This window comes from Pseudomonas sp. TE3895 (assembly GCF_056278855.1).
In genome coordinates, this window is record NZ_JBWBQE010000001.1 from 743,225 (window position 1) to 799,717 (window position 56,493).

Consider the following 56,493-nt stretch of genomic DNA (forward strand, 5'->3'; position numbering starts at 1 on the left):
GCCTGCTCTCTAGGCTAACCGGGTCGCTGTCGGTTCAGCGATCGGGTGTGGAAACCCGGATGTGATGAAGGGCTGCCGTTATGGCAGTTGTGCGCGTGAGGCCGTTTGGCCTACCGGCTTGCCTTCTCACCGGTTTTCCACCCCGCGCACAACTGCCGCCTTCTGCGTGGAAACGGGTGGTTGCAGTTCAATCCTGGAGAAGGAATTGCCATGAAAAGAATCGTCCCCGATCCACCCCTCCCCAACACCACACAACGCTCTTTCAGCCGCTGCGATGCCGGCCATCCCCCATTGTTCACCGTAAACCCCGGCGTTTCCGCCCACGATGCCCTGGTGCATGTCGCCCAATACCTGCGCGGTGCCTATGACTGTGGCTACAAAGCCTTGGAGCATCTGGATGACACAGGCAAGAGCCTGTTCTGGAGCAACCTGAACGCACTCGAAATGGCAGAAGGGTTGGTTGAGGCATTGCTGGATGGGATTGAGTCACAGCCCATGAACTGAGTCGCCTGTATCGGCCTCTTCGCGGGTGAACCCGCTCCCACAGAGTCCTCGTCGACACGGGTGTCAGTACCAACCACAGAAAAGGGCCACTGTTTCCAGTGGCCCATCAGATGCTCGATATTCATATGCACACCTCAAGCCGGGGTGTGGAGGTCTCACCCTACACTGATGATTCAGCCATCGATGGGGTTCCTGATCCAGTTACTGCCGCTGAATGACAACTGGCTTCGCGCTCGGGTGAAACGCTAACAATGCCGCCAATACAGGTCAACGACTGGAACAAAGCGCAACAAAAAAACCGGCTCCCTACAGAGAGAGCCGGCCTTTGTGCGCGTTGCTGATGCTTGATTACTTACCCGCAGTCAGCGCGTTATAGCTGGTCATCAGGTTGCGATAATCCGGAATGTGGTTGGAGCAGAGTGCAGCCAGCCCTTCGACATCGTTGCGCCAGTCGCGGTGCAGCTCGCAGGCCACGCCGAACCAGGTCATCAGTTGGGCGCCCGCCTGGCTCATGCGGTCATGCGCGGCATCACGGGTCATTTCATTGAAGGTGCCGGAAGCATCGGTCACCACGAACACCTCAAATTCTTCCTCCAAGGCCGACAGCGCCGGGAACGCCACGCAAACCTCGGTCACAACACCTGCAATGATCAGCTGCTTCTTGCCGGTCGCCTTCACCGCCTTGACGAAATCCTCGTTGTCCCAGGCGTTGATCTGGCCAGGGCGGGCAATGTACGGCGCATCCGGGAACAGGGCTTTCAGTTCCGGCACCAGCGGGCCGTTGGGGCCTTGCTCGAAGCTGGTGGTGAGGATGGTCGGCAGGTTGAAGAACTTGGCCAGGTCAGCCAGCGCCAGCACGTTGTTCTTGAACTTGTCCGGCTCGATATCGCGCACCAGGGACAGCAGGCCAGCCTGGTGGTCGACCAGCAGTACGGCAGCGTCGTCTTTGTTCAGGCGGTTGTAGGTGAATTTGCTCATGGTCTGTGCTCCTAAGGGTTATGAATTTTTCAGCAATCCGGGGTGTTTCGCGTTGATGGGCACAGATTAAAATCATCACCTTTGCGGCGGTAGTTAGCAGAATCTGGCTTTAGCGTTCTGATTTATGAACGATGGATTTGTAGGGGCTGTGCCGGCCTCTTCGCGGCTAAAGCCGCTCCTACAAGCGAAGAGGCCGGCACAGGCAACCAAATACCCGGAGACCGACCATTGGAAGACCTCAACTCCCTCTACTACTTCACCCAGGTCGTCGAACATGGCGGCTTCGCCCCGGCCGGGCGGGCGCTGGACATGCCCAAGTCGAAGCTCAGCCGGCGAATCGCCGACCTTGAAGACCGCCTGGGTGTGCGGCTGTTGAACCGCACCAGCCGCCACTGCTCGCTGACCGAAATCGGCCAGGCCTATTACAACCGCTGCCTGGCCATGCGCGTGGAGGCCGAGGGCGCGGCGGAAATCATCGAGCGCAACCGCAGCGAACCGCGCGGCCTGGTGCGCATCAGTTGCCCGACCACCCTGCTCAACTCCTGGGTCGGGCCGATGCTGACCCGCTACATGCTCAAGTACCCGCAGGTGGAGCTGTTCATCGAAAGTACCAACCGCCGTGTCGACCTGTTGCACGAGGGCTTCGATATTGCTCTGCGGGTGCGCTTTCCGCCGCTGGAGAACACTGACATGGTGATGAAGGTGCTGAGCAACAGCACCCAGTGCCTGGTCGGCCAGCCTCAATACCTGGCGCAACTGCCCAAAGGCTTTGATCCGCAGCTACTGGGCACGCTACCCAGCGTGCATTGGGGCAGTGCCCAGCGCGAGTACCAATGGGAACTGTTCCAGGGTGAGGACAACAGCCGCAGCATCGTCATCCCGCATACACCACGCATGGTGACTGATGACCTGTTTGCCTTGCGCCACTTCGTGGTAGCTGGAGTGGGGATCGCACACTTGCCGCGGGTGGCGGTGCGTGAGGACCTGGCGGCGGGACGTCTGGTTGAGCTGATTCCGGACTGGCACCCGCGTTGCGGCATCGTGCATGCGATCTTCCCATCGCGACGTGGGTTGCTGCCTTCGGTGCGAGCGCTGATCGATCATCTGGCTGAGGAGTTCGCCATCAGCGACATGGCTTGAGTGCCTGGCTGGCTGAGCCGGCCTCTTCGCGGGCATGCCCGCTCCCACAGGTATTGCACAAGGCTCGGGGCCAGTGGCAAACCCGTGGGAACGGGCGCACCCGCGAAAAGGCCGGCATAGGTAAACCGCTCCCCCAGCACACCCTTACAAGACCCCTGGCCTATCCTTGCTCCACAGTCCCGGATCATCCCCCGGAGCTCCCCATGATCCGCGCCACACACGGACCAGGCCGCGCCCTGCTCGCCACCCTCGCCCTCTGGCCGGCGCTGAGCCACGCCGAAGCGCCCGGCTGGTCGCTGCTCAGCCGCAACTATTTCCTGCACAGTGACTTCCGCTCGCCCTCCGGCAGCGGCCAGAACTACCGCCAGGAATGGGCCCAAGGCTTCATCGGCGAGGTGCGTTCCGGTTTCACCGAAGGCACTGTCGGCGTCGGCATCGATGCCCATGGCTTTCTTGGCCTCAAGCTCGACGGCGGCCGCGGCCACAGCGGCACCGGCCTGCTGCCACGCGACAGCGACAGCCGCGCCGAGCCCGAGTACTCCAGTGCCGGTGCCGCGCTCAAAATGCAGTTAGGCAACACCCAACTGCGCTATGGCGAGATGATGGTGGAAACCCCGGTATTCGACACCGGTGACAAACGCCTGCACCCGGAATACGCCACCGGCTGGTGGGTGGAAAACACCGACCAGCCCGACTGGCGCCTGCAGGCCGGGCGTTTCACTGCCTTCAACAACCAGGACGACAGCTCCACCCACGACGACTTCAGCGGCTACGGCGCGACCACCCACAACCGGGCCATCAGCCTGGCCGGTGCCACCTTCGCACCCAACGGGCCGTTCGGCGCCGCAGTGTATGCCGGGCAGCTGGAAAACACCTGGCGCCAGGCCTACCTCAACCTGAACGTGGCCGAGGGCAACTGGCGCCTGGACGGCAATCTGTACAAAACCCGCGACACCGGCAACGCCAGCGCCGGGGCGATCGACACCCTCGCCTACAGCCTGCTGGCCAGGTACAGCTTCGGCGCCCAGGCGCTGAGCCTGGCCTACCAGAAGGTCGAGGGCGACACCCCGTTCGACTTCGTCGGCGGCGACTCCATCTACCTGGCCAACGCGATCAAGTACGCCGACTTCAACGGCCCGGGCGAGCACTCGTGGCAACTGCGCTATGACCTGAATTTCGCCACCCTCGGCGCACCTGGCCTGAGCCTGATGGGCCGCTATGTCAGCGGCCGCGGCATCGACGGCAGCCATGCGCCTGCGGGCAGCGCCTATGTGAACCAGTACGGCGACGGCGGCAAGCACTGGGAACGCGACATCGACCTGAAATACGTGGTGCAGTCGGGGGCTGCCAAGGACCTGAGCCTGTCGTTCTCCCACGTCAGCCACCGCGCCAACCAGGCCCAGGCGGGCAATGATATCGACCGCATCTACCTGATCATCGAATACCCACTCAAAGGCAGCTTCTGACATGAGCACATCACCTTCAGGTGCCTGGAGCCCGTTGCGTAACACCACCTTCCGCATGCTGTGGATCGCCACCATCGCCTCCAATATCGGCACCTGGATGCACGAGGTGGGCGCCGGCTGGCTGATGACCACACTGTCGGCCAGCCCGCTGCACGTGGCGTTGATCCAGGTAGCAGGCTCGCTGCCGATGTTCTTCCTGGCCCTGCCGGCTGGCGCAGCGGCGGACATCGTCGACAAACGCCGCTACCTGTTGCTGGTGCAGCTGTGGATGTCTTGCGTAGCGGTTGTGCTGGCGGCCCTGACGTTGCTCGGGATGATGAACGTCACCTTGCTGCTGGTGCTGACCCTGGCACTGGGCATTGGTACAGCGCTGATGATGCCGGCGTGGAGCGCACTGACACCGGAACTGGTGGGCAAGGAGGACCTGGCCAACGCGGTGGCGCTTTCCAGTGTCGGCATCAACGTGTCACGGGCCATCGGCCCGGCACTGGCGGGGGTGGTGGTGAGCATGGTCGGCCCGTGGCTGACCTTTGCCCTGAATGCCATCTCGTTCGCGGGTGTGATCCTGGTGTTGTTCCTGTGGAAGCGCGAGGTGAAGGAACCACTGCTGCCGGCCGAACGCTTCGTTGGCGCCATGCGCACTGGGCTGCGCTTTGCCCGCAGCGCCAAGCCTTTGCAGGCCGTGATGCTACGCGCGTTGGCGTTCTTTTTCTGCGCCAGCGCCGGCACTTCGCTGCTGCCGCTGATCGTGCGTGGCGAGATGCGCGGCACCGCAGCGGACTTCGGCCTGCTGCTGGCGGCCATCGGTATTGGCGCAGTGGCGGGTGCCACCTTGCTGCCGCGCCTGCGTGAGCGCATCAGCCGTGACCGGCTGGTGTTACTGGCCAGCCTGCTGTATGCCCTGTTCCTGCTGGCCCTGGCGTTGGTGCGCAATTTCTATGCGCTGCTGCCAGCGATGCTGCTCAGCGGCGCGGCGTGGATCGCGGTGCTGTCCAACCTGCAGGTGGCTGCGCAGACTTCGGTGCCCGCCTGGGTAAGGGCGCGGGCTTTGTCGGTATACATTCTGATTTTCTTCGGCGCCATGGCCTGTGGTGGCCTGCTGTGGGGCACGCTGGCCAGCCATGCAACGCTCACCTTCAGCCTGCTGGTGGCCGCAGGCGGCCTGGCGTTGGGTACCTTGCTGACCTGCAAGGTGGCGCTGCCGGAAACCGAAGCAGAGGAGCTGACGCCGTCGCTGCATTGGCCGGTGCCGGTGTTGAGCGATGACATGGACAAGGACGCCGGACCGGTGATGGTCACCATCGAGTACCACATCGCCCCCACCAAGGCCGAGGCCTTCCAGCAGGCGGCGCGGGAGCTGGAAGCGATGCGCAAGCGCAATGGCGCATTGTCGTGGGGGTTGATGCGGGACAGTGCTGATCCGGCGTTGTGGCTGGAGTTCTTCTTCGAGGAATCGTGGCTGGAGCATCTGCGGCATCACCACCGGGTGACCCGTGGTGAACTGAAGATCGAGGCGCGGGTCAGGATGCTGCAGACCGATGGGGTTGAAGTGCGGATTCGGCATTTGTTGGCTGGCGGGGAGCATAAGGCACACCATTGATGCCGGCCCTTACGGCCCATTCGCGGGTGAACCCGCTCCTACACATGATCTGCGGTAGACACACACCGGACGTTGGAAACAGGCCGTTGTAGGAGCGGGTTTACCCGCGAAAGGGCCGGCACTGAAGACACAAGAAAGGGGCCAGTTATTGGCCCCCGTTCGTCACATCAGCTCAGCTTAGAAAGCGAAGCACGAACAGCCCAGCGCCCCCCAGAAGCCCTGGAAGTCATTTACCGGCACGCTCGAATGCCGCGCCTTTTCGTGGCTGTGCGCATGCACACCACAAGGCCCGCTGCACTGGTGCACGGTGGCTGCCAACGATGGCGTACCGACGCGCCAGTGCCCCGGCACCTTGGTCACCGGCGACCACTCTGGCAGCACCGGCACCTGCGGCGGGCCAAGCTTGTCGAACTCGCCAGCACCGTACACCACCTTGCCATCAACGATGGTCAGCACCGACTCGATGCCCTTGATCGCCTCTTCATCGACACTGAAGAAGTCCAGCGACAATGCTGCCAGGTCAGCCAGCTGGCCCACCTTGATCTGGCCCTTCTTGCCTTGCTCGCTGGAGAACCAGGCGCTGCCCTGGGTGAACAGTTGCAGCGCGGTGTCACGGCTCAGGCCTTCCGGGTACAGCTCCATGCCACCGACCGTCTTGCCGCTGACCAGCCAGTACAATGAGGTCCATGGGTTGTAGCTAGACACCCGAGTGGCATCGGTACCCGCGCCCACCGGCACGCCCATCTCGAGCATGCGTTTGATCGGCGGGGTCTGTTCGGCAGCCTTGGCGCCGTAACGATCGACGAAGTACTCACCCTGGAAGGCCATGCGATCCTGAATGGCAATACCGCCACCCAGCGCCCGCACGCGCTCGATGTTCTGGGGGGTGATGGTTTCGGCGTGGTCGAAGAACCACGGCAAGCCATTGAACGGGATGTCCCGGTTGACCTTTTCGAACACGTCGAGCATGCGCGTGATCGACTCGTTGTAGGTGGCGTGCAGGCGGAACGGCCAGCGCTGCTCGACCAGGTGGCGCACCACCGGCTCCAGTTCTTCTTCCATGGTCTGCGGCAGGTCCGGGCGCGGCTCGAGGAAGTCCTCGAAGTCGGCGGCAGAGAACACCAGCATTTCGCCCGCGCCATTGTGGCGCAAGAAATCGGTGCCGCTGTGCAGCTTGACGCTGGAGGTCCACTTCTTGAAGTCGTCCAGTTCTTCCTTGGGCTTCTGGGTGAACAGGTTGTAGGCGATGCGCACGGTCAGCTGGTTGTTGTCGGCCAGCTCCTGGATCACGGAGTAGTCGTCGGGGAAGTTCTGGTAGCCGCCGCCGGCGTCGATGGCGCTGGTCAGGCCCAGCCGGTTGAGCTCACGCATGAACTGGCGAGTGGAGTTGACCTGATACTCCAGCGGCAGCTTAGGCCCCTTGGCCAGCGTGGCGTAGAGGATCATCGCGTTCGGGCGGGCGATCAGCATGCCGGTCGGGTTGCCGAACTTGTCACGCTGGATTTCGCCACCTGGCGGGTTCGGGGTGCTCTTGTCGTAGCCGACGGCCTTGAGCGCAGCGCGGTTGAGCAGCGCGCGGTCATACAGGTGCAACAGGAATACCGGGGTATCGGGCGCAGCCTGGTTGATTTCTTCCAGGGTGGGCATGCGTTTTTCGGCGAACTGGAATTCGTTCCAGCCACCGACTACCCGCACCCACTGCGGGGTTGGCGTGCGCGCAGCCTGGTCCTTGAGCATGCGCAGGGCATCGGCCACCGACGGTACCCCTTCCCAACGTAGCTCGAGGTTGTAGTTCAGGCCACCGCGGATCAGGTGCAGGTGCGAGTCATTGAGGCCCGGGATCACCGTGCGCTGCTTGAGGTCGATGATTTGCGTGGCGGCGCCCTTGTGGGCCATGGCCTCGGCGTCGTTGCCCACGGCGACGAAGCGGCCGTCCTTGATGGCGACGGCGGTCGCGGTGGGCTTTTCGCGGTCAACGGTGTGCAGTTTGCCGTTGAACAGAATCAGGTCGGCGGTCATGGAACCTCCTTGCGTGGATGCGTGAGCGGAACCGGCTTGGCCGGTAAAAGGCAATGCGGACCAGAGCGCGCCAGCGGCACCGAGCACAGTGCTGGTGGCGAGGAACTGGCGACGGGTCTTGTCGTTGCGATCCTGGGACATGGGCTTCTCCGACTAGGGGCCGGCAGGGGGACTGCGAAGCATGCCGGTTGATGCAAGGCCTGGGCTTGAATGGATGTGCGGTGGGTTGAAGAAGGTTAGCCCTGGTCAAGCTTTTTGCTGCCTGGGCCGGCCTCTTCGCGGGTAAACCCGCTCCTACAACGTCTGTAGGGGCGGGTTTACCCGCGAATGTTTCCCACAATTACCGCTGAAGGAACGCCAGCAAGTCCTCATTCAGCTGCTGCGCATGGGTCACCGCAAACCCGTGCGGCGCCCCGGCATACACCTTCAGCTCGGCACCGCGAATCAGCTCCGCCGCCTGCTTGCCAGTGGTCTCGAACGGCACGATCTGGTCGTCATCGCCATGGATCACCAACGTCGGCACATCGACCTTGGCCATGTCGGGACGGAAATCGGTCTCCGAGAAGGCCGTCACACAATCCAGGGTGCCTTTGATGGACGCCATCAGCGCAATGTTCAGGGTCTGCGTCTGCACACCCTGGGACACCTGCTGCCCATGGTTCAGGCCGTAGAACGGCGTGGCGAAATCGGCGATGAACTGCGCGCGGTCGGCACGCAGGCCGGCCTGGATGCCCTCGAACACCGACAGGTCGACACCGTCAGGGTTGTCCTCACGCTTGCCGAATACTGGCGTCACCGCGCCCAGCAACACCAGCCCGGCCACCCGCTCGCTGCCGTGGCGGGCGATGTAGCGGCTGACATCACCGCCCCCCATCGAGAAGCCCACCAGGGTGACGTCGCGCAGGTCGAGGTGCTCGATCAGCTGGGCAATGTCATCGGCGAAGGTGTCGTAGTCGTAACCGTTCCACGGCTGGCTCGAGCGGCCGAAACCCCGGCGGTCGAAGGCGATGGCGCGGTAACCGCGGCTGGCCAGGAACTCCATCTGCGAATCCCACATGTCGGCATCCAGCGGCCAGCCGTGGCTGAACAGCACGGGCTTGCCGCTGCCCCAGTCCTTGAAATAGATCGAAGTGCCATCGCGGGTAACGAACGTGCTCATAGCGGTATCTCCTTGAACGTTTCGAGGTGAAGGCGTCGGCTCAGCCGCGCAGCCAGTTGGCGCAGCGGCGGGTTACCCAAGGCATGATGTAGAACACCACGGGCAGGATGACGAACAGGTTGACGATCAGGTTGCCGGTGATCACGCCGCCCAGCTGCGGGAAGCGTGCAAACAGCGGCGCCAGCAGTTGCGGGATGACCATGGTCATCGGGCAGATCACCAGGTAGGTCAGCAGCGCCTGTTTCCAGCGCGGCGGTTGCGCTGCCGGGGTGCCCGGCGAGCTATCAAGCACCTTGTGTTGCAGGCATACGGTCACCACTTCGCGGTTGTCATGGAGTGCGGTGTTCATCGGCGTTCCTTGGGATGAGCTTGCCCGCATCCACTGTGCAACGGCGGACGGGCGCTGGATTGGATAGGTGTGCTGCCCTGGGCGGGCACCGATTGGCGGTGCCCGCGGCGTTTGCGCTTACTTGTTGGCGTTGAAGGCGTTGTAGCTGGTCATCAGGTTGCGGTAGTCCGGGATGTGGTTGGAGCACAGCGCGGCCAGGCCTTCGATGTCGTTGCGCCAGTCACGGTGCAGCTCGCAGGCCACGCCGAACCAGGTCATCAATTGCGCACCCGCCTGGCTCATGCGGTCGTGGGCGGCGTCGCGGGTCATGGCGTTGAAGGTGCCGGAAGCATCAGTGACCACGAACACGTCGAACTCTTCTTCCAAGGCAGACAGGGCCGGGAAAGCTACGCACACTTCAGTCACAACGCCGGCGATGATCAGTTGCTTCTTGCCAGTGGCCTTCACGGCCTTGACGAAGTCTTCGTTGTCCCAGGCGTTGATCTGGCCAGGGCGGGCAATGTACGGCGCGTCCGGGAACAGGGCTTTCAGTTCTGGCACCAGTGGGCCGTTGGGGCCTTGCTCGAAGCTGGTGGTGAGGATGGTCGGCAGGTTGAAGAACTTGGCCAGGTCGGCCAGGGCCAGCACGTTGTTCTTGAACGCGTCCGGCTCGATGTCGCGGACCAGGGACAGCAGGCCAGCCTGGTGATCGACCAGCAGTACGGCGGCGTCGTCTTTGTTCAGGCGGTTGTATTTGAAGTGGGTCATGGGGATAGCTCCTAAGGGTTTTGATGTTCAGTAAGTTGGGTGTTTCGCGTTGATGGGAGAAGATTAAAACCACCACCTTTGGAGCGGTAGATAGCGGTTTTTGCCTTTAGCGTTCTGTTTTAGGAACGATAGATTGGCGTTGGTTTTGCTGGCCTCTTCGCGGGCTCGCCCGCTCCCACAGGGATCGCACAAGGTTCAAAACCAGCGCTTTACCTGTGGGAGCGGGCAAACCCGCGAAGGGGCCAGCACAGGCTTGCATTGCCTGCCCGGCAAACCTGCTCTATTACTACCCACAGCCCTCCCCTCACCCCCGAGACCACCATGCTGGCGTTCATCCAGTCGTCCCCGTTGTTGCTCGGTTGCGCCCTGATCCTGCTCGACCTCGTGCTTTGGCAACTGATCCCCATCCAGCGCCATGCCTGGCGCATCAGCGCGCGTCTGGTGATCTTCCTGCTGTTCAGCGCGGTGCTGATGGCCGCCGGCATGAGCCCGCTGCAACCACCGCCGTGGCCCGACGATCTTTCGCGCAACCTGATGGCCACGGTATTGGCCATCGGCTGGTGGCTGTTCGGTGCGCGCACGGTGACCGTGGTGTTCGGCCTGTTGCTGGTGGCCCGTGGCAGCCATGGCGGGCGCTTGCTGCAGGATGTGCTGGGGGCGTTGATCTTCCTCGCCGCCGTGGTCGCGGCCGCAGGCTACGTGCTGCAACTGCCGGTGAAGGGCCTGCTGGCCACCTCCGGGGTAATGGCCATCGTCATCGGCCTGGCGCTGCAGAGCACACTGGCTGACGTCTTCAGCGGCATCGTGCTGAACACCACGCGGCCCTATCAGATTGGCGACTCAATCTCCATCGACGGCACCGAAGGCAAGGTCCTGGACATCGACTGGCGCGCCACGCGCCTGCTGACCGGTACCGGCAGCCTGGCGGTAATCCCCAACTCGGTGGCGGCCAAGGCGCGGCTGCTCAACCACAGTCGCCCGGCCGATGTGCACGGGGTATCGATCAGCGTGGTGGTCCCGGCCAAGGTGCGGCCCAAGCGTGTGTTCGATGCGCTGGAAAAAGCCTTGCAGGGCGTCAGTGCCATCCTTGCGACCCCGAAGCCGAAGGTGACGGTAAAGGCCTCGACACTGGAGTCGGTGGAGTACGAGGCCAGCGGCTTCGTGGCCGATGCGGGCGCCAAGGGCGATGCACGTAACCAGCTGTTCGACCTGGCGCACCGGCACCTGGAGGCCAGCGGGGTGATGTGGAACGTCGACCTGGCTGTGCCGCCGCGCAGCCGCCAGCGCGAGGTGCTGGATGAGGTGCGAGTGTTCCGCTCGCTAAGTGACGAAGAGCGCGATGCGTTGAGCCAGCGCATGACTGCAGTCGAGTACCTGGCGGACCAGGTGATCCTGGAGGTGGGCGAGCATTCCGATCATCTGCTGGTGATTGGCAGCGGTGTGGTGTCGGCCTCGGTGCGCGACGGAGACAAGCGGCTGGAGGCCGGGCGCATGGGGCCGGGAGAGGTGCTTGGGATCGAGGGGATCATCGACGACGAAGACTCGCTGGCCGAATTCCGCACGCTGACCAGTTGCGTGCTGTACCGGATCGACAAGGAACAGGTGAAGAGCTGTTTGCAGCAGCGTGGCGAAGTGCAGACGGCGTTGAGCAAGTTGCAGCGGTTCCGGCGGCAGAGCCGGGAGTCGTTGTTGCTGCAAAAGCCGGCCCTGATCAAGAAAGGTGGCTTCCTCAGCTGGCTGCACAAGTAAGCCTGTGCTGGCCTCTTCGCGGGTAAACCCGCGCCTACAGGTTCACCACAGCCCTCTCAGGCGGTGAACAATTTGTAGGAGCGGGTTTACCCGCGAATAGGCCAGTACTTACAACACAACCCTCAGGCACTGCCCCGCGTGGTACAGCGAGAAGCCGGACTCGTAGAACGCCGTCCGCAGCGAAGGCGCGCTCACACCGCTCATCGGCGAAAACGGAATCGGCAGGCTGTCCGCCTCGCCCTTGAGCAGGAACTCGGCAAACGCCCGGCCAATCACGGTGCCGGTGGTATTACCGCGCCCGTTGTACCCGGTCACCGCCACCAACCCAGGCGCCGGCTCGAACAGGCGCATCAGGTGGTCAGGCGTGAAGTCGATGCAGCCGGTCCAGTGCATTTCCCACTCGACCTTGCCCAGCTCCGGGTAGTAATGGCCCTGGATGCGGTCGGCCCAGCTGCGCACGAACCACGCCGGCTTGTTGTCGACCCGGCCCAGGCTGCCGAGCAGCAGGCGGCCCTGATCGTCGCGGCGGATGCTGCTGAGCACGGTGCGGGTGTCCCACGAACCTTGGCCATGTGGCAGCACCTTGTCGGCTGCGGTGCCCTGCAGCGGTTTGGAGGCTACCTGATAGTAATAACCGCGGAAGAACTGCTTCTGCAGGTTGCTCCAGTCGCCTTCGGTGTAGGCGCCGGTGGAAATCACCACCTTTTCGGCGCGCACAGCGCCACGCGCAGTCTTCACCCGCCAGCCATCACCTTCACGCTCCAGGCCTTCGACCGAAGACTGCTGGAAAATCTTGCCGCCCAGGCGCGTTACAGCAGCCGCCAGGCCCTGGGTGTAGCCCATGGGGTTGATGGTGCCAGCACGGCGATCAAGCAGCGCAGCGGAAATCTTGTCGGTACCGCAGTATTCCTGGCACTGGGCACCGGTCAGCAGCTCGACGTCGGCACCTCGGCGGCGCCATTGTTCGTGACGCGCTTCGAGGTCGGCGATACCGGTGGCGTTGTGCGCCATGTGCAGCGTGCCTTTGTGCTGGGCCTGGCAGTCGATGCCGAGGCGCTCGATCATGGCGAACACTTCAGCCGGGGCTTCGCCAAGCACCTTGTTCAGGCGGCTGCCCTGCTTCTGGCCAAGGGTGGCCTCGACGTCGTCGGGGCGGATCCAGGTACCGGCGTTGACCAAGCCGACGTTGCGCCCGGAGCCACCGTGGCCGATCTTCCAGGCCTCCAGCACGATCACCGACTTGCCCTGTTCGAGCAGGTGGATGGCCGCCGACAGGCCGGTAATACCGCCGCCGATCACACAGACATCGGCCTTGTGCTCACCGGCCAGGGCCTGGGCGGCGACGGTCGGTTTGCTGACGTGTTCCCACAAGCATTGTTGACGCAGTTCGGACATGGCCGGCTCCAGCAATTTGTTCTTGTTGGGGCCGCAGGGCGGCCCATTCGCGGGTAAACCCGCTCCTACAGGGGTCGGTGTCGCTTGGACGAACCCTGTAGGAGCGGGTCTACCCGCGAACCGGGGGCCAGGCCCCCGGCCATGCAGCATCAATACATCAGTCGAACACGATACCCTGCGCCAGCGGCAGCTCGCGCGAGTAGTTCACGGTATTGGTCTGGCGACGCATGTAGCCTTTCCAGGCATCCGAGCCCGACTCACGGCCACCGCCGGTTTCCTTCTCGCCACCAAACGCACCGCCAATCTCGGCGCCGCTGGTACCGATGTTGACGTTGGCGATGCCGCAGTCGCTGCCCGAGGCGCTCTGGAAGCGCTCGGCTTCACGGATGTCGGTGGTGAAAATGCACGACGACAGGCCTTGTGGCACTTCGTTGTTCAGGCGCAGGGCCTCCTCGAAGTCGTCGTAGGCCAGCACGTACAGGATCGGTGCGAAGGTTTCGTGGCGCACCACGTCACTTTGCGCCGGCATTTCAGCAATGGCTGGCGAAACGTAGTAGGCGTTCGGGTACTGGTCGGCCAGCTGACGCTCGCCACCAAATACCTGGCCACCTTCGTCACGGGCCTTGGCCAGTGCACCCTGCATGGCGTCGAACGACTGCTTGTCGATCAGCGGGCCGACCAGGTTGTCTTTACGTGGGTCGCCGATACGCACTTTGCCGTAGGCGGCTTTGACGCGGGCAACCACTTCGTCCTTGATCGAGCGGTGCACGATCAGGCGGCGCAGGGTGGTGCAACGCTGGCCGGCAGTGCCGACAGCCGAGAACAGGATGCCGCGCACGGCCAGGTCCAGGTCGGCGCTCGGGGCCAGGATCATGGCGTTGTTGCCGCCCAGTTCCAGGATGCTGCGGCCGAAGCGGGCAGCAACGCGTGGGCCGACTTCGCGACCCATGCGGGTGCTGCCGGTGGCGCTGACCAGCGGTACGCGCGGGTCGTCGACCATGGCTTCGCCAGCTTCACGGCCGCCGATCACCAGTTGTGCCAAGCCAGCCGGAGCATCGCCGAAGGCTTTCAGGGCTTTTTCGAACAACGCCTGGCAGGCCAGGGCGGTCAGCGGAGTCTTCTCGGACGGTTTCCATACCACCGAGTTGCCGGCCACCAGGGCCAGGGCGGTGTTCCAGGCCCACACGGCAACCGGGAAGTTGAAGGCGCTGATCACGCCGACCACACCCAGCGGGTGCCAGGTTTCACGCATGTGGTGGCCCGGGCGCTCGGAAGCGATGGTCAGGCCGTACAGCTGGCGCGACAGGCCAACGGCGAAGTCGCAGATGTCGATCATTTCCTGCACTTCACCCAGGCCTTCCTGGGTGATCTTGCCGGCTTCGATCGAGACCAGCTCGCCGAGGTCGGCCTTGTGCTCACGCAGCACTTCGCCGAACAGGCGCACCAGTTCGCCACGGCGCGGAGCAGGCACACTGCGCCAGGCTTCGAAAGCGCTCTGGGCCTGATCGATGCGGGCGATGGTCTCGGCCTTGCCGAGCAGTTTCACCGAGGCGATCTGGCTGCCGTCGATCGGCGTGTGAACAGGGTAGTCGCCCTGGGTGTAAGCCTCGGCGGCAACGCCAAGGCGCTCGAGCAATCCAGCAACCATTTGTGCATCTCCTACATCGGTGATGGGGTGGAAAAATGATGTGGATCAGTATTAATCCGATCACATAGGTACAACAAACGACCTTTATTCCGCATATCATTCCGTCAGGTAATGATTTGAGCCGCAGAGACCGCTATGTCAAAACGCCTAGTACCCTCCATGACCGCCCTGCAGTGCTTTGAAGCTGCAGCCCGCCATCTGAGTTTTACCCGTGCCGCTGAGGAACTGCACCTGACCCAGAGCGCGGTCAGCAAGCAGGTGGCACAGCTGGAAGACATGCTGCGCCACCACCTGTTCCTGCGCATTCGCCGGCGCTTGCAGCTTACGCCAGCCGGCAGCCTGTACCTGGCCGAGGTCAACAAAATCCTGACCCAGGTGGACATGTCCAGCCGCTACGTACTCACCTACGGCGAGCAGACCGAGATATTGAAGGTAGCCACTCAACCGAGTTTTGGCGTGCGCTGGTTGATCCCGCACCTGAAGGGGTTTGGCAAACGGCACAGCAATATCCACCTGGACATTCGCAACGAAATGGAGCCGTTCGCCCTGCTGCAAGGCTCGGCTGACGTGGTGTTCTTCTATGGCCAGGGGACCTGGCCGGGGGCCACTTGCGTGGAGTTGTTTCGCGAAGAGGTGGTGCCGGTGTGTGCGCCAGAGCTGCTGGCCGGGCGCAAGCTGGCCGGTGCCGAGGAGCTGGCCGAGCTGGTGCTGCTGCAAAGCACCTCGCGCCCGGAGGCCTGGCATGAGTGGTTCCTGGAGCAGGACCTGCAGAGCGTCAGCGCCTACCACGGGCCGCGCTTCGATACGTTCTATATGGCGTTGAGCGCAGCACAGGCCGGGTGCGGGGTAGCGCTGGTGCCGCGCTACCTGGCGGCGAAGGAACTGGCCGACGGTAGCCTGGTGGTGCCGTGGAACCATGCGATGCGCAGTGCCGGGGCGCACTATCTGGCGTACGCTGAACATGCGGCGGAGGTGCCCAAGGTGCGGGCGCTGGTGGAGTGGATCCACGAACAGCTTCAGGCTTGAGGGCCTCTTCGCGGCTAAAGCCGCTCCTACGGGGCCCTGCGCAAGACCCCAACCTTGCACGGTCCCTGTAGGAGCGGCTTTAGCCGCGAAAGGGCCGTCGAGGTCGATCAAAAAAGGAATGACACACTCACTTTTTTTCGCTTGTGAGCAAAGTGCATTCCCAGCTTTCATGTAAGCGTCCGAACCCAACCAGGAAGCTAGCGATGCCCGCCAACGATTTCGTCAGCCCAGACAGCATCCGCGCGCAGTTCTCTGCCGCCATGTCGCTCATGTACAAACAGGAAGTGCCGCTGTACGGCACGCTGCTGGAGCTGGTGAGCGAAATCAACCAGCAGGTCATGGCCCAGCAACCCGAAGTGGCCGAGGCCCTGCGCTGGACCGGCGAAATCGAGCGCCTGGACCAGGAACGTCACGGCGCCATCCGCGTCGGCACCGCCGAAGAACTGGCCACCATCGCCCGCCTGTTCGCTGTCATGGGCATGCAGCCGGTCGGCTACTATGACCTCAGCTCCGCTGGCGTACCGGTGCATTCCACTGCCTTCCGCGCGGTGCACGAGCAATCGCTGCATGTCAGCCCGTTCCGTGTGTTCACCTCGCTGCTGCGCCTGGAGCTGATCGACAACCCGCAGTTGCGCGAGCTGGCACAGAGCATCCTGGCCAAGCGCCAGATCTTCACCTCCCGCGCCCTCGAACTGATCGCCCAGTGTGAGCGCGAGGGTGGCCTTGACGCCGCGGATGCAGAGACGTTCGTGCAGGAGGCGCTGCACACCTTCCGCTGGCACCAGGACGCTACCGTTACGGCCGAGCAGTACCAGCAGCTGCACGACCAACACCGCCTGATCGCCGATGTGGTGGCCTTCAAGGGCCCGCACATCAACCACCTGACCCCGCGTACCCTGGATATCGATGCAATCCAGCTCGGCATGCCTGCCAAGGGCATCCCGCCGAAGGCCGTGGTTGAAGGCCCGCCCACCCGCCGCCACCCGATCCTGCTGCGCCAGACCAGTTTCAAGGCCCTGCAGGAAACGGTCGCCTTCCGCGACCAGCAAGGCCGCGAAGGCAGCCACACCGCGCGCTTTGGCGAAATCGAGCAACGCGGCGCGGCGCTGACGCCGAAAGGTCGCCAGCTTTACGACAAGTTGCTCGACGCTACCCGCGCTGCGCTGGGTGGCGCTCCGGCCGAAGCCAATGCCGAGCGTTACATGGCGCTGCTGCAGGCAAACTTTGCCGAATTCCCGGATGACCTGGCGCAGATGCGTGAACAGGGCTTGGCGTACTTCCGCTACTTCGCCACCGAGAAAGGCCTGGCCGCACGCGACCAGGAAGGCCGCCCGACCACCCTGCAAGGCTTGATCGACGCGGGCCACGTGCACTTCGAGGCGCTGGTGTACGAGGACTTCCTGCCGGTGAGTGCGGCGGGGATCTTCCAGTCCAACCTGGGTGACGATGCGCAGGCCGAATACGGCAGCAACGCCAACCGCGAAGCGTTCGAAGCGGCGCTGGGGTTGCAGGTACAGGATGAGCTGGCGCTGTATGCGCAAAGCGAGCGCCGGTCGCTGCAGGCCTGCGCACAGGCGTTGAACCTGGGCTCGATGTAAATCTGCACCGGCCTCTTCGCGGGCGAGCCCGCGAAGAGGCCGGTGCAGGTGATCAAAGAGGCGGCAGGATTTCCACATCCGGCAAATCCATTGCCGCCACCTCGCCTTCCAGGAACGCACTCAACCGCCGCAACCGCTCGCCGCCTCGCCGGGTGCGCGGCCACACCAGGTAGTAATCCATGCCGCTGGGCACCGCCGTCGGCCATGGCAGGCTCAAGCGCTTCTGCGCCACATCTTCGGCCACCATCAGCAAATCGCCCATGGATATTCCATAGCCACGCGCCGCGGCAATCATGCCCAGCTCAAGGGTATCGAACACCTGGCCGCCCTTGAGCGACACCTCGTCGCCAAGCCCCATACGCTCCAGCCATTCCCGCCAGTCACGCTTGTCCACCGTAGGGTGCAGCAGCTCGATAGAGGCCAGCCTACGTACATCCCAAGGTTCCTCGTCGAGTAGGTCCGGCGCACCGACTGGGATCAGTAACTCAGGGAACAGCTTGCGCACCTCCCACTCCGCCGGGAACACCCCATCACTGAGCAACACCGCGCAATCGAACGGCTCCTGGTTGAAATCCACATGGTCGACATCCATCCAGGCACTGGTCAGTTGCACCTCATTGCCCGGCTGCAGGTGGCGAAAGCGGCTAAGGCACGCCAGCAACCAGCGCATGGTCAGGGTCGAGGGGGCTTTCATGCGCAATATGTCGTCTTCACCGCACAAGGTTTCACAGGCCCGCTCAAATGCCGCGAAGCCCTCGCGCACGCCCGGCAGCAGTACCCGCCCCGCTTCGGTAAGTTGCAGGCTGCGGCCACTGCGCACGAACAGGCGGCAGGCAAAATGCTCCTCCAGCGTACGGATATGCCGGCTGATGGCGCTTTGGGTGATAGAAAGCTCTTCGCCCGCACGGGTGAAGGAGCTTAGCCGCGCGGCAGCTTCGAATGCGCGCAGGGCATACAGCGGTGGTAGCTGGCGTGGCATGAGGCACCTGCAATATGGGCGTGTGAGGCAAATCACCGAGAAGCCTATATACATGAGTTCAACTCATGCCAACTATCGCTTTTATCCTTTTGTGCAAAGTTGACCGAAGCCTCAGAATCGCCCTTCGTTGATCACCCCAGAATGAAGGACTGCCCCCATGCACGTCGCGCCCACCACAGAACTCAAGGCTTTGCTGCGCCTGGCCGGGCCGCTGATTGCCTCGCAGTTGGCGCACATGCTGATGGTGCTGACCGACACCCTGATGATGGCCCGCATCAGCCCTCAGGCCTTGGCGGGGGGTGGCCTGGGGGCAGCCAGCTATTCGTTCGTATCGATCTTCTGCCTGGGCGTGATCGCCGCAGTCGGCACGCTGGTGGCCATTCGCAAGGGTGCCAACGACATCGAGGGCGCCACCCGGCTGGCGCAGAACGGCCTGTGGCTGGCCTGGGCCTTGGCGCTGTTCGCCGCGCTGGTGCTGTGGAACCTTGAACCTGTGCTGCTGCTTTTCGGGCAAAAGCCCGAGAACGTGGCCTCGGCCGCCGAATTTCTCACCCTGCTGCCACTGGCCCTGCCCGGCTATCTGACCTTCATGGCCTTGCGTGGCTTCACCAGCGCGCTGGGCCGCTCGACCCCGGTGATGGTCATCAGTTTGTTCGGCACAGTGCTCAACTACCTGTTCAACGTGGCACTGATCGAAGGCATGTTCGGCCTGCCCAAGCTGGGCCTGATGGGTATCGGCCTGGTCACTGCAGTGGTGTCGATGGGCATGGCCGCTGCCTTGGCGTTGTATATCCGCTGGCATTCGGCCTATGCCGCCTACCCGCTGCGCAAGGGCCTGTCACGCCCATCACTGGCGGCCCTGCGCGAGCTGTGGCGGCTGGGCCTGCCGATTGGCGGTACCTACATGGTGGAAGTGGGCCTGTTCGCCTTCGCCGCGCTGTGCATGGGCGTGCTGGGCAGCACCGAGCTGGCGGCGCACCAGATTGCCCTGCAGATCGTGTCCACGGCATTCATGGTGCCGACGGGCTTGTCCTATGCGGTGACCATGCGCGTCGGCCTGTACTACGGCGCTGGCAACCTGCTGGCGGCGCGCAGCGCCGGGCGGGTGGGCATCGGGTTCGGGGCCATGATCATGTTTGCCTTCGCCGCGCTGTTCCTGCTGCTGCCCGAAGCACTGGTAGGGCTGTTCATCGACCGTAATGACCCGGCCTTTACCGCGATCTTCCAGGTGGCCGTGCAGTTGTTGATGGTGGCGGCGTGGTTCGAACTGTTCGACGGCATGCAGACGATTGCCATGGGCTCGATCCGTGGGTTGAAAGATGCCAAAACCACCTTCCTGATCGGGCTGGTGTGCTATTGGCTGGTGGGGGCGCCGAGTGCCTGGCTGTTCACCTTTACGCTGGGCGGTGGTGCAGTAGGGATCTGGTGGGGGCTGGCGCTGGGGCTGGCATGTGCGGCGGTGGCGCTGACCTTTGGCTTTGAGTGGCGGATGAAGCGGTTGTTGGGGAAGGCTTGGGCTGCCGGGAAGGCGACGGCTTCGGCCTGACGTGGGGGCCTCTTCGCGGGTAAACCCGCTCCTACAACGGCCTGTGTCCAACCCCGGTGTGTGTGTCCACCGCAGATCAGTGTGTAGGAGCGGGTTTACCCGCGAATACGGTGGTGGCGGCAACGGTGAACGTCTGGTGGAGATTGGCCAGCAGGCCCGGCCCATTCGCGGGTAAACCCGCTCCTACAGGACAGCCTCCAACTGGCGTCCGGGCGCCTGCAGCAAATACGCCATCAATTCCCCTATCGGTAGCGGCTTGCTGACCAGGAACCCCTGCACCTGGTCGCAACCAAACCCACGCAGCAACGCCAGTTGCTCTTCACTCTCCACACCCTCGGCCACCACCTCGAGGTTGAGGTTGTGCGCCAGGTTGATCATGGCGTGTACCAGCTTGCGGTTCTCTTCACGCATTTCCATTTCCGCAACAAAGCTGCGGTCCACCTTGAGCAAGGTGATCGGCAGGCTGTTGAGGTGCACGAACGAAGAAAACCCGGTGCCGAAATCATCGAGCGAGAAGCGCACGCCCAGGCGGCCCAGCGCGTCCATGGTCTGGCGCACCACCTCGTTGCGGCGCATCACCGCCGTCTCGGTCAGCTCGAACTCAAGCCAGCGGGCATCCACACCGTGCTCGAGGATCAGGCGACTCAACGTGGCCAGTAGCTGGCTATCCTGGAACTGGCGGAAACTCAGGTTGACCGCCATGTGCAGCGGTTCCAGGCCACGCTCGCACAATGCCTGCATGTCACGCAGGGCACGGGAAATAACCCAATAACCCAAGGGCACGATCAGGCCGCTCTGCTCGGCCAGTGGCACGAACTCACTGGGTGGCAGCAGCCCGCGCTCGGCATGGCGCCAGCGCACCAGCGCCTCCAGGCCAACAATGCGCCCGTCAGCCAGGTTCAGGCGGGGCTGATAGTGCAGCTCCAGTTCGTCGCGGCGCAGGGCGCGGCGCAACTCGCTTTCCAGGTCGGCAAGGCTGCGGGCGTTGCGGTTGATGCGTTCGTTGAACACATGGAAGGTGCAGCCCTGGCTGCCCTTGGCCTGACGCATGGCGATGTGCGCGTGCCACATCAGCGGATCGGCGCCGCTCTGCGCGCGAGCATGTGCAATGCCCAGGCTGCAGCCCAGCAGCAGGCTTTCGCCGTCGATCCAGTAGGGCTCTGCCAAGGCCTCGACGATGCGTTCGGCAATCCATTCGGCGCGGTTGGCATCGCGACGGGTGTCGATCAGCAGGGCGAACTCGTCGCTACCCAGACGTGCCAGCTGGTCGCCCGCCTCCAGCTGATGCTTCAGCCGTGCCACCACCTGCAGGATCAACCGGTCACCGCTCTGGTGGCCCAGGGCGTCGTTGACGTGGCGGAAGTTGTCCAGGTCCAGGTGGCCAAGCGCGACACCACGGCCTTCGTTTTCGGCCAGGCGTGCATTAAGCAAAGCCTGGAAGCCCTGGCGGTTGGCGATGCCGGTCAGCGGGTCCTGCTCGGCAAGGCGCTGCAAGGTGGCGACCAGCACCCCTCGCTCTCGCACATGGCGCAGTGAGCGGCGCAGGGTATCGGCGTTGAGCTGGTCGCGCACCAGCCAGTCACTGACAGCGCTGGGCGCTGCCTCAGGCTCGTGTTCAAGCAGCAGAATAGTCGGCAGCTCGCAACGCCCGGGGGCGGGCTGCAAGGCGGGTGTTGCCAGCACGACGGCCTGACGATCATGGCTGAACAGGCTGTCGACCGCCTCCCAGTTTGGCGCAGTCAGTAACACGGCGCTGCCACCCAGTGCGGGCATGCACGCGTGCAACGAGGCAGCCCATTCCGGCTCATCGGCCAACAGCAGCAAACGCAAAGGTTCGACAGGCGTGGACAAGCGGGCTCCTTAGGGCTTGACGGTGCAACGAGATCTGGAGGGGATGCTACTGCATTCAATGAAAATGATTTTCACTTTTATACATGGTTTTTTCGAGCGTAGCATTCCGACGTATTTTGTCGTGCATCCTGCGCGAAACGAGTCAAACCGGCAAATATGATTTTTTCAGCTACTAGCATTAGTGACACTAATAATTAGGCGGACAAAAGTCTGACTCAGACGTCAGACGGTCGCGCCACAACGGCCCCATGCCTGTTAGAATGCGCGGCTATTTTCTGGCGACCCCCGGTTTCTAGCATGTCCCGACTCAATCCCCGGCAGCAGGAAGCCCGTGACTATGTCGGCGGCCCTCTTTTGGTGCTCGCCGGTGCAGGTTCGGGCAAGACCAGCGTAATCACGCGCAAGATTGCCCACCTCATCCAGAACTGCGGCATCCGCGCCCAGTACATCGTGGCGATGACCTTCACCAACAAGGCCGCGCGCGAGATGAAGGAGCGGGTCGCCACCTTGCTGCGCCCGGGCGAAGGCCGTGGCCTGACCGTGTGTACGTTCCACAACCTGGGCCTGAACATCATCCGTAAGGAACACGAGCGCCTGGGCTACAAACCGGGTTTCTCGATCTTCGACGAGTCCGACATCAAGGCGTTGCTGTCGGACATCATGCAGAAGGAATACTCCGGCGACGACGGCATCGACGAGATCAAGAACATGATCGGTGCCTGGAAGAACGACCTGGTCCTGCCGCCAGAAGCCCTGGAAAAGGCGCGCAACCCGCGCGAGCAGACCGCCGCCATCGTCTACACCCACTATCAGCGCACGCTCAAGGCGTTCAACGCGGTGGACTTCGACGACCTGATCCTGCAGCCGGTCAAGCTGTTCCAGGAGCACCCCGAGGTGCTGGAGCGCTGGCAGAACCGCGTGCGTTACCTGCTGGTGGACGAATACCAGGACACCAACGCCAGCCAGTACCTGCTGGTGAAAATGCTGATCGGCATGCGCAACCAGTTCACCGTGGTGGGCGACGACGACCAGTCGATCTACGCCTGGCGTGGTGCGCGCCCCGAGAACCTGATGCTGCTCAAGGAGGACTACCCCTCCCTGAAGATCGTCATGCTCGAACAGAACTACCGCTCCACCAGCCGCATCCTGCGCTGCGCCAACGTGTTGATCGCCAACAATCCGCATGCGTTCGAAAAGCAGCTGTGGAGCGAAATGGGCGTGGGCGACGAGATCCGCGTGATCCGCTGCAAGAACGAGGAAGCCGAGGCCGAACGCGTGGCCATGGAAATCCTCACCTTGCACCTGCGCACCAACCGCCCGTACAGCGACTTTGCCATCCTTTACCGCGGCAACTACCAGGCCAAGCTGATCGAACTGAAGCTGCAGCACCACCAGGTGCCGTATCGCCTGTCGGGCGGTAACAGCTTCTTCGGCCGCCAGGAGGTCAAGGACCTGATGGCCTACCTGCGCCTGCTGGTGAACCCGGACGATGACAACGCCTACCTGCGGGTAATCAACGTGCCGCGCCGCGAGATCGGCTCCACCACCCTGGAAAAGCTCGGCAACTACGCCACCGAGCGCGGCATTTCGATGTACGCCGCCAGCGAAGAGCTGGGCCTGGGCGAGCACCTTGACGCGCGCTACACCGAGCGCTTGCAGCGTTTCAAGCACTGGCTGGACGGGGTGCGCCACAAGGTTGCCCTGGAAGACCCGATTGCCGCACTGCACGAGATGATCCGCGACATCGACTACGAGAACTGGATCCGCCAGCAGACCGCCAGCGACAAAGCTGCCGAGTTCCGCATCAGCAACGTCTGGTTCCTGGTCGAAGCGCTGAAGAACACCCTCGAGAAGGACGAAGAGGGTGACATGACCATTGAGGACGCCATCGGCAAGTTGGTGCTGCGCGACATGCTCGAGCGCCAGCAGGAAGAAGAAGAGAACGCCGAAGGTGTGCAGATGATGACCCTGCATGCTTCCAAGGGCCTGGAATTCCCCTACGTGTTCATCATGGGCATGGAAGAGGAAATCCTCCCGCACCGCTCCAGCATCGAGGCCGACACCATCGAAGAGGAACGCCGCCTGGCCTACGTGGGTATCACCCGTGCGCGCCAGACCCTGGCCTTCACCTTCGCCGCCAAGCGCAAGCAGTACGGTGAAATCATCGACTGCACGCCCAGTCGGTTCCTCGACGAACTGCCACCGGACGACCTGGCCTGGGAGGGCCTTGACGATGCGCCGGTCGAGGTGAAGGCCGCTCGCGGCAACAACGCCCTGGCCGATATCCGGGCAATGCTCAAACGCTGATCAACCATTACTCTTTAACTTTGCCGCTTTTAGCGGCCACGGTGGTTTGTATGGCCGATTTGAGCTCACAGATCGGCCATACAGCCCACTATCTACATCGAGGAAATCACAGTGGAAGCACTGCATCAGAAGATTCGCGAAGAAGGCATCGTGCTTTCCGATCAGGTTCTCAAAGTCGACGCGTTTCTCAACCACCAGATCGATCCGGCGCTGATGCAGCTGATCGGTGACGAGTTTGCCCGCCTGTTCGCCGATGCCGGCGTGACCAAGATCGTCACCATCGAAGCCTCGGGCATTGCCCCGGCGGTGATGACCGGTCTGAAACTGGGTGTGCCGGTCATCTTCGCTCGCAAGCACCAGTCGCTGACCCTGACCGAAAACCTGCTGACCGCCTCGGTGTATTCCTTCACCAAGCAGACCGAGAACACCGTGGCCATTTCGCCGCGTCACCTCAACAGCAGCGACCGCGTGCTGGTGATCGACGACTTCCTGGCCAACGGCAAAGCCTCGCAGGCGCTGATCTCGATCATCAAGCAGGCAGGTGCCACCGTGGCGGGCCTGGGTATCGTGATCGAGAAGTCGTTCCAGGGCGGCCGTGCCGAACTGGACAGCCAGGGTTACCGCGTTGAATCGCTGGCCCGGGTGAAGTCGCTGGAAGGTGGTGTGGTCAGCTTCATCGAATAAGGCCTCACCGCCCCGGCGTAGGAACGGGTTTACCTGCGAATGCGATGGCAGATTCAATATCGCATTCGCGGGTAAACCCGCTCCTACATGGGGCCATGTGTGCGCAAACGATTATCCTGTCGCCTGTAACCCTGCCAGCAGTAGCCGCTGATAAAGCTCCTCTTTCAACCCTTGCGGAACCTCCAGCCCCATCCGCGCCAGATGCCGCTCATACCCTTCCGGGCCCGGTGCATCCAACGCTGCCTTGCCCAGCTCCAACACCTCGCTCAGCTTGAACTTGCTCTTCAACCAGTTCAGCGCCCGCAACAGATCCCGCTCCTCGGCCGTAAAGTCCGTGCCCATCGGATACTCCGGGAACAGCCGCGCATGCTGTGCCCTGATCGCCTCCAGGCGTTGCGGGGTATTGTCGGTAAAGCGCGCCTCCAGCTGAAAGTCGTCGGCAAGCTTTCCAGCTTCTTTTGCCTGCTTGATCAGGCCCGGCTGGAACCGCGAATCGCTCACCGCCAACAACCGCGCAATCACTTCGCTGTCAGTCTGCCCACGCAAGTCCGCAATGCCGTACTCGGTCACCACGATATCGCGCAGGTGCCGGGGAATGGTGCAGTGGCCATAGGTCCAGAACAGGTTCGAGGTCACCTCCCCGCCTGCCTCGCGCCAGCTGCGCAGTAGCAGGGTCGAACGCCCGCCCTCCAGCGCATGGCCCTGGGCAACGAAGTTGTACTGCCCGCCCACGCCACTGAGCACGCGGCCGTCTTCAAGCTGGTCGGCCACCCCGGCGCCGAGCAGGGTCATGCCAAACGCGGTGTTGATGAAGCGCGCATCACGACGTTGTCGGCGCTTGAGTGCCTCCTGCCCATAGAGCTCGTTGATGAAGCTGATACGGGTCATGGCAAACTGCGCGCGCTGCTCCAGCGGCATCTCGCGCAAGCGCTGGTAGAACGCTTGCGGGCCGAGGAAAAAGCCGCCATGCAGTATTGCGCCCTGCTCGTCCGCCGGGCGTCGTAGCAACCCTGCTTCGGCCAGCACCAGCAGGCCGTTGACGAACATCTCGCTGCAGCCGTACAAGCCGTGGGCAAAGGTGTCCAGGCCCCCTTCTCGCTCGATCAATGTCTGCCACGGTCCGACATCCAGCGCCTTGAGCACCTCACGGTAACCGGCGTTGTCGCCCTGACGTGCCAGCAATGCCGCGGCAACCGCATCGCCCATGGCACCAATGCCGATCTGCAGCGTACCGCCATCGCGTACCAGGCTGCTGGCGTGCAGGCCGATGCAGTGGTCCTGGATGCCGACCGGCATGTTTGGCGTGGAAAACAGCCGACGTTGCTCGGCTTCGTCGAGCAGCAGGTCGAACGCATCGATGGGCAGCTCTGCATCACCCGGCATGTAGGGCAGTTCGGCATGCACCTGGCCCAGCATGAGGATGGTTTCGCCAGCCGCGCGGCGCTTGGCGATCATCGGCAGCAGGTCGAGGGTGATGTCTGGGTTGCAGGCCAGGCTCAAGTGCACGGGCTTTTCGGGGGTGGCGGCCACCAACTGGGCGATCAGGTTCAGGCCCTTGGCGTTGATATCCCGTGCGGCGTGGCTGTAGTTGCTGCTGACGTAGTCCTGCTGCGCCGATTCGCTGTGCAGCAGGCTACCGGGCTGCATGAAGAACTGTTCGACTCGGATGTTCGGCGGCAGGCTGTCGTTGCGCAGGTCTGCGAGGTAACTGAGCTCTTCGTAGTCAGCGAAGACACGCTCGACGAAGGGTTCGAGAAAGCGCCGCTGCAGGCCATCGCCCAGTGGCGGGCGGCCAAGGGAAAGTGCGGTATAGATGGTCAGGCGACGTTCGGGCAGCTCGCGTACGCGGGCGTAAAGTGCGTTGACGAAGGCATTGGGTTTGCCCAGGCCCAAAGGCAGGCCCATGTGGATATGGGCTGGCAGCCGGGACAAGACCTGCTCGACAGCCTGGTCGATGGAGCAGAGGTGCATCTGGGCCTCCTGAAACATCCATGGGTTCAGGAGTTGGACATAGGGCTGAAGTAATTGGTTGCCTGTACCGGCCCTTTCGCGGGCAAGCCCGCGAAGAGGCCGGCCCAGGCAACAAAAAAACAAAGCCCGCCATCAACGGCGGGCCTCATGCAATTCAGCTGTAAATCACAACCCGGACATTTTCTTGATTGCCCCTTTCAGGTCTTCATCCGAGCAGTCTGCACAGGTGCCCTTCGGCGGCATGGCGTTGATGCCGGTAATGGCCTTGGCCAGGATGCCATCCAGACCGCCTTGGTGGTCGGCGCGTTCTTTCCACGCGGCGGTGTCACCAATTTTAGGCGCGCCGAGCAAGCCGCTGCCATGGCAGGCATTGCAGTGCTTGGCGATGATTTCATCCGGCGTCTTGGCTCCCCCGCCACCCGCTGCAGCGGCCACTTCCATGCCTTTGCACTCCTGGCCCTGGACACACACCTGGCCAACCGGCTCCAGGCGTTTGGCGATGTCGTCATTGGTCGCAGCGGTTGCGCTCATTGCCCAGAGGGCGAATACGGCTGCTGGTACGGCCAGCATCTTCTTGATTTGATTCACGCGAACACCCTCATGGTGGCTAATCACGCTCGCGGCCACGGATCGGCGAGCGTTGAAAAGTATAGCGGGAACCCAGAGGCCGTGAAACGACCCCACACAGGAAAGGGGTATTGCCGAATCAATGCACTGCGCTGGATCAAAAGTTTGAAGGCGTCGCCGCACTGATCAGCCGCGCCGGCTGGTCGAATGGGTTGCGGAAGCGGTGCGGGCGGGTGCTTTCGAAGTAGTAGCTGTCGCCTTCTTCGAGAACGAAAATCTCGTTGCCGACCACCAGTTCCAGGCGGCCTTCAAGCAGGATACCGGTCTCCTCGCCGTCGTGGGTCAGCATCTCGGCACCGGTGTCCGCACCTGGCGGGTACACCTCGGTCAGAAAAGCGATGGCACGGTTGGGGTGCGACTTGCCCACCAGCTTCATGGTCACCGCACCGTCCGAGATATCGATCAGCTCGTGGGCCTTGTAGACGATCTGAGTCGGGCTTTGCGGCTCCAGCTCGACCGAAAAGAATTCGACCATGGACATGGGAATGCCGCTCAGCACTTTGCGCAGCGAGCTGATAGAGGGGCTTACGCTGTTCTTCTCGATCATCGAGATGGTGCTGTTGGTCACGCCAGCACGCTTGGCGAGTTCGCGCTGCGACAGGCCCTTGAGCTTGCGGATGGCTTGCAGTCGTTCGCCGACGTCCAAAGCTGGAGCCTCCTGAAACAGTGGGAAGGGGGTGGATGTGAACGATATCATGGCAATGCCGTTCAGTATTTACAACACACCGCCCCCAACCTGTCCGCTTCAGCGTCTCATTCGCCGATGTAGTCCCGTGGTACCCGCTTAAGGTTACAGAAGATCTGGTAGGGAATAGTGCCCGCATGCGCGGCCACTTCACTGGCCAGCACCTGCTTGCCCCATAGTTCGACCGGGCTGCCGACAGTGGCTTGCGGTACGTCGGTGAGGTCGATGCTGAGCATGTCCATCGACACCCGGCCGATCAGCTGGGTGCGCTTGCCAGCGACCAGCACCGGGGTGCCGTTGGGCGCCTGGCGCGGGTAGCCATCGGCATAGCCCATGGCGACCACACCCACGCGGGTCGGCCGAGGGCTGACGAACTTGGCACCATAGCCCACCGGCTCGCCGGCAGGCAGCTCGCGCACGCTGATCACCCGCGATTGCAGGGTCATCACCGGTTGCAGGCGTGCGGCCTCGGCCTGCGCCACTTCGAACGGCGTGGCGCCGTACAGCATCAGGCCTGGGCGTACCCAGTCGCTGGGCGCTTGCGGCCAGCCCAGCACGCCGGGTGAGTTACGCAGGCTGCATTCGGCGGCCAGGCCCTGTCGGGCAGCTTCGAACACGGCAATTTGCTGGGCGGTAGCGTCAGCGTCCAGTTCGTCGGCGCGAGCGAAGTGGCTCATCAACACGATGCGCGAAACCATGCCACTGGCCAGCAGTCGCTGGTAGGCATCGTGGTAGTCCTTGGGGTGCAGGCCAACGCGGTGCATGCCACTGTCCAGCTTCAGCCAGACGGTGAGCGGTTTGTGCAGCGGGGTTTTCTCGATGGCTTCCAGCTGCCACAGCGAGTGCACCACGCACCACAGGTCGTGCTCGGCGATCAGTGCCAGTTCGCTGGCTTCGAAAAAACCTTCCAGCAGCAGCACCGGGGCTTTGATACCGGCGGCGCGCAGTTCCAGTGCCTCCTCGATGCAGGCCACCGCAAAGCCGTCGGCCTCGGCCTCCAGGGCCAGGGCGCAGCGCACGGCGCCGTGGCCGTAGGCATCGGCCTTGATCACGGCGAGGGCTTTGGCACCCGTCAGTTCACGGGCCAGACGGTAGTTGTGGCGCAGGGCCTGGAGGTCGATCAGGGCGCGGGCGGGACGCATGGCGGCTGCCTTATGGTGGTTCGGGTTGAAATCGGTGGTGGATTCTTCGCGGGCTTGCCCGCTCCCACAGGTAGCGCACAGCGTTCAAAAGCTGTGGTGTTCCTGTGGGAGCGGGCAAGCCCGCGAATGGGCCTGCACAGGCTATTACTGCTGGTGAACCGGCGCGCTTTGCCCGTGCTTGGCCACTTCCCGGCTGTTGCCATACCGGGAGATATCCAGGCCTTCGGCACTGATCTGCGGCTTCTTGCGCGCAATCAGGTCGGCCAGCAAGCGACCGGAACCGCACGCCATAGTCCAGCCCAAGGTACCGTGACCGGTGTTCAGGAACAGGTTGCGGAACCCCGTGGCACCCACGATCGGCGTGCCGTCCGGGGTCGCCGGGCGCAAGCCGGTCCAGAAGCTGGCCTGGCTCAAGTCACCGCCGCGAGGATAAAGGTCGTTGACGATCATCTCCAGTGTTTCGCGCCGGCGCGGGTTCAGCGACAGGTCAAAGCCGGCGATTTCAGCCATCCCGCCAACGCGGATGCGGTTATCGAAACGGGTGATCGCAACCTTGTAGGTCTCGTCGAGAATGGTCGAGGTCGGAGCCATGTCGGCGTTGGTGATCGGCACGGTCAGCGAATAACCTTTCAGCGGGTACACCGGAGCCTTGATGCCCAGCGGCTTGAGCATCTGTGGCGAGTAGCTGCCCAGCGCCAGCACGTAGCGGTCTGCCGTCTCCAGCTTGCCGTCGATCCACACGCCATTGATGCGGTCACCGGCGAAGTCCAGGCGCTGGATGTCCTGGCCGAAGCGGAACTCCACGCCCAGCTTCAACGCCATGTCGGCGAGCTTGGTGGTAAACAGCTGGCAGTCGCCAGTCTGGTCGTTCGGCAGGCGCAGGGCGCCGGCCAGGATATCTTTCACGCCGGCCAGGGCGGGTTCGACGCGGGCAATGCCGTCGCGGTCGAGCAGCTCGTAGGGCACACCGGACTGTTCGAGTACGGCAATGTCCTTGGCCGCAGCATCGACCTGGGCCTGGGTGCGGAACAGCTGGGTGGTGCCCAGGCTGCGGTTTTCGTAGTTGATGCCGGTTTCGGCGCGCAGCTCGTCGAGGCAGTCACGGCTGTACTCGGACAGGCGCACCATGCGCTCCTTGTTCACCGCGTAGCGGCTGGCAGTGCAGTTGCGCAGCATCTGTGCCATCCACAGGTACTGGTCGACGTCGCCCGTGAGCTTGATGGCCAAGGGGGCGTGACGCTCCAGCAGCCATTTGATTGCTTTGAGCGGTACACCAGGGGCAGCCCAGGGTGAGGCATAGCCGGGCGAGATCTGGCCGGCGTTGGCAAAGCTGGTTTCCATGGCCACCGCCGGCTGGCGGTCGACCACCGTGACTTCGAAACCTTGCCGGGCCAGGTAGTAGGCACTGGCGGTTCCGATTACACCGCTACCAAGTACCAGAACTCGCATCGTTTTATCCCTCACACGCGGCGCGCCGCACACTTTTATTGAAATGGCATGAATGGGCGCAGTATAGGAATTTGAGACCAGTGCAATTCACTATATAAAAGCCTATTATTGGCGAGAATTCTCGGCAAAATCGCCTTTCACGGAGGGGCATCCCCTATGAGAACCCAGCACCAGACCAAGCGTGAACTGGACAAGATCGACCGCAACATCCTGCGTATCCTGCAGAATGACGGGCGTATTTCCTTCACCGAACTGGGCGAGAAAGTTGGGCTGTCCACCACCCCTTGTACCGAGCGGGTTCGCCGCCTCGAGCGCGAGGGCATCATCATGGGCTACAACGCCCGCCTGAACCCGCAGCACCTCAAGGGCAGCCTGCTGGTGTTCGTGGAAATCAGCCTGGACTACAAGTCAGGCGATACCTTCGAGGAGTTCCGCCGCGCGGTCTTGAAGCTGCCCCACGTGCTGGAATGCCACCTGGTGTCGGGCGACTTCGACTACTTGGTGAAAGCGCGTATTTCGGAAATGGCCTCGTACCGCAAGCTGCTCGGGGACATCCTGCTGAAACTGCCGCACGTGCGCGAGTCGAAGAGCTACATCGTGATGGAAGAGGTGAAGGAGAGCCTCTGCCTGCCGATCCCGGACTGAGGCTAGACCAGCACCTGGCGGGTGGTGGCAATGAACTGGTGGACCAACTGTTCAGCGGCGGGGTCGATCATCGGTTCAGGGCCACGACCCCGCGGGCAGGCCATGCGCGGGGTGGTACCGAACAGCCGGCAGATCATCGGCCGCTCTTCATACACCGTGCAGCCGTTGGGCCCCAGGTGCACGCAGTCCAGACGCTCCAGAGCAGCGTCCTGCTCGGCCTGGGACTTGCGCGGCAGGCGGGCCATTTCCTCCGCCGAGGTGGTGACCGGGCCGCAGCAGTCGTGGCAGCCGGGCTCGCACTCGAAAGAGGGGATGAGTTCGCGCAGGAAGTGGATCTTGTGGCGGTTACAGGACATGACGGGATACAAGCTGACAAAGTGATTGGATTATAGGCTTATTCGCGGGTTCACCCGCGAACGAGTATGAAGCCCTCGCTGGTTGCCCGGCCGCGATGGCACAGCTTATCCTCGTCCCCCCTCCATTTTTCAGGGCCGCCCCAATGATCCACAGCGCGCAGCACGCCGCCTCCTATTACGCCGCCAGCAGCGCGCCACACCCCGACCACGCCTACCTGCAAGGCGAACACAACGCCGACGTGTGCATCATCGGCGGCGGCTACTCGGGCCTGAACACCGCCATCGAGCTGGCCGAGCGTGGTTTCTCGGTCATCCTGCTGGAAGCGCGCAAACTTGGCTGGGGCGCCAGTGGGCGCAATGGCGGGCAACTGATCCGAGGGGTCGGTCATGGTCTGGAGCAGTTCCTCCCGGTCATCGGAGAAGAAGGCGTGCGCACCATGAAACTGATGGGCCTGGAGGCCGTACAGATCGTGCGCGAGCGGGTAGAAAAGCATGCCATCGCCTGCGACCTGGCCTGGGGCTACTGCGACCTGGCCAACAAACCCGCCGAGCTTCTGGGCTTTGCCCAAGACGCTGAGGAACTGCGCAGCCTGGGCTATGCACATGAGCTGCGGCTGGTCGGCAAGGACGATATCCACAGCGTGGTCGGTGCCGATTGCTACGTGGGCGGGTTGGTCGACATGGGCTCCGGGCATCTGCATCCGCTCAATCTGGCACTGGGTGAAGCCGCCGCAGCCGCCCGCCTGGGCGTGAAGTTGTTCGAGCAATCCGAAGTCACCCGCATCGACTACGGCACTGAAGTGCAGGTGCATACTGCCCAAGGCCGGGTACGCGCCAAGACCCTGGTACTGTGCTGCAACGCCTACCACAACGACCTCAATCGCGAGCTGGGCGGCAAGGTGCTGCCGGCCGGCAGCTACATCATCGCCACCGAGCCGCTGGGCGAAGAACGCGCACGCACATTGCTGCCGCAGAATATGGCGGTGTGTGACCAGCGCGTGGCGCTGGACTACTACCGCCTGTCCGCCGATCACCGCCTGCTGTTTGGCGGTGCCTGCCACTATTCAGGCCGCGACCCGAAGGACATCGCCGCCTATATGCGGCCGAAGATGCTCAAGGTGTTCCCGCAGCTTGCCGACGTGCGCATCGACTACCAGTGGGGCGGCATGATCGGCATTGGTGCCAATCGCCTGCCGCAGGTTGGCCGCCTGGCCAGCCAGCCGAACGTGTATTACGCCCAGGCCTACTCGGGCCATGGGCTCAACGCCACCCACCTGGCTGCGCGCCTGCTGGGTGAAGCCATCAGTGGCCAGGAAAGCGGGCGCTTCGACCTTTTCAACAAGGTGCCGCACATCACCTTCCCTGGCGGCAAGCACCTGCGCTCGCCACTGCTGGCGCTGGGGATGCTGTGGCATCGCCTCAAAGAGCTGACTTGAGTGCTGTGCGGCCCCTGAACTGCGCCCTGACGTTGGACAAAAATCCAACCTCAGGGCGTTTCACATGGGCAAACCCAGGGTAACCGTGTCAGTCCTTCCAGAAGGGTTTCCGCCCTTCGATCCGGGCCTGCTCCCAGCTCAGCCCGACATCGCGCAACTCGTCATCGGTCAGCTGCAGCAACGCCCTGCGGGTATGCCAGCGATGCAGCATCAGCCCCCAACGCCCCAAACCCTCTGGCGCGTTGAACACCTTGGCCTGCTGCCCGGCTTCCAGTTCCTTGGCCAACAGTTGCAAGCGCACATCGCTCATGCCACCCATCACCGCATCCTCCCGTTCAGTGGTTACCGTGGAGAAAGCATGCGCGTCGGCACCCTCGACAATACAGATCCAATACAGCCTTATTATTCCCATACAGAATTGGCCGCTGGCCGACTGAATGCTGTATTTTCGGGCCAACTGTACCGGTCGCTATGCCAATGCAGCGCAGGAGTATGCCGTGACCCTCTACCTGAATCTCGCCGAAATACTCGGCGCCCGCATCGAGCAGGGGCTCTATCGCCCCGGCCAGCGCCTGCCGTCCGTGCGCGCACTGAGTGAGGAGCACGGGGTCAGCCTGAGCACCGTGCAGCAGGCCTATCGCATACTCGAAGACAGCGGTATGGTCTCGCCGCGGCCCAAGTCCGGCTACTTCGTCAGCGACCAACGGCAGTTGCCGGCACTGCCCGCAGTTAGCCGCCCGGCCCAGCGCCCGGTGGACATCTCGCAGTGGGAACACGTGCTGGAGCTGGTGCGCAGTACGCCGCGCCAGGATGTGGTGCAACTCGGCCGCGGCATGCCCGACATCGACAGCCCTACCCTGAAGCCGCTGCTGCGCAGCCTTGCCCAGTTGAGCCGGCGCCAGGACATGCCTGGCCTGTACTACGACAACATCCACGGTAACCTGGCCCTGCGCGAACAGGTGGCCCGGCTGATGCTCGACTCCGGCTGCCGCCTGGGGCCGGCCGACCTGGTGATCACCACCGGCTGCCATGAAGCGCTGTCATGCAGCATCCGCGCGGTCTGCGAGCCAGGCGACATCGTCGCGGTCGACTCGCCCAGCTTCCACGGCGCCATGCAAACCCTCAAAGGCTTGGGCATGAAAGCGCTGGAAATCCCCACGGACCCGGTCACCGGCATCAGCCTGGAGGCGCTGGAACTGGCCCTGGAGCAGTGGCCGATCAAGCTCATCCAGATCACCCCCAACTGCAACAACCCGCTGGGCTACATCATGCCCGAGGCACGCAAGAAGGCCCTGTTGAGCCTCGCCCAACGCTATGACGTGGCAATTCTGGAAGACGATGTGTACGGCGACCTGGCCTATACCTACCCACGCCCACGCACCCTGAAGTCGTTCGACGACGATGGCCGCGTGCTGCTCTGCAGTTCGTTCTCCAAAACCCTCGCGCCCGGCCTGCGGATCGGCTGGGTGGCGCCCGGGCGCTACCTGGAGCGTGTGCTGCACATGAAGTACATCAGCACCGGCAGCACCGCCAGCCAGCCTCAGCTGGCCATCGCTGACTTCATCGCCGGCGGCCACTACCAGCCCCATGTGCGGCGCATGCGCAGCCAGTACCAGCGTGGCCGCGACCTGATGGGCGACTGGGTGACCCGCTACTTCCCGGCGGGCACCCGGGTGAGCCGGCCCCAGGGCGGCTTCATGCTGTGGGTGGAATTACCCGAACATCTCGATACGCTTCGGCTGAACCGCGCTTTACTGGAGCAGGGCGTGCAGGTTGCCGTGGGCAGCATCTTTTCGGCCTCGGGCAAGTTTCGCCACTGCCTGCGCATGAATTTCGCCGCCAGGCCAACGCCGCAAATCGAAGCCTCCGTGCGCAAGGTTGGTGAAACCGCCCTTCGTCTACTGGATGACGAAAGCGCCGACGCGTAACTTTGCGCCGCCCGTCACGGTCAAACCCCTAAAGCCCTTGCTGCACAGGACGGTCCACCCTTGAGACTCCAGCGAGCCTTGCCTCTGCTGCTGGTGTTGTTGCTCGGCCTTGCCGGTTGCACAAGCATCAGCGCGCCCCGCGAAACCAGCCAGGCGTTGCCGGCCCACGAATCGGCCTTTGGCCGCTCGGTGCTGCGCCAGGCCGCGCCCTATGGCGGCCGCTCGGGCTTTCGCCTGCTGCCCAACAGCAACGAGGCATTTCGCGCCCGCGCCGAACTGATACGCAACGCCCAGGCGAGCATCGACCTGCAGTACTACATCGTCCACGACGGCCTCAGTACCCGCGCCCTTGTGCATGAACTGCTGCGCGCTGCCGACCGTGGCGTGCGCGTGCGCATCCTGCTCGACGACACCACCAGCGACGGCCTGGACACCGTCATGGGCACCCTTAATGCCCACCCGAACATCCAGATTCGTGTGTTCAACCCACTGCATCTGGGGCGCAGTACCGGCGTTACGCGCGCCGTGGGCCGGCTGTTCAACTTGTCGCGCCAGCACCGGCGCATGCACAACAAGCTGTTCCTGGTGGACAACAGCATGGCCATCGTCGGCGGGCGCAACCTGGGCGACGAGTATTTCGATGCCGAGCCCAACCTCAACTTCACCGACATCGACCTGCTGGGCGTGGGCCCGGTAGCCGAGCAACTGGGGCACAGCTTCGACCAGTACTGGAACAGCGCCCTCAGCCGGCCGATCACCGACTTCCTCTGGCATGACCCGGATGCCAATGACCTGCGGGCCAGCCGCCAGCGCCTGGAAGTGTCGCTGGCCAAAGCCAGGACCCAGCGCAAGGCCCTGTACGACCGCTTGATGGCCTACCAGTCGCAGCCGCGCCTGGATGTGTGGCGCAACGAGCTGATCTGGGCTCACGCCCAGGCGCTATGGGATGCGCCCAGCAAGGTGTTGGCCGAAGACGAACCGGACCCGCAATTACTGCTGAGCCAGCAACTGGCACCGGACCTGGCTAACGTGCACCGCGAGTTGGTCCTGGCATCGGCCTACTTTGTACCGGGCGAACCGGGGCTGCTGTACCTGACCGGCCGCGCCGACGCTGGCGTTTCGGTGAAGCTGCTGACCAACTCGCTGGAAGCCACCGACGTGCCGGCAGTGCATGGAGGCTATGCACCCTATCGTCGTGCCTTGCTTGAGCACGGGGTGCAGCTTTACGAGCTTCGCCGCCAGCCAGGCGACCCCAGCGCGGGGCGACTGAGTTTCCGTGGCAGCTCGGATTCGAGCCTGCACACCAAGGCGATCGTGTTCGACCGGCGCAAGACCTTCATCGGCTCGTTCAACTTCGACCCGCGCTCAGTATTGTGGAACACCGAGGTCGGGGTACTGGTGGACAGCCCGGAGCTGGCCGAATACACCCGCGAGCTGGCCCAGCAGGGTATGGCACCTGCGCTGAGCTATCAGGTGAAACTGATAGGTAACAAGCTGGTATGGGCGACCGAGGACAATGGCCAACGGCACGTGCTGACGTCTGAGCCGGGTGGGGTCTGGCGGCGGCTCAATGCCTGGATCAGCAAGGCGGTTGGCTTGGAGAAAATGCTGTAGCTGCGATTCCGGGGGCCTTGCGGCCCCCAACAATCATCAGGCAGAAACCGGCTCAAAGGCTCCGCGCCGCCGGGTCAATACCACCAACCCCGCAGCCCCGGCCGCCATCAGGAACAGCAACGCATGCCCGCTGATCCACTGGCTCCCCGCCCCCGCCAACAACGGCCCGAGCAAACAGCCAATACCCCACAGCTGAGCCACGTGGGCATTGGCCCGTACCAACTCATCATCGCGGTAGCGCTCACCGATCAGCACCAGCGACAAGGTGAACAGGCCGCCGGCACTGGCGCCGAACAACACCCACAATGGCCAGATAACCGGTGTGTGCAACAGCAGCGGGATCGCCAAGCTGGACACCAGCAGGGTCACCGCACAGCCAGTGAACAAGGTACGTCGCGACATATGGTCGGCCAGCGCGCCGATGGGCAACTGCAGCACCGCATCACCCACCACCACGGTACTCACCATGAACAAGGCGATTTCGGTGCTGAAACCCTGCTGCAGGCAATACACCGGCAGCAACGTGAGGATCATCGCCTCGAACGAGGCGAACAGGGCAATGGCCCAGGCAATTACCGGCAAGCGTCGGCAGAAGGCGAACAGGTCGCCAAAGGTGACACTGCAGGCTTCCGTGCTCGGCGCCCCACCACGCCCCAGCAGAACCAGCGGCGCGGCCAGCAGCAGGCCGGTCGCCGCCCAGAAGCCGAAGTCGTCATCAGAGCCAAGGAAACCCAGCACCAACGGCCCGGCCAACTGGCTCAAGGCGTAGCTGCTGCCATACAGCGCCACCAACCGGCCACGCCACTGTTCGACCACCAGTTGGTTGATCCAGCTTTCGCCGAGGATGAACACCACGGTCAGGGACATGCCGATCATCAGCCGCAGCAGCAGCCATAACGGGTAACTAGGCAGCAACGCGAGCAGGCCAATCGACAGCGCCCCGCCCCACAGGCACAGGCGCATCGCCGAAGGTACGCCAACCCAACCTGCCAGGCGGCTGGCCAGGCTGGCGCCGGCCAGTACGCCCAAAGCCGGCATTGCCGCCATCACGCCGATGGCGAAGCTGCCGTAGCCCCAGGCCTCCAGGCGCAGGGACACCAGCGGCATGCTCACGCCGAGCGCCAGCCCGACACTGAGCACCGATGCCAGTACGGCGAAGTAGGTACCCCAACGCATTGCAGCCTCCCAGCCAATATTTCCAGGGGCCCATTTGCGGGCAAGCCCGCTCCTGCATCGGTCGCGAAGACCTGCAGGAGCGGGCTTGCCCGCGAAAAGGACCTACCGGGTTACAGCTTGATCCAGGTCGCCTTCAGCTCGGTGTACTTCTCCAGTGCGTGCAGCGACTTGTCACGGCCGTTGCCCGACTGTTTGAAGCCACCGAACGGCGCGGTCATGTCGCCACCATCGTACTGGTTGACCCAGACGCTGCCCGCACGCACGGCACGGGCGGTTTTGTGGGCCTTGGAAATGTCCGAGGTCCAGATACCCGCTGCCAGGCCATACGGGGTGTCGTTGGCAATGGCCACGGCTTCTTCGGCGGTGTCGAAGGCAATCACCGACAGCACCGGGCCGAAGATTTCTTCCTGGGCAATGCGCATGGCATTAGTCACGCCGTCGAAGATGGTCGGCTCGACGTAGGTGCCGCCGGTCTCTTCCAGGGTGCGCTTGCCGCCGGCCAGCAGCTTGGCGCCGTCCTTGTGGCCAGCCTCGATGTACGACAGTACGGTGTTCATCTGCTGGGTATCGACCAAGGCACCGACAGTGGTCTGCGGGTCCAGCGGGTTGCCTGGCTTCCAGCCTTTCAGGGCTTCTACCACCATCGGCAGGAACTTGTCCTTGATCGAACGCTCGACCAGCAGTCGGGAACCTGCAGTGCACACTTCGCCCTGGTTGAAGGCGATGGCGCTGGCGGCGGCTTCGGCGGCAGCTTGCAGGTCCGGGGCGTCGGCAAAGACGATGTTCGGGCTCTTGCCACCGGCTTCCAGCCAGATGCGCTTCATGTTCGACTCGCCCGCGTAAACCATCAGCTGCTTGGCGATCTTGGTCGAACCGGTGAACACCAGGGTATCGACGTCCATGTGCAGGGCCAGTGCCTTGCCCACGGTGTGGCCATAGCCTGGCAGCACGTTCAGCACGCCAGCCGGGATACCGGCTTCGATCGCCAGTTGGGCGATGCGGATGGCAGTCAGCGGCGATTTTTCGGACGGCTTGAGCACGACCGAGTTACCGGTGGCCAACGCCGGGCCGAGCTTCCAGCAGGCCATCAGCAGCGGGAAGTTCCAAGGTACGATGGCACCGACCACACCTACCGGCTCGCGGGTAACCAGGCCAAGCTGATCATGCGGGGTCGGGGCAACTTCGTCGTAGACCTTGTCGATGGCTTCGGCAGTCCAGTGGATGGCTTGGGCCGCACCTGGGATGTCGATACTGGAGGAGTCGCCAATCGGCTTGCCCATGTCCAGCGTTTCCAGCAGCGCCAGCTCTTCGACGTTCTTGCGCAGCAGGTCGGCGAAACGGATCAGCTTGGCCTTGCGCTTGGCCGGGGCCAGCTGCGACCACACGCCGGAGTTGAAGGTGGCACGGGCGTTTTCAACAGCGCGGTTGGCATCGGCCAGGTCGCAGCTGGCAACCTTGGCCAGGAAGCGTCCGTCGACCGGGCTCAGGCACTCGAAGGTTTCACCGGATGCGGCATCGGTGTATTCGCCGTTGATGAAGGCACGGCCTTCGATCTTCAGTTGCTGGGCACGTTGTTCCCAGTCCGCACGGGTCAGGGTGGTCATACGAAACTCCTCCTCTTGTTTAGGTGCAACGCCGCACTGAGGACTCACAGGCGTTGTCAGAATTCTGGCCGGGCGCCAAGCGCACACTGGCAAGCGATACCCTAAACCAGCCGGTGTAAACTATCAATATATTTGACACGAGAGGCTCAAAAGCCTACTGATGTTCATTTTATTAAACAACAACAGGAGCCGAACCATGAGTATCGATAGCATCATCGACTTCGCGCAGGTCCTCACCGAAGCCGAACGCTACCGCCCGGCTGCAGAGAAAATTCTCAAGGGCGAACCGGACCAGGCGGTCTACAACCATTATTCCAGCCCGTGTGGGCAGTTTGCCGCTGGCGTATGGGAAGGTGAGGTGGGCCAGTGGACAGTGAACTACACGGAGCACGAATACTGCGAGATCGTCCAGGGCGTTTCGGTGCTGCGCGACCAGGACGGTGGGGCTAAAACCCTGCGTGCCGGCGATCGGTTTGTCATCCCCGCCGGCTTCAAAGGCACTTGGGAGGTGCTGGAGCCGTGCCGCAAGATCTATGTGATGTTCGAGCAGAAATAATTATGTAGCGCAGGGAGTTTGCAGGCATGCGTGAGGATGACCCTGCCCGTTTCGGGCCATTCAGCCTCACAAGGAAAATCAGCATGACCAACGAAGAAGTTCTGCAAACCCTCGCTCACCTGGTCGGCACCCGCTACGTGCCGGAGCTGAAAGGCACCATCTGCGCCCTCACCGGGCGCACTCGCGTGGTTGGCCCCAACGAGATGTCCACCCGCGACTACGACGCAGCGCGCATCCAGATCAAGGCCGACGCCGACCTGATGATCCAGAGTTTCGCCTTCAACTGACCCTGCTGCAGCCCAAAAAAAACCCGCGTCCTTTCGGATGCGGGTTTTTTTTCAGGTCGCCGATCAATTACTTGATCTTGGCTTCCTTGTACACCACGTGCTTGCGAACAACCGGATCATATTTCTTGATCTCGATTTTGTCCGGGGTGGTGCGCTTGTTCTTGTCGGTGGTGTAGAAGTGGCCGGTACCGGCACTCGAAACCAGACGGATCAATTCACGCATGATGCTCTCCCTTAAACCTTGGCGCCAGCTTTACGGATGTCAACCAGAACGGCGTCGATGCCGCGCTTGTCGATGATACGCATGCCTTTGGCGGAAACGCGCAGACGCACGAAACGCTTCTCGGATTCAACCCAGAAACGGTGGTGCTGCAGGTTCGGCAGGAAACGACGACGGGTTTTGTTGTTTGCGTGGGAAATGTTGTTCCCGGTTACTGGACCCTTACCAGTAACTTGACAGACTCTCGACATGACTCAGCCCTCTAAAACCACATGCCCAACCCGGCATGGGTTGGCCGCTTAATCTCTCAGTCTTTGGCGCCTGGGCGCCGTGATTCTGGAGGCCTTATCGACCGGATCCGCTGATGCGACAGGCCGAGCCCCTAGAAAAGAGCGCTGCTTTATACCAGAAAGACTTGGCTGCAACAACAGTAGATGCACATTACCGCTAGCCAGAACGCGCCGGGCCAGCATAGCGGCAGGCCCCGCCAGTCGTCGACCGCTCGTCGCAAGATTTGCAAAAAAGGGTGTGGTCATTTGCCGGCGGGCGCACTAGGGTAGGCCTTTTACAGACTGCACTGGCAGATGGGCCACTGACAGCCAAGGAGCCACCATGCGTGCCGCCGCACTTTCCTTATTGTTCACCTCCCTGTTCGCCGCCGGCGTTGCCCAGGCCGCTCCGCTGAGCGTTTGCAGCGAGGCCAGCCCCGAAGGTTTCGACGTGGTGCAGTACAATTCGCTCACCACCACCAACGCCACCGCCGACGTGCTGATGAACCGCCTGGTGGAGTTCGATGCGGCGCAAGGCAAGGTGGTGCCGAGCCTGGCGACCAGCTGGACGGTATCGGCCGACGGCCTGGTGTATGACTTCACCCTGCGCGATGACGTCAAGTTTCACAGCACCCCCTACTTCAAGCCAGGCCGCAAGCTGAATGCCGACGACGTGCTGTTCAGCTTCCAGCGCATGCTCTACCCGGCCCATGCCTGGCACAAGACTGCACCGGGCGGCTACCCGCATGCCCAATCGCTGCAGCTGGGCAGCCTGATCAAAGCGATCGAGGCACCGTCGCCGAACACCGTGCGCTTCACCCTCAGCCACCCGGACGCCACCTTCCTGGCCACCCTGAGCATGGGCTTCGCCTCGATCTACTCCGCCGAATACGCCGACAAGCTGCTCAAGGCCGGCACACCGGAAAAGCTCAACAACCAACCGATCGGCACCGGGCCGTTCGTGTTCCAGCGTTTCCAGAAAGACGCCGTGGTGCGCTACCGCGCCAACCCGGACTACTTCGCCGGCAAGCCGGCGGTCGACCCGCTGATCTTCGCCATCACCACCGATGCCAACGTGCGCCTGCAGAAGCTCAAGCGTGGCGAGTGCCAGGTTGCCCTGTCGCCCAAGCCGTTGGACATTGCCGAAGCGGGCAAGGACGGTAACCTCAAGGTGGCCACCACCCCGGCATTCATGACTGCCTTCGTCGCCATCAACAGCCAGCACCCGCCGCTGGACAAGCCGGAAGTGCGCCAGGCGATCAACCTGGCCTTCGACAGGCAGGCCTACCTCAAGGCCGTGTTCGAAGACTCTGCGGTGGCTGCCAACGGCCCCTACCCGCCTAACACCTGGAGCTACGCCAAGGACCTGCCCGGCTACCCGCTGGACCTGAAGAAAGCCAAAGCCCTGCTGGCCAAGGCCGGGCTGGCCGAAGGCTTCAGTACCACCATCTGGACCCGGCCCTCGGGTAGCCTGCTCAACCCCAACCCCAGCCTTGGCGCGCAGATGCTGCAAGCCGACCTGGCGAAGATTGGCGTGAAAGCGGAGATCCGCGTGATCGAGTGGGGCGAACTGATACGCCGCGCCAAGGCCGGCGAGCATGACTTGCTGTTCATGGGCTGGGCGGGCGACAACGGCGACCCGGACAACTTCCTCAGCCCGCAGTTTTCCTGTGCGGCGGTAGAGTCAGGGACCAACTTCGCACGCTTCTGCGACAGCCGCCTCGACCAGCTGATCAGCGCCGGGCGCACCACCAACGACCAGAGCGTGCGCAGCCGGCTGTACCAACAGGCGCAGACACTGATCCAGCAGCAGGCGCTGTGGGTGCCACTGGCGCACCCGACGGCGGCGACCTTGCTGCGCCAAGGCGTCGAGGGGTACCAGGTGAGCCCGTTCGGACGGCTGGATTTCAGCAAGGTGACGGTGACCAAATAAGCCTGTACCGGCCTCTTCGCGGGTAAACCCGCTCCTACAGGACAGCGCCAGCCTGGCAGTTGACGCTACCCCTGTAGGAGCGGGTTTACCCGCGAAAGGGCCCGTACTGACCCTATAAGGCTCTCAGTAGTCCCTCAGGCCACAATCCACCCATGCTCGACCATCGACAACGGCTCCCCATCACCAATGATGATGTGATCCAGCACCCGCACATCAATCAACGCCAGCCCCCGCTTCAACGACAGGGTCAAATGCACATCGTCCTGACTCGGTTCACTGATCCCTGAAGGATGGTTGTGGCACAGGATCAATGCCGCAGCGTTGTGCACCAACGCCCGCCGCACCACCTCTCGCGGATAGACACTCGCCCGATCTATCGTGCCCCTGAACAGGATCTCAAATGCCAGTGGCCGGTGCTTGGTATCGAGAAACAGACACCCGAACACCTCGCTGGCCTCATGCCTGAGCATGGCTTTCAAGTAGCGTCGCACCGCTGCCGGGCTGTCCATGGCAGACTCGCGCTCAATCGACGTTGCAAGGTGCCTGCGGCCGATCTCAAGCAGTGCCTGCAGCTGGCTGTACCTCACCGGGCCCAACCCAAGCTCGCCGACGAAGGCCTCGCGGTCGGCCTCCAGCAACCGGCGCAAGCTGCCGAACTTCACCAACAAGCCTCGCGAAAGCTCCACGACATTACGCCCACGTACGCCTGAGCCGAGAAAAACGGCCAGCAGCTCCGTATCTGTCAGGCTCCCTGCCCCTCGCTGCAACAACTTCTCCCTAGGCCGTTCTTGCGCCGGCCACTCCCTGATGTTCATTCCACCCCTGCCTTTGCTGCGGCCCATTTCGGCCCTGTGTTAATCTATTTCGCCTCGTACATGCGACGTTCCGCCGCAGGCATTTCAAACGTCGTCGCCCGCTCTCACTGGAAAAAGGCAAGCCTATGCAGCGGCTGTATCGCAAGCGCATCGTTCTCGGCGTGGGTGGCGGCATTGCCGCCTACAAAAGCGCCGAGCTGATTCGCCGTCTCCTGGAGCACGGCGCGCAGGTGCGCGTCGTCATGACCCGGGGTGGTGCAGAATTCATCACCCCGCTGACCCTGCAGGCGCTGTCGGGCCACCCCGTACACATGGACCTGCTCGACCCGGCCGCCGAAGCTGCCATGGGCCATATCGAACTGGCCAAGTGGGCGGACCTGGTGCTGATCGCCCCAGCTACCGCCGACCTCATGGCACGCATGGCCCAGGGCATGGCAGACGACCTGCTGACCACGCTGGTGCTGGCCACTGACGCCACCGTCGCCGTGGCGCCGGCGATGAACCAGGCCATGTGGCGCGACCCGGCCACCCAGGCCAACCTCGAGCTGCTCAAGAGCCGTGGCATTCAGGTGTTCGGCCCGGCATCCGGCAGCCAGGCCTGTGGCGACGTCGGCCTGGGGCGCATGCTAGAAGCCACCGACCTGGCCTGGTGCGCCGCGGAAAGCTTCAAGCGCCAGGCACTGACCGGCAAGCACGTGCTGATCACCGCCGGGCCGACCCAGGAAAACATCGACCCGGTGCGCTACATCACCAATCATAGCTCCGGCAAGATGGGCTTCGCCCTGGCCGAAGCGGCCGCCGAAGCAGGGGCTCGGGTGACCCTCGTCACGGGCCCTGTGCACTTGCCAACCCCTGACCGGGTCAGCCGCATCGACGTCGTCAGCGCGCGAGACATGCTCGCGGCCTGTGAAGCGGCCATGCCGTGCGACCTGTTCATTGCCTCGGCAGCGGTTGCGGACTACCGCCCCGAAGTGGTTGCCACACAAAAACTGAAGAAAGATCCTACGACCGGCGACGGCATGCTGCTGCAGATGGTGCGTAATCCCGATATCCTTGCCACCATTGCTGGCCGCGCCGACCGCCCGTTCAGCGTCGGCTTTGCCGCCGAAACCGAGCACCTGCTCGATTACGCCACGCGCAAGCTCAAGGACAAGAACCTCGACCTGATCGTCGCCAATGATGTGGCCAACCCCAGCATCGGCTTCAACAGCGAAGAAAATGCCTTGACCGTGATCGACCGCCAGCAGCACCAGACCCTCTTCGCGCAGACCAGCAAGGGCAAGATTGCCCGGCAACTGGTCGCCTTCATCGCCGAACGGCTCAACCAGGTTCAATAAGTTACATGCACGCTCTTCAAGCCAAGATCCTCGACCCACGCCTGGGCAGCGAATTCCCGCTACCCGCGTACGCCACCCCCGGCTCCGCCGGCCTCGACCTGCGCGCCCTGCTCAAGGAAGACACCCTCCTCGAGCCGGGCCAGACCATTCTGATTCCTACCGGCCTGTCGATCTACATCGGCGACCCGGGCCTGGCGGCAGTCATCCTGCCGCGCTCGGGCCTGGGCCATAAGCATGGCATCGTGCTGGGCAACCTGGTCGGCCTGATCGATTCGGACTACCAGGGCGAGCTGATGGTGTCGTGCTGGAACCGCGGCAACACGCCGTTCACCATCGCGGTGGGCGAGCGCATCGCCCAGCTGGTGCTGGTACCGGTGGTGCAGGCTCACTTCGACATCGTCGAAGCATTCGACGAAAGCCAGCGTGGCGCTGGCGGCTTCGGTCACTCCGGCAGCCACTGAGCCGGCAAATGACCGTTCAGGCCAAGGATGGCGAACTCTCTGGCGAAACCACCGTCCAAGCGTTCAGTTTGCGCCTGCCCAGAAAGCCTTTGACTAATGGAGCTTCCAGAGATGAACGACATGGCCCACCTGGTCCCCGCCGCATTGCCCGACAGCATTTTCCGCGCATATGACATACGCGGCGTGGTCGGCAAGACCCTTCACGCCGAAACCGCCTACTGGATCGGCCGCGCCATCGGCGCGCAAAGCCTGGCCCAGGGCGAACCGCAGGTTTCGGTAGGGCGCGATGGCCGCCTGTCGGGCCCGATGCTGGTGGAACAGCTGATCAAGGGCCTGGTCGATGCGGGCTGCCACGTCAGCGACGTCGGCCTGGTGCCTACCCCGGCGCTGTACTACGCAGCCAACGTGCTGGCCGGCAAGTCCGGTGTGATGCTGACCGGCAGCCACAACCCGTCGGACTACAACGGTTTCAAGATCGTCATCGCCGGTGACACCTTGGCCAACGAACAGATCCAGGCCCTGCTGACCCGCCTGAAAACCAACGACCTGACCCTGGCCCAAGGCCGCGTGGAAAAGGTCGAGATCCTCGACCGCTACTTCCAGCAGATCGTCGGCGACGTAAAGCTGGCGAAAAAGCTCAAGGTGGTGGTGGACTGCGGCAACGGCGCCGCTGGCGTGGTTGCACCGCAACTGATCGAAGCCCTGGGCTGCGAAGTGATCCCGCTGTTCTGCGAGGTCGACGGCAACTTCCCCAACCACCACCCGGACCCGGGCAAGCCGGAGAACCTCGAAGACCTGATCGCCAAGGTCAAGGAAACCGGTGCCGATATCGGCCTGGCCTTCGACGGTGACGGCGACCGTGTCGGCGTGGTGACCAACACCGGCAGCATCGTCTACCCCGACCGCCTGCTGATGCTGTTTGCCCAGGACGTGCTGTCGCGCAACCCAGGTGCCGAGATCATCTTCGACGTCAAATGCACCCGCCGCCTGACCCCGCTGATCGAACAGCACGGTGGCAGCGCCTTGATGTGGAAAACCGGCCATTCGCTGATCAAGAAGAAGATGAAGCAGACCGGTTCGCTGCTGGCAGGCGAGATGAGCGGTCACATCTTCATCAAGGAACGTTGGTACGGTTTTGACGACGGTATCTACAGCGCCGCGCGCCTGTTGGAGATCCTCAGCAAGACCCAGCAGAGCGCCGAAGACCTGTTTGCCGCCTTCCCGAACGATATTTCCACGCCGGAAATCAATATTGATGTGACCGACGAGGGTAAATTCAGCATCATTGATGCACTGCAACGCGACGCCGACTGGGGCGAAGCCAACCTGACCACCATCGACGGTGTGCGGGTCGACTACGCCAATGGCTGGGGCCTGGTTCGCGCCTCCAACACCACCCCGGTGCTGGTGCTGCGCTTCGAGGCCGACAGCGACGCCGAGTTGCAACGTATCAAGGATGTTTTCCGCACCCAGTTGCTGCGGGTAGAGCCTGAGCTGCAACTGCCGTTCTGACCGACTATCTGTTCCTTACAGGAGCCCTGCATGACCCTCGATCGCGATGCCGCTTCCCATGTAGCCGAGGTTTTGTCCGAAGCACTGCCTTACATCCGCCGCTTTGTCGGCAAGACCCTGGTGATCAAGTACGGCGGCAACGCGATGGAGAGCGAGGAGCTCAAGACGGGCTTCGCCCGTGACATCGTGCTGATGAAGGCTGTGGGCATCAACCCGGTGGTGGTCCACGGCGGTGGCCCGCAGATCGGCGACCTGCTCAAGCGCTTGTCGATCGAGAGCCACTTCATCGACGGCATGCGCGTCACCGACTCGGCGACCATGGACGTGGTGGAGATGGTGCTGGGTGGCCAGGTCAACAAGGACATCGTCAACCTGATCAACCGCCACGGCGGCAGCGCCATCGGCCTGACCGGCAAGGACGCGGAGCTGATTCGCGCCCGCAAGCTGACTGTCAGCCGCCAGACGCCCGAGATGACCACTCCGGAAATCATCGACATCGGTCACGTCGGTGAAGTGGTGAGCGTGAACACCGACCTGTTGAACATGCTGGTGAAGGGCGACTTCATCCCGGTCATCGCGCCAATCGGCGTGGGTGCCAACGGTGAGTCGTACAACATCAACGCCGACCTGGTGGCGGGCAAGGTGGCCGAGGCGCTGAAAGCCGAGAAGCTGATGCTGCTGACCAACATCGCCGGCCTGATGGACAAGCAGGGCCAGGTCCTGACCGGCCTGACCACCGAGCAGGTCAACGAACTGATCGCTGACGGCACCATTTATGGCGGCATGCTGCCGAAGATCAAGTGCGCGCTGGATGCGGTGCAGGGCGGCGTGAACAGCTCGCACATCATTGATGGCCGCGTGCCGAATGCAGTGCTGCTGGAGATCTTCACCGACAGCGGCGTGGGCACCCTGATTACCAACCGCAAGCCGCGCTGATTGATCGGTTAGCCTGCACTGGCCTCTTCGCGGGTAAACCCGCTCCTACAAAGGAAATCCCCGTGTAGGAGCGGGTTTACCCGCGAAAGGGCCAGATCAGGCGGCACAAAAAAAGGCGACCCTCTGAAGAAGGTCGCCTTTTTCATTCCTAGGCCAGGATCAGATCCCGTACTGCGCCCGATAGGCCTCCACAGCCGGCAGGTGCTGCTTCAACTGTGGATCGTCAGCCAGGAACTCCAGCACCTGGGTCAGCGAAACAATGCTGACCACCGGGATACCGAAGTCGCGTTCCACTTCCTGGATCGCCGACAGTTCGCCATTGCCGCGCTCTTCCCGGTTCAGCGCGATCAGTACACCAGCGGCCTTGGCCTGCTGGGCGTTGATGATCTGCATGACCTCACGAATGGCGGTACCGGCAGTAATCACGTCGTCGATGATCAGCACGTCACCGGCCAGCGGCGCGCCGACCAGGCTGCCACCTTCGCCGTGGTCCTTGGCTTCCTTGCGGTTGAAGCACCATGGCACGTCGAGCTGATGCTGGTCGGCAAGGGCCACGGCGGTAGTCGCCGCCAAAGGGATACCCTTGTAGGCCGGGCCGAACAGCACATCGAAGGGGATTTTGCTGTCGACGATGGCGGCGGCGTAGCAACGGCCCAGTTCAGCCAGGGCGGAACCGGTGTTGAACAGGCCGGCATTGAAGAAATACGGGCTGGTACGCCCCGATTTCAGGGTGAATTCACCGAAACGCAGTACCCCGCGATCGATGGCAAAACGGATAAAGTCGCGCTGATACGGCTGCATGAATAGTCCCGGACACCACGGATTTAGCTAAATGGGTTGAGCTCGGGTATCATACACGCACGAGATTTATGGGGCCATTTATGCGGATCATCAGTGTGAACGTAAATGGCATTCAGGCTGCGGCCGAGCGTGGTTTGCTCAGCTGGCTGCAAGCCCAGAATGCCGACGTCATCTGCCTTCAGGATACCCGCGCCTCGGCCTTTGAACTCGACGACCCAGCTTTCCAGCTCGATGGCTATTTCCTTTATGCCTGCGACGCGGAGGTGCCTGCCCAAGGTGGTGTGGCCCTTTACTCGCGCATGCAGCCCAAGGCAGTCATCACCGGCCTGGGCTTCGAGACAGCCGACCGCTACGGGCGTTACCTGCAAGCAGATTTCGACAAAGTCAGTATTGCCAGCCTGCTGCTGCCTTCGGGCATGAACGGCGACGAAGACTTGAACCAGAAGTTCAAGTTGATGGACGACTTCGCCAAGTACCTGGACAAGCAGCGTCGCAAGCGTCGCGAATACATCTATTGCGGCTCGTTCTACGTGGCGCAGCAGAAGCTCGACATCAAAAACTGGCGTGACAGCCAGCAGTCGCCAGGCTTCCTGGCGCCAGAACGCGCCTGGATGGATGCCATCACTGGCGAGATGGGGTATGTAGATGCCTTGCGCGAAGTCAGCCGTGAAGGCGACCAGTACAGCTGGTGGCCAGACAACGAGCAGGCCGAGATGCTCAACCTGGGCTACCGGTTCGACTACCAGATTCTCACCCCGGGCCTGCGCCGCTTCGTGCGCAACGCTCGCCTGCCGCGTCAGCCACGCTTCTCCCAGCATGCACCGCTGATCGTCGACTATGACTGGACGCTGACCATCTAAAAGGCCATTGGGGCTGCGTTGCAGCCCCAATGGTTATTTGATCGGCCGCCAGATCATCGGGTAGCGATAAGGCTTGCCCTCATTCGCCCGCACCGCCGCAATGATGATCAATATCATCACTGCCACCGTGAGCATGGCAAACAGCACCAGCCCGATAACCACGAACATCAGCAGGAAGCAGATGAACCCGGCAATGGTCACGCTGATTTGAAAGTTCAGCGCCTCTTTGCCCTGGGCGTCGATAAAAGGGTCTTGCTCACGCTTGAGGTGCCATAGCACCAGCGGGCCCAGCAGGTGCCCAAGCGGCACTACCAGGCCCAACAGCGCGGAGAGGTGGCAGAACATCGCCCATTGCCGGATTTCGGCATTGGGCGGGGTGATCGACAGGTTCGAATCGCTCATGCCCCGCACCTCCTTGGCTGGCTTCAGTCAGCCAGTGCCGCCTGCTGCAGCTCGAAAATCTCGTTCATGCCCTTCTGCGCCAGGGCGAGCATGGCGTTGAAATCTTCCGGCTGGAACGGTGCGCCTTCGGCAGTACCCTGCACTTCGATGAAACCACCAGCGCTGGTCATGACCACATTCAGGTCGGTTTCGGCTGCGGAGTCTTCCAGGTAGTCCAGGTCGAGCACCGCTTCGCCCTGGTACATGCCTACCGACACGGCAGCGATCATGTGCTTGAGCGGGTTGCCGCCCTTGAGGCCGCCGCGCTTCTTGATCACTGCCAAAGCATCGCACAAGGCAACCATGGCGCCGGTGATGGACGCGGTACGGGTACCGCCATCGGCCTGGATCACGTCGCAATCGACGTACAGGGTGATGTCACCGAGCTTGCTCATGTCCAGCGCGGCGCGCAGCGAACGGCCGATCAGGCGCTGGATTTCCAGGGTGCGGCCACCCTGCTTGCCACGGCTGGCTTCGCGCTGGTTACGTTCGCCGGTGGAGCGCGGCAGCATGCCATACTCGGCGGTCAGCCAGCCTTGGCCCTGGCCTTTGAGGAAGCGCGGTACACCGTTTTCAACGCTGACCGTGCAGATGACTTTGGTGTCACCGAACTCGACCAGTACCGACCCTTCGGCGTGCTTGGTGTAGTTGCGGGTGATGCGGATCGAGCGGAGCTGATCGGCAACGCGACCACTTGGACGTTTCATCTGGGATACCTGTACTGGGACTTTGAATCTGCCGAGCATTATAGAGCCCGCAGCCCGGGGAAGACATGCCTATTGTCGTGCCCGGCACAGCCCGTCGCCTTTTCCTACCGCAGTAGCCACCCGTCGGTAACATAGGTGGATTGGGCGCCACGGCGACACTGCGCTACAATCCTGCGCCTTGCAGCCGAGAGGCTCCCACCGTTCATTCATCTACGCGAGGTACTCCCCATGGTGCACAGCATGACCGCTTTTGCTCGTGTCGAGCGCGCCGGCAGCCAAGGCACCCTGGTCTGGGAGCTGCGTTCGGTCAACCACCGTTACCTGGAGCCGCACCTGCGCCTGCCCGAGGCCCTGCGCGACCTCGAAGGCGGTGTACGTGAAGGCCTGCGCCAGGGCCTGTCACGCGGCAAGGTGGAATGCACCTTGCGCCTCAACGAAGACAGTAATGGCAAACCGCTGAAAGTGGACCATGAGCGCGCCAAGCAACTGGTTGCCGCCGCCGAAGAAGTGGCGAGCCTGATCAAGCAGCCTGCCCCCCTGAACCCGCTGGAAGTGCTGTCATGGCCAGGCGTGCTGGTGGCCGACACCAGCGACCCACAGGCACTGAACGCCGAAGCCATGGCGCTGTTCGACGAAGCGTTGGCCGAACTCAAGGCCGGGCGCCAGCGCGAAGGCCAGGAACTGGCGCGGCTGATCAACGAACGCCTGGACAACATGGCCAGCGAAGTCACGACCCTGCGCGCCCTGGTGCCGCAGATGCTGGCGGCGCAGCGGCAGAAGATTCTCGACCGCTTCGGCGACATGCAAGCCGAGCTGGACCCACAGCGCCTGGAGCAGGAGATGGTACTGCTGGCCCAGAAAAGCGACGTGGCAGAGGAGCTCGACCGCCTCAGCACCCACGTCACCGAAGTGCGCCGCGTGCTCAAGGGTGGCGGCGCCGCTGGCCGGCGCCTGGACTTCCTGATGCAGGAGCTCAACCGCGAGGCCAACACCCTTGGCTCCAAGGCCTTCGACCCACGCAGCACGCAAGCGGCGGTCAACCTGAAGGTACTGATCGAACAGATGCGTGAACAAGTACAGAACATCGAGTAAGGCCACCCCTACCATGAACCACAGCAGCGGCACCCTCTACATCGTTTCGGCCCCCTCGGGTGCCGGCAAGACCAGCCTGGTCACCGCCCTGACCAAAGACGACCAGCAGATTCGCGTCTCGGTCTCGCACACTACCCGCGCCATGCGCCCGGGCGAGCAGCACGGGGTGAACTATCACTTCGTCGTCCACGAGGAGTTCAAGACGCTGATCGCGCAAGGAGACTTTCTGGAGCATGCCGAAGTGTTCGGCAACTTCTACGGTACTTCGCGCAGCGCGCTGCAGCACACCCTGGACCAAGGCTACGACCTGATCCTGGAAATCGACTGGCAAGGTGCCCAGCAGGTGCGCAAGCTGATGCCACAGGCGCTGTCGGTGTTCATCCTGCCTCCAAGCCAGGAGGCGCTTCGTCACCGCCTGGACGGACGCGGGCAGGACAGCGAAGAGATCATTGCCGGGCGCATGAAGGAAGCGGTCAGCGAGATGGTGCACTACGACGAGTATGACTACGTGATCATCAATGATGATTTCGACGCGGCGCTGGCAGACTTGAAAGCGGTGTTCCGCTCGAATCGGCTGCTGTTGAAGAAGCAGCAGCAGCGTCATGCGGCGCTGCTGAAGCAAATGATCGGCTAAAGATCGATGGGGCCGCAGAGCGGCCCCATTGGTTTATTCCTGCAGTGGCAAGGTAGCCTGCTGACGCAGGGTAGCCCCGAGGAAGTACGCCGGCGCACGCATGCGCGACAGCATCATCAGGCCGATACCAAGCACCGAGATGATCGCGGCAATCACGAACACCAGCCCCAGACCGCCCACATGCGAGCCGCTGCCGAAGTCCGGCGACGCACTGTCGATGGCGGTACGCACGAAGATCACCGACAAGATCACCCCACCCACCAGCGGGCACAGGCCGCGCATGATGAAATGGCGCAGGCTGTCGAACAAGCTGCCGCGGAAATACCAGACGCAGGCAAACGCGGTCAGCGAATAGTAGAAGCAGATCATCATGCCCAATGCCGTGATGGTATCTGCCAGCACGTTCTCGCTCAGCGTACGCATGGTCACGTAGAACAGGCCTGCGGCCAGGCCGGCGCAGATGGTGGCATAGCGCGGCGTTTGCGAGCGCGGGCAGACGCTGGCGAACTTCTGCGGTACCGCACCGTAATAACCCATGGCCAACAGGGTGCGCGCCGGCGCCACGAAGGTGGACTGCAGCGACGCCGCCGTACTGGCCAGCACAGCGATGGACATCAGGATCGCCAGCGGCCCCATGACCGGGCCGGCCAGGTGGGCAAAGACGTTCTCCTGGATGCGCGGGTTGTTCAGGCCCAGACCCGTTTCACTGATACCGGCAAACTGCAGGGTCGCGATGGCGGTGAACAGGTACAGGCCGAGAATCAACATCACGGTCCAGGTAGCGGCCTTGCCCGGCACCTCTTCGCTACCCACCGATTCTTCACTGACGGTCAAGCAAGTGTCCCAGCCCCAGAAGATGAAGATCGACAGTGACAGGCCAGCGGCAAAGGCCGAGAACGACTCGACACCGAACGGGTTGAACCAGGCGAAATCGAACGCCAGCGGTGGCGGCGCGGTGGTGCCGCCGAAAGCGGCGAAAGCAAAGCCGATCAACACCAGCAACTGCAGGGCCACCAAGCCGTACTGCACAGTCATTGTGGTGGCGATACCCCGACAGCAGATCCACACTGCCAAACCAATGAACACGCAACAGGTAACGATGTTGATCAACAGGTTGTCGGCCAACGCTGCCAGCTCATGCTTGCCGGTGATCTGGCCAAGGAACAGGTAGAAGAAGTCCACCGCCACACCTGCCAGGTTCGACAGCACGATCGTGGTGGCAACCACCAGTCCCCAGCCGCCGATCCAGCCGATCATCGGGCCGAATGCACGCGCCGACCAGGTAAACGAAGTCCCGCTGTCCGGCTCCGCCGAGTTCAGCTCGCGATAGCCCAGGGCAACCAGCAGCATCGGCAGGAAGCCCACGATGAACACGGCCGGCAGGTGGGCGCCCACCTCACGCACGGTCGGGCCAAGGGCCCCGGTCAGGGTATAGACCGGGGCGATGGTGGAAATGCCCAGCACCACGCTGGCCAGCAGGCCCAAGCGGCCCTTGGCCAGGCCTTTGCTGCGCTGAGTGTTGCCCGCGTCGGCCGCCACATCGGGTGGGCGGCCGGCTTCTGTGTAATTGCTCATGAGTATTTGCCGTAAATTTTGGAATTGTTTTAACAAGCCTTGGGTACAAGGCTCGCTTTCACTCATTGAAAGCTTGCTATCGGGGACGAGTCATCCGAGACCTTCGGCTGACGCCAGAATCATTCCTGCCGTGAGCCCTCCCGTGCTGCGTAGGCATTGCAGGCCTCGCGAAACGCCTGAAACAGACGCAGCGAAACCGGGTTTTCGTTGAAGCGCCACTCCGGGTGCCACTGCACCCCGAGCACAAAGCCCGGTGCCGCAGGCATGGACACCGCCTCGATCAGGCCATCCGGGGCCCGTGCCTCGACGCGCAGGCCTGGGGCCAGACGGTCGATGCCCTGGCTGTGCAGCGAATTGACCTCGAACTGCGCCGCCAGGCCCAGGCGCTCGAACAACCCGCCAGGCTCGATACTGACCGAGTGACGAGGGCTGTATTGCACCTCCAGGGGGGCATCCTCGGGTTCGCGGTGGTCAAGGTAGCCTGGCAGCTCCTGCACACGCTGGTGCAGGCTGCCGCCAAGGGCCACGTTCAGCTCCTGGTAGCCTCGGCAGATGCAGAATACGGGCACACCGACGGCAATGGCTGCCTGCAGCAGCGGCAGGGTCAGGCGATCACGCGCCAGATCATGCCGGGTACCCGCCACACTGGGGGCGCCATTGTAATGATGCGGCTCGATATTTGAAGGCGAGCCGGTAAAAACAATGCCGTGCAAGCGGGCCAGCAGCGCTTGCGTGTCGCTGCCGCCATCACGGGCCGGCAAGATCAGTGGCAAGCCGGCAAAGCCGGCGGCCTCGACATACTTGTCGCCGACCGTGTGCGAGGAGTTTTTCCCTACCTGCTGACGGCAGGCGCTGACACCGATCAAAGGGACCGCATTTGCGCTCATGGGCTTACACCGTGTGCAGGTACCAGTTGTACTCGAGGTCGGAAATCGACACTTCGAACTCGGCCAGTTCGCTTTCCTTGCAGGCCACGAAGATATCGATGTAGTCCGGGCTGATGTATTGGTTGAGGACTTCGCTGTCATCCAGCGCGCGCAGGGCATCGCGCAGGTTGTTCGGCAGGCTTTGCTCCAGCTGCTCGTAGGAGTTGCCTTCGATCGGCGCCTCGGGCTCGACCTTGTTGGTCAGGCCATGGTGAACGCCGGCAAGGATCGCCGCGAGCATCAGGTACGGGTTGGCATCGGCGCCGGCTACACGGTGCTCAAGGCGCACATTGTCGCTGCTGTCGGTGGGCACGCGTACGGCCACGGTGCGGTTGTCCAGGCCCCAGCTCGGCGCATTGGGCACGTAGAACTGCGCACCGAAGCGGCGGTAGGAGTTGATGTTGGGGCACAGGAAGGCCATCGACGCCGGCATGGTTTCCAGCACGCCACCAATGGCGTGGCGCAGCGTATCGCTTTGCAGCGGATCGTCACTGGCGAAGATGTTCTTGCCGGTTTTCTTGTCCAGCAATGAAATGTGCACATGCAGGCCGTTGCCTGCCTGGCCCGGGTAGGGCTTGGCCATGAAGGTGGTGTCCATTTCATGGTCGTAGGCGACGTTCTTGATCAGGCGCTTGAGCAGGATCGCATAGTCGCAGGCCTTCAGCGGATCCGCCACGTGGTGCAAGTTGACCTCGAACTGCGCCGGGGCGCTTTCCTTGACGATGGCGTCGGCAGGCAGGCCCTGTTCCTTGGCTGCTTCGAGCATGTCCTGCAAGCAGTCGGCGTACTCGTCGAGGTCGTCGATCAGGTACACCTGGGTCGACTGCGGGCGCTTGCCGGAGATCGGCGAGCGCGGCGGCTGCGGGCGGCCGTTGAGGTTGTCCTGGTCGATCAGGTAGAACTCCAGCTCGAACGCGGCGCAAATATCCAGGCCCAGGTCGTCGAACTTGCTCACCACCTGGCGCAGCACTTCACGCGGGTCGGCGAAGAACGGCTGGCCATCCAGCTCGTGCATGGTCATCAGCAGCTGGGCGGTGGGGCGCTTCTGCCACGGCTCGTCCGACAGCGTGCCGGGGATCGGGAAACAGATACGGTCGGCGTCGCCGATGTCCAGGCCAAGGCCGGTGCTTTCGACAGTGGAACCGTTGATATCAAGGGCGAACAGCGATGCGGGCAGGTTGATGCCCTTCTCGTACACCTTGTGCAGGCTGGCCCGCTCGATGCGCTTGCCACGTACCACGCCATTCATGTCGGAGATCAGCAGGTCTACGTACTGCGTGTCCGGATGGGCCTGGAGGAAGTCATTCATCTCGCTGGAAGAACTGGCGCACGGGGTTACCGACGTCATGGTGTACATCCTTTGATGTGCTGCGGCGATGTGGGGATACGGCTGGCGCCTCACGGGCGACGATGGTTGCAGCTGTTGTTCTTTTCACTTTCCCATCGTGGGGACTGGTTACCCGACCGGGCGCATTGATTCCGGGGGGCCGTTTCACTATAAAATGGCCCAGACGCAACAGACATTGGCAATTTGGCAAGCAGAGCGTGCATCAATGCAATATCAGATAACCCACGCAGACCTCTCTCTGGTCCTGGCACTGGAACGTGGCCGCTCGCTGGCCAAAGCCGCCGAACTGCTCAAAGTCGACGTTTCGACCGTATTCCGCTCGATCCGCCGATTGGAGTCAGCGCTGGGCACTGCTTTGTTCGTCAAGAGCCGAAAGGGCTATCTGCCGACTGACACCGCACAGGC

General features: G+C 62.9%; 51 protein-coding genes and 1 pseudogene (1 of these 52 running past the window's edge). 25 read left to right on the forward strand and 27 right to left on the reverse strand.

Annotated features, from left to right (window positions below):
• The first annotated feature begins 210 nt into the window (after positions 1-210).
• Positions 211-504 carry a hypothetical protein gene (locus ACZ889_RS03270; protein ID WP_012054079.1) on the forward strand — a complete coding sequence of 98 codons (294 nt, stop codon included), beginning with the start codon at positions 211-213 and terminating at the stop codon, positions 502-504.
• 348 nt (positions 505-852) lie between these two features.
• Here ACZ889_RS03270 and ycaC (ACZ889_RS03275) read toward each other — a convergent pair whose 3' ends face one another.
• Complete coding sequence (ycaC, locus tag ACZ889_RS03275) at positions 853-1,482, reverse strand: isochorismate family cysteine hydrolase YcaC (RefSeq protein WP_010955763.1); 630 nt, start codon at positions 1,480-1,482, stop codon at positions 853-855.
• Positions 1,483-1,710: 228 nt separating this feature from the next.
• Here ycaC (ACZ889_RS03275) and ACZ889_RS03280 point away from each other — a divergent pair, with 228 nt between their 5' ends.
• From ACZ889_RS03280 to ACZ889_RS03290, 3 genes are all read left to right on the forward strand, one after another.
• Positions 1,711-2,622, forward strand: coding sequence for a LysR substrate-binding domain-containing protein (locus ACZ889_RS03280; RefSeq protein ID WP_010955764.1), 912 nt, complete (start codon positions 1,711-1,713; stop codon positions 2,620-2,622).
• Positions 2,623-2,825: 203 nt separating this feature from the next.
• On the forward strand, positions 2,826-4,088 hold the full coding sequence (locus ACZ889_RS03285) for an OprD family porin (protein WP_476257175.1): 1,263 nt from the start codon (positions 2,826-2,828) through the stop codon (positions 4,086-4,088).
• A 1-nt stretch (position 4,089) separates the two neighbouring features.
• Positions 4,090-5,688, forward strand: a complete 1,599-nt coding sequence (locus ACZ889_RS03290; protein ID WP_476257176.1) for an MFS transporter — start codon at positions 4,090-4,092, stop codon at positions 5,686-5,688.
• 177 nt (positions 5,689-5,865) lie between these two features.
• Here the strand turns inward: ACZ889_RS03290 and ACZ889_RS03295 are convergent, their stop codons facing one another.
• From ACZ889_RS03295 to ycaC (ACZ889_RS03310), 4 genes are all read right to left on the reverse strand, one after another.
• Complete coding sequence (locus ACZ889_RS03295) at positions 5,866-7,707, reverse strand: amidohydrolase (RefSeq protein ID WP_476258010.1); 1,842 nt, start codon at positions 7,705-7,707, stop codon at positions 5,866-5,868.
• 340 nt (positions 7,708-8,047) lie between these two features.
• Positions 8,048-8,866, reverse strand: a complete 819-nt coding sequence (locus tag ACZ889_RS03300; protein ID WP_003253555.1) for an alpha/beta fold hydrolase — start codon at positions 8,864-8,866, stop codon at positions 8,048-8,050.
• A 40-nt stretch (positions 8,867-8,906) separates the two neighbouring features.
• Positions 8,907-9,215: a putative antibiotic biosynthesis monooxygenase gene (locus ACZ889_RS03305; protein ID WP_003253554.1), complete on the reverse strand. Its 309-nt coding sequence runs from the start codon at positions 9,213-9,215 to the stop codon at positions 8,907-8,909.
• A 117-nt stretch (positions 9,216-9,332) separates the two neighbouring features.
• Positions 9,333-9,962: an isochorismate family cysteine hydrolase YcaC gene (gene ycaC / locus ACZ889_RS03310; protein WP_003253552.1), complete on the reverse strand. Its 630-nt coding sequence runs from the start codon at positions 9,960-9,962 to the stop codon at positions 9,333-9,335.
• Between the two features lie 321 nt (positions 9,963-10,283).
• Between ycaC (ACZ889_RS03310) and ACZ889_RS03315 the strand changes: the two genes are divergently transcribed.
• Positions 10,284-11,711: a mechanosensitive ion channel family protein gene (locus ACZ889_RS03315; RefSeq protein ID WP_047603703.1), complete on the forward strand. Its 1,428-nt coding sequence runs from the start codon at positions 10,284-10,286 to the stop codon at positions 11,709-11,711.
• Between the two features lie 108 nt (positions 11,712-11,819).
• Here ACZ889_RS03315 and amaA read toward each other — a convergent pair whose 3' ends face one another.
• Both amaA and amaB read right to left on the reverse strand, forming a co-directional pair.
• Complete coding sequence (gene amaA, locus ACZ889_RS03320; protein WP_003253548.1) at positions 11,820-13,106, reverse strand: L-pipecolate oxidase; 1,287 nt, start codon at positions 13,104-13,106, stop codon at positions 11,820-11,822.
• Between the two features lie 157 nt (positions 13,107-13,263).
• Entirely contained in the window at positions 13,264-14,754 is a 1,491-nt protein-coding gene (gene amaB, locus ACZ889_RS03325; RefSeq protein ID WP_003253547.1) for an L-piperidine-6-carboxylate dehydrogenase, read from the reverse strand.
• A gap of 135 nt (positions 14,755-14,889) precedes the next feature.
• Here amaB and ACZ889_RS03330 point away from each other — a divergent pair, with 135 nt between their 5' ends.
• Complete coding sequence (locus ACZ889_RS03330; RefSeq protein WP_003253545.1) at positions 14,890-15,780, forward strand: LysR family transcriptional regulator; 891 nt, start codon at positions 14,890-14,892, stop codon at positions 15,778-15,780.
• A 203-nt stretch (positions 15,781-15,983) separates the two neighbouring features.
• Positions 15,984-17,378 carry a 2-oxoadipate dioxygenase/decarboxylase HglS gene (hglS, locus tag ACZ889_RS03335; protein WP_004575228.1) on the forward strand — a complete coding sequence of 465 codons (1,395 nt, stop codon included), beginning with the start codon at positions 15,984-15,986 and terminating at the stop codon, positions 17,376-17,378.
• Between the two features lie 52 nt (positions 17,379-17,430).
• Here the strand turns inward: hglS and ACZ889_RS03340 are convergent, their stop codons facing one another.
• On the reverse strand, positions 17,431-18,357 hold the full coding sequence (locus tag ACZ889_RS03340; protein WP_012054085.1) for a LysR substrate-binding domain-containing protein: 927 nt from the start codon (positions 18,355-18,357) through the stop codon (positions 17,431-17,433).
• 157 nt (positions 18,358-18,514) lie between these two features.
• Here ACZ889_RS03340 and ACZ889_RS03345 point away from each other — a divergent pair, with 157 nt between their 5' ends.
• Positions 18,515-19,903, forward strand: coding sequence for a NorM family multidrug efflux MATE transporter (locus ACZ889_RS03345; RefSeq protein ID WP_004575226.1), 1,389 nt, complete (start codon positions 18,515-18,517; stop codon positions 19,901-19,903).
• A 183-nt stretch (positions 19,904-20,086) separates the two neighbouring features.
• Here ACZ889_RS03345 and ACZ889_RS03350 read toward each other — a convergent pair whose 3' ends face one another.
• Positions 20,087-21,754 (reverse strand): putative bifunctional diguanylate cyclase/phosphodiesterase, encoded by a 1,668-nt coding sequence (locus tag ACZ889_RS03350; protein ID WP_004575225.1) that lies wholly within the window; start codon positions 21,752-21,754, stop codon positions 20,087-20,089.
• Between the two features lie 297 nt (positions 21,755-22,051).
• Here ACZ889_RS03350 and rep point away from each other — a divergent pair, with 297 nt between their 5' ends.
• Positions 22,052-24,061 (forward strand): DNA helicase Rep, encoded by a 2,010-nt coding sequence (rep, locus tag ACZ889_RS03355; protein ID WP_003253537.1) that lies wholly within the window; start codon positions 22,052-22,054, stop codon positions 24,059-24,061.
• 111 nt (positions 24,062-24,172) lie between these two features.
• The gene (locus ACZ889_RS03360; protein ID WP_003253535.1) at positions 24,173-24,745 is read left to right on the forward strand and encodes a xanthine phosphoribosyltransferase; all 573 of its coding nucleotides are present in this window, start codon (positions 24,173-24,175) and stop codon (positions 24,743-24,745) included.
• 111 nt (positions 24,746-24,856) lie between these two features.
• Here the strand turns inward: ACZ889_RS03360 and ACZ889_RS03365 are convergent, their stop codons facing one another.
• From ACZ889_RS03365 to dadA, 5 genes are all read right to left on the reverse strand, one after another.
• The gene (locus ACZ889_RS03365; RefSeq protein WP_476257177.1) at positions 24,857-26,716 is read right to left on the reverse strand and encodes an acetyl-CoA hydrolase/transferase C-terminal domain-containing protein; all 1,860 of its coding nucleotides are present in this window, start codon (positions 26,714-26,716) and stop codon (positions 24,857-24,859) included.
• 165 nt (positions 26,717-26,881) lie between these two features.
• Entirely contained in the window at positions 26,882-27,286 is a 405-nt protein-coding gene (locus ACZ889_RS03370) for a c-type cytochrome (protein WP_033723760.1), read from the reverse strand.
• 154 nt (positions 27,287-27,440) lie between these two features.
• Entirely contained in the window at positions 27,441-27,989 is a 549-nt protein-coding gene (locus ACZ889_RS03375) for a cupin domain-containing protein (protein WP_003253526.1), read from the reverse strand.
• Positions 27,990-28,096: 107 nt separating this feature from the next.
• A complete protein-coding gene (gene alr / locus ACZ889_RS03380) occupies positions 28,097-29,170 on the reverse strand; it encodes an alanine racemase (RefSeq protein ID WP_180689083.1) in 1,074 nt (357 codons plus the stop codon).
• A gap of 144 nt (positions 29,171-29,314) precedes the next feature.
• Positions 29,315-30,619 carry a D-amino acid dehydrogenase gene (dadA, locus tag ACZ889_RS03385; protein WP_180689082.1) on the reverse strand — a complete coding sequence of 435 codons (1,305 nt, stop codon included), beginning with the start codon at positions 30,617-30,619 and terminating at the stop codon, positions 29,315-29,317.
• Positions 30,620-30,775: 156 nt separating this feature from the next.
• On the opposite strand from dadA, the gene ACZ889_RS03390 reads away from it, so the two are divergent.
• Positions 30,776-31,264 (forward strand): Lrp/AsnC ligand binding domain-containing protein, encoded by a 489-nt coding sequence (locus ACZ889_RS03390; RefSeq protein ID WP_003253520.1) that lies wholly within the window; start codon positions 30,776-30,778, stop codon positions 31,262-31,264.
• Between the two features lie 2 nt (positions 31,265-31,266).
• On the opposite strand, the gene ACZ889_RS03395 is transcribed toward ACZ889_RS03390, so the two are convergent.
• Entirely contained in the window at positions 31,267-31,620 is a 354-nt protein-coding gene (locus tag ACZ889_RS03395; protein WP_003253518.1) for a YkgJ family cysteine cluster protein, read from the reverse strand.
• 143 nt (positions 31,621-31,763) lie between these two features.
• Here ACZ889_RS03395 and ACZ889_RS03400 point away from each other — a divergent pair, with 143 nt between their 5' ends.
• A complete protein-coding gene (locus ACZ889_RS03400) occupies positions 31,764-33,056 on the forward strand; it encodes an NAD(P)/FAD-dependent oxidoreductase (protein WP_060544892.1) in 1,293 nt (430 codons plus the stop codon).
• Between the two features lie 88 nt (positions 33,057-33,144).
• Here the strand turns inward: ACZ889_RS03400 and ACZ889_RS03405 are convergent, their stop codons facing one another.
• A complete protein-coding gene (locus tag ACZ889_RS03405; RefSeq protein WP_003253515.1) occupies positions 33,145-33,375 on the reverse strand; it encodes a DUF1127 domain-containing protein in 231 nt (76 codons plus the stop codon).
• 178 nt (positions 33,376-33,553) lie between these two features.
• Between ACZ889_RS03405 and ACZ889_RS03410 the strand changes: the two genes are divergently transcribed.
• Entirely contained in the window at positions 33,554-34,984 is a 1,431-nt protein-coding gene (locus tag ACZ889_RS03410; protein WP_003253513.1) for an aminotransferase-like domain-containing protein, read from the forward strand.
• 60 nt (positions 34,985-35,044) lie between these two features.
• Positions 35,045-36,598: a phospholipase D family protein gene (locus ACZ889_RS03415; RefSeq protein WP_476257178.1), complete on the forward strand. Its 1,554-nt coding sequence runs from the start codon at positions 35,045-35,047 to the stop codon at positions 36,596-36,598.
• 36 nt (positions 36,599-36,634) lie between these two features.
• On the opposite strand, the gene ACZ889_RS03420 is transcribed toward ACZ889_RS03415, so the two are convergent.
• Complete coding sequence (locus ACZ889_RS03420) at positions 36,635-37,774, reverse strand: MFS transporter (RefSeq protein WP_003253511.1); 1,140 nt, start codon at positions 37,772-37,774, stop codon at positions 36,635-36,637.
• Positions 37,775-37,884: 110 nt separating this feature from the next.
• Positions 37,885-39,378 (reverse strand): aldehyde dehydrogenase, encoded by a 1,494-nt coding sequence (locus ACZ889_RS03425; RefSeq protein ID WP_003253510.1) that lies wholly within the window; start codon positions 39,376-39,378, stop codon positions 37,885-37,887.
• 196 nt (positions 39,379-39,574) lie between these two features.
• Between ACZ889_RS03425 and ACZ889_RS03430 the strand changes: the two genes are divergently transcribed.
• Both ACZ889_RS03430 and ACZ889_RS03435 read left to right on the forward strand, forming a co-directional pair.
• Positions 39,575-39,934, forward strand: a complete 360-nt coding sequence (locus tag ACZ889_RS03430; RefSeq protein ID WP_003253509.1) for a cupin domain-containing protein — start codon at positions 39,575-39,577, stop codon at positions 39,932-39,934.
• 83 nt (positions 39,935-40,017) lie between these two features.
• Positions 40,018-40,221, forward strand: coding sequence for a hypothetical protein (locus ACZ889_RS03435; protein WP_004575219.1), 204 nt, complete (start codon positions 40,018-40,020; stop codon positions 40,219-40,221).
• A 67-nt stretch (positions 40,222-40,288) separates the two neighbouring features.
• On the opposite strand, the gene rpmG is transcribed toward ACZ889_RS03435, so the two are convergent.
• Both rpmG and rpmB read right to left on the reverse strand, forming a co-directional pair.
• Positions 40,289-40,444, reverse strand: a complete 156-nt coding sequence (rpmG, locus tag ACZ889_RS03440) for a 50S ribosomal protein L33 (RefSeq protein ID WP_003253507.1) — start codon at positions 40,442-40,444, stop codon at positions 40,289-40,291.
• A gap of 11 nt (positions 40,445-40,455) precedes the next feature.
• Positions 40,456-40,692: a 50S ribosomal protein L28 gene (gene rpmB, locus ACZ889_RS03445; RefSeq protein WP_003253504.1), complete on the reverse strand. Its 237-nt coding sequence runs from the start codon at positions 40,690-40,692 to the stop codon at positions 40,456-40,458.
• Between the two features lie 361 nt (positions 40,693-41,053).
• Here rpmB and ACZ889_RS03450 point away from each other — a divergent pair, with 361 nt between their 5' ends.
• Complete coding sequence (locus tag ACZ889_RS03450; protein WP_274143851.1) at positions 41,054-42,643, forward strand: ABC transporter substrate-binding protein; 1,590 nt, start codon at positions 41,054-41,056, stop codon at positions 42,641-42,643.
• Between the two features lie 134 nt (positions 42,644-42,777).
• Here ACZ889_RS03450 and radC read toward each other — a convergent pair whose 3' ends face one another.
• On the reverse strand, positions 42,778-43,458 hold the full coding sequence (radC, locus tag ACZ889_RS03455; RefSeq protein WP_004575218.1) for a RadC family protein: 681 nt from the start codon (positions 43,456-43,458) through the stop codon (positions 42,778-42,780).
• A gap of 125 nt (positions 43,459-43,583) precedes the next feature.
• Here radC and coaBC point away from each other — a divergent pair, with 125 nt between their 5' ends.
• The 4 genes and pseudogenes from coaBC (at position 43,584) to argB (ending at position 47,704) form a co-directional block, all read left to right on the forward strand.
• Positions 43,584-44,795 carry a bifunctional phosphopantothenoylcysteine decarboxylase/phosphopantothenate--cysteine ligase CoaBC gene (gene coaBC / locus ACZ889_RS03460; protein ID WP_003253409.1) on the forward strand — a complete coding sequence of 404 codons (1,212 nt, stop codon included), beginning with the start codon at positions 43,584-43,586 and terminating at the stop codon, positions 44,793-44,795.
• 5 nt (positions 44,796-44,800) lie between these two features.
• On the forward strand, positions 44,801-45,256 hold the full coding sequence (dut, locus tag ACZ889_RS03465) for a dUTP diphosphatase (RefSeq protein ID WP_003253408.1): 456 nt from the start codon (positions 44,801-44,803) through the stop codon (positions 45,254-45,256).
• Positions 45,257-45,400: 144 nt separating this feature from the next.
• Positions 45,401-46,768: pseudogene (locus tag ACZ889_RS03470) on the forward strand (phosphomannomutase/phosphoglucomutase); the annotation flags it as partial.
• Positions 46,769-46,798: 30 nt separating this feature from the next.
• Positions 46,799-47,704: an acetylglutamate kinase gene (gene argB, locus ACZ889_RS03475; RefSeq protein WP_004575216.1), complete on the forward strand. Its 906-nt coding sequence runs from the start codon at positions 46,799-46,801 to the stop codon at positions 47,702-47,704.
• Positions 47,705-47,863: 159 nt separating this feature from the next.
• On the opposite strand, the gene pyrE is transcribed toward argB, so the two are convergent.
• Entirely contained in the window at positions 47,864-48,505 is a 642-nt protein-coding gene (gene pyrE, locus ACZ889_RS03480; RefSeq protein ID WP_003253405.1) for an orotate phosphoribosyltransferase, read from the reverse strand.
• Between the two features lie 80 nt (positions 48,506-48,585).
• Between pyrE and ACZ889_RS03485 the strand changes: the two genes are divergently transcribed.
• On the forward strand, positions 48,586-49,365 hold the full coding sequence (locus tag ACZ889_RS03485; RefSeq protein WP_003253401.1) for an exodeoxyribonuclease III: 780 nt from the start codon (positions 48,586-48,588) through the stop codon (positions 49,363-49,365).
• Between the two features lie 33 nt (positions 49,366-49,398).
• On the opposite strand, the gene ACZ889_RS03490 is transcribed toward ACZ889_RS03485, so the two are convergent.
• Together ACZ889_RS03490 and rph are read right to left on the reverse strand one after the other, a co-directional pair.
• A complete protein-coding gene (locus ACZ889_RS03490; RefSeq protein ID WP_014861507.1) occupies positions 49,399-49,767 on the reverse strand; it encodes a DUF4870 domain-containing protein in 369 nt (122 codons plus the stop codon).
• Positions 49,768-49,790: 23 nt separating this feature from the next.
• A complete protein-coding gene (gene rph, locus ACZ889_RS03495) occupies positions 49,791-50,513 on the reverse strand; it encodes a ribonuclease PH (RefSeq protein ID WP_003253397.1) in 723 nt (240 codons plus the stop codon).
• Between the two features lie 228 nt (positions 50,514-50,741).
• Here rph and ACZ889_RS03500 point away from each other — a divergent pair, with 228 nt between their 5' ends.
• Together ACZ889_RS03500 and gmk are read left to right on the forward strand one after the other, a co-directional pair.
• Entirely contained in the window at positions 50,742-51,605 is an 864-nt protein-coding gene (locus ACZ889_RS03500; RefSeq protein WP_180689076.1) for a YicC/YloC family endoribonuclease, read from the forward strand.
• 13 nt (positions 51,606-51,618) lie between these two features.
• A complete protein-coding gene (gene gmk / locus ACZ889_RS03505) occupies positions 51,619-52,239 on the forward strand; it encodes a guanylate kinase (protein ID WP_003253393.1) in 621 nt (206 codons plus the stop codon).
• A 33-nt stretch (positions 52,240-52,272) separates the two neighbouring features.
• On the opposite strand, the gene ACZ889_RS03510 is transcribed toward gmk, so the two are convergent.
• The 3 genes from ACZ889_RS03510 to ACZ889_RS03520 form a co-directional block, all read right to left on the reverse strand.
• Positions 52,273-53,814, reverse strand: coding sequence for an APC family permease (locus tag ACZ889_RS03510; RefSeq protein WP_003253391.1), 1,542 nt, complete (start codon positions 53,812-53,814; stop codon positions 52,273-52,275).
• Positions 53,815-53,933: 119 nt separating this feature from the next.
• The gene (locus tag ACZ889_RS03515) at positions 53,934-54,701 is read right to left on the reverse strand and encodes a gamma-glutamyl-gamma-aminobutyrate hydrolase family protein (RefSeq protein ID WP_012054103.1); all 768 of its coding nucleotides are present in this window, start codon (positions 54,699-54,701) and stop codon (positions 53,934-53,936) included.
• 4 nt (positions 54,702-54,705) lie between these two features.
• On the reverse strand, positions 54,706-56,088 hold the full coding sequence (locus tag ACZ889_RS03520; protein WP_003253387.1) for a glutamine synthetase family protein: 1,383 nt from the start codon (positions 56,086-56,088) through the stop codon (positions 54,706-54,708).
• Between the two features lie 205 nt (positions 56,089-56,293).
• Here ACZ889_RS03520 and ACZ889_RS03525 point away from each other — a divergent pair, with 205 nt between their 5' ends.
• Positions 56,294-56,493: the beginning of a LysR family transcriptional regulator gene (locus tag ACZ889_RS03525; RefSeq protein WP_003253385.1), read on the forward strand. Its footprint extends 673 nt past the window's final position; the window shows 200 of its 873 coding nt (coding positions 1-200); it begins with the start codon at positions 56,294-56,296; the stop codon falls past the right edge of the window.

What these genes read in the sequence shown, in the direction of transcription:
- ACZ889_RS03515 (WP_012054103.1), bottom strand. Translation starts at nt 54,701, where the DNA reads ATGAGCGCAAATGCGGTCCCTTTGATCGGTGTCAGCGCCTGCCGTCAG.
- rph (WP_003253397.1), bottom strand. Translation starts at nt 50,513, where the DNA reads ATGAAACGTCCAAGTGGTCGCGTTGCCGATCAGCTCCGCTCGATCCGC.
- argB (WP_004575216.1), top strand. Translation starts at nt 46,799, where the DNA reads ATGACCCTCGATCGCGATGCCGCTTCCCATGTAGCCGAGGTTTTGTCC.
- ACZ889_RS03365 (WP_476257177.1), bottom strand. Translation starts at nt 26,716, where the DNA reads ATGCACCTCTGCTCCATCGACCAGGCTGTCGAGCAGGTCTTGTCCCGG.
- ACZ889_RS03290 (WP_476257176.1), top strand. Translation starts at nt 4,090, where the DNA reads ATGAGCACATCACCTTCAGGTGCCTGGAGCCCGTTGCGTAACACCACC.
- ACZ889_RS03400 (WP_060544892.1), top strand. Translation starts at nt 31,764, where the DNA reads ATGATCCACAGCGCGCAGCACGCCGCCTCCTATTACGCCGCCAGCAGC.
- ACZ889_RS03510 (WP_003253391.1), bottom strand. Translation starts at nt 53,814, where the DNA reads ATGAGCAATTACACAGAAGCCGGCCGCCCACCCGATGTGGCGGCCGAC.
- ACZ889_RS03285 (WP_476257175.1), top strand. Translation starts at nt 2,826, where the DNA reads ATGATCCGCGCCACACACGGACCAGGCCGCGCCCTGCTCGCCACCCTC.
- ACZ889_RS03450 (WP_274143851.1), top strand. Translation starts at nt 41,054, where the DNA reads ATGCGTGCCGCCGCACTTTCCTTATTGTTCACCTCCCTGTTCGCCGCC.
- ACZ889_RS03405 (WP_003253515.1), bottom strand. Translation starts at nt 33,375, where the DNA reads ATGGGTGGCATGAGCGATGTGCGCTTGCAACTGTTGGCCAAGGAACTG.
- rpmG (WP_003253507.1), bottom strand. Translation starts at nt 40,444, where the DNA reads ATGCGTGAATTGATCCGTCTGGTTTCGAGTGCCGGTACCGGCCACTTC.
- ACZ889_RS03430 (WP_003253509.1), top strand. Translation starts at nt 39,575, where the DNA reads ATGAGTATCGATAGCATCATCGACTTCGCGCAGGTCCTCACCGAAGCC.
- dut (WP_003253408.1), top strand. Translation starts at nt 44,801, where the DNA reads ATGCACGCTCTTCAAGCCAAGATCCTCGACCCACGCCTGGGCAGCGAA.
- ycaC (WP_010955763.1), bottom strand. Translation starts at nt 1,482, where the DNA reads ATGAGCAAATTCACCTACAACCGCCTGAACAAAGACGACGCTGCCGTA.
- ACZ889_RS03305 (WP_003253554.1), bottom strand. Translation starts at nt 9,215, where the DNA reads ATGAACACCGCACTCCATGACAACCGCGAAGTGGTGACCGTATGCCTG.
- rpmB (WP_003253504.1), bottom strand. Translation starts at nt 40,692, where the DNA reads ATGTCGAGAGTCTGTCAAGTTACTGGTAAGGGTCCAGTAACCGGGAAC.
- ACZ889_RS03395 (WP_003253518.1), bottom strand. Translation starts at nt 31,620, where the DNA reads ATGTCCTGTAACCGCCACAAGATCCACTTCCTGCGCGAACTCATCCCC.
- ACZ889_RS03520 (WP_003253387.1), bottom strand. Translation starts at nt 56,088, where the DNA reads ATGACGTCGGTAACCCCGTGCGCCAGTTCTTCCAGCGAGATGAATGAC.
- hglS (WP_004575228.1), top strand. Translation starts at nt 15,984, where the DNA reads ATGCCCGCCAACGATTTCGTCAGCCCAGACAGCATCCGCGCGCAGTTC.
- radC (WP_004575218.1), bottom strand. Translation starts at nt 43,458, where the DNA reads ATGAACATCAGGGAGTGGCCGGCGCAAGAACGGCCTAGGGAGAAGTTG.
- ACZ889_RS03370 (WP_033723760.1), bottom strand. Translation starts at nt 27,286, where the DNA reads ATGCTGGCCGTACCAGCAGCCGTATTCGCCCTCTGGGCAATGAGCGCA.
- pyrE (WP_003253405.1), bottom strand. Translation starts at nt 48,505, where the DNA reads ATGCAGCCGTATCAGCGCGACTTTATCCGTTTTGCCATCGATCGCGGG.
- ACZ889_RS03315 (WP_047603703.1), top strand. Translation starts at nt 10,284, where the DNA reads ATGCTGGCGTTCATCCAGTCGTCCCCGTTGTTGCTCGGTTGCGCCCTG.
- ACZ889_RS03330 (WP_003253545.1), top strand. Translation starts at nt 14,890, where the DNA reads ATGTCAAAACGCCTAGTACCCTCCATGACCGCCCTGCAGTGCTTTGAA.
- gmk (WP_003253393.1), top strand. Translation starts at nt 51,619, where the DNA reads ATGAACCACAGCAGCGGCACCCTCTACATCGTTTCGGCCCCCTCGGGT.
- ACZ889_RS03485 (WP_003253401.1), top strand. Translation starts at nt 48,586, where the DNA reads ATGCGGATCATCAGTGTGAACGTAAATGGCATTCAGGCTGCGGCCGAG.
- ACZ889_RS03270 (WP_012054079.1), top strand. Translation starts at nt 211, where the DNA reads ATGAAAAGAATCGTCCCCGATCCACCCCTCCCCAACACCACACAACGC.
- ACZ889_RS03390 (WP_003253520.1), top strand. Translation starts at nt 30,776, where the DNA reads ATGAGAACCCAGCACCAGACCAAGCGTGAACTGGACAAGATCGACCGC.
- ACZ889_RS03490 (WP_014861507.1), bottom strand. Translation starts at nt 49,767, where the DNA reads ATGAGCGATTCGAACCTGTCGATCACCCCGCCCAATGCCGAAATCCGG.
- ACZ889_RS03340 (WP_012054085.1), bottom strand. Translation starts at nt 18,357, where the DNA reads ATGCCACGCCAGCTACCACCGCTGTATGCCCTGCGCGCATTCGAAGCT.
- rep (WP_003253537.1), top strand. Translation starts at nt 22,052, where the DNA reads ATGTCCCGACTCAATCCCCGGCAGCAGGAAGCCCGTGACTATGTCGGC.
- amaB (WP_003253547.1), bottom strand. Translation starts at nt 14,754, where the DNA reads ATGGTTGCTGGATTGCTCGAGCGCCTTGGCGTTGCCGCCGAGGCTTAC.
- ACZ889_RS03345 (WP_004575226.1), top strand. Translation starts at nt 18,515, where the DNA reads ATGCACGTCGCGCCCACCACAGAACTCAAGGCTTTGCTGCGCCTGGCC.
- coaBC (WP_003253409.1), top strand. Translation starts at nt 43,584, where the DNA reads ATGCAGCGGCTGTATCGCAAGCGCATCGTTCTCGGCGTGGGTGGCGGC.
- ACZ889_RS03295 (WP_476258010.1), bottom strand. Translation starts at nt 7,707, where the DNA reads ATGACCGCCGACCTGATTCTGTTCAACGGCAAACTGCACACCGTTGAC.
- dadA (WP_180689082.1), bottom strand. Translation starts at nt 30,619, where the DNA reads ATGCGAGTTCTGGTACTTGGTAGCGGTGTAATCGGAACCGCCAGTGCC.
- ACZ889_RS03425 (WP_003253510.1), bottom strand. Translation starts at nt 39,378, where the DNA reads ATGACCACCCTGACCCGTGCGGACTGGGAACAACGTGCCCAGCAACTG.
- ycaC (WP_003253552.1), bottom strand. Translation starts at nt 9,962, where the DNA reads ATGACCCACTTCAAATACAACCGCCTGAACAAAGACGACGCCGCCGTA.
- ACZ889_RS03420 (WP_003253511.1), bottom strand. Translation starts at nt 37,774, where the DNA reads ATGCGTTGGGGTACCTACTTCGCCGTACTGGCATCGGTGCTCAGTGTC.
- ACZ889_RS03435 (WP_004575219.1), top strand. Translation starts at nt 40,018, where the DNA reads ATGACCAACGAAGAAGTTCTGCAAACCCTCGCTCACCTGGTCGGCACC.
- ACZ889_RS03500 (WP_180689076.1), top strand. Translation starts at nt 50,742, where the DNA reads ATGGTGCACAGCATGACCGCTTTTGCTCGTGTCGAGCGCGCCGGCAGC.
- alr (WP_180689083.1), bottom strand. Translation starts at nt 29,170, where the DNA reads ATGCGTCCCGCCCGCGCCCTGATCGACCTCCAGGCCCTGCGCCACAAC.
- ACZ889_RS03300 (WP_003253555.1), bottom strand. Translation starts at nt 8,866, where the DNA reads ATGAGCACGTTCGTTACCCGCGATGGCACTTCGATCTATTTCAAGGAC.
- amaA (WP_003253548.1), bottom strand. Translation starts at nt 13,106, where the DNA reads ATGTCCGAACTGCGTCAACAATGCTTGTGGGAACACGTCAGCAAACCG.